The 55,553-nt window shown below is 72.7% G+C and carries 51 protein-coding genes, 1 tRNA gene, 1 pseudogene and 1 riboswitch (1 of these 54 running past the window's edge); of the genes and pseudogenes, 18 read left to right on the forward strand and 35 right to left on the reverse strand.

Annotation, left to right across the window (positions count from 1 at the left end; all coding sequences use genetic code 11):
- Positions 1–19: 19 nt before the first annotated feature.
- Positions 20–93, reverse strand: a tRNA-Pro gene (locus ACIQGQ_RS21880).
- Between the two features lie 125 nt (positions 94–218).
- Between ACIQGQ_RS21880 and ACIQGQ_RS21885 the strand changes: the two genes are divergently transcribed.
- Positions 219–920: a transketolase gene (locus tag ACIQGQ_RS21885; protein ID WP_402398313.1), complete on the forward strand. Its 702-nt coding sequence runs from the start codon at positions 219–221 to the stop codon at positions 918–920.
- Between the two features lie 29 nt (positions 921–949).
- Positions 950–1,861: a transketolase family protein gene (locus ACIQGQ_RS21890; protein WP_402398314.1), complete on the forward strand. Its 912-nt coding sequence runs from the start codon at positions 950–952 to the stop codon at positions 1,859–1,861.
- Between the two features lie 116 nt (positions 1,862–1,977).
- On the opposite strand, the gene ACIQGQ_RS21895 is transcribed toward ACIQGQ_RS21890, so the two are convergent.
- The 6 genes from ACIQGQ_RS21895 to ACIQGQ_RS21920 all read right to left on the reverse strand — a co-directional run bounded on the left by ACIQGQ_RS21895 (position 1,978) and on the right by ACIQGQ_RS21920 (position 8,247).
- Positions 1,978–2,565: a GAF domain-containing protein gene (locus ACIQGQ_RS21895; RefSeq protein ID WP_402398315.1), complete on the reverse strand. Its 588-nt coding sequence runs from the start codon at positions 2,563–2,565 to the stop codon at positions 1,978–1,980.
- On the reverse strand, positions 2,562–3,122 hold the full coding sequence (locus ACIQGQ_RS21900; RefSeq protein WP_402398525.1) for a GTP-binding protein: 561 nt from the start codon (positions 3,120–3,122) through the stop codon (positions 2,562–2,564). Before ACIQGQ_RS21900 ends, ACIQGQ_RS21895 begins: the two co-directional genes overlap by 4 nt.
- Positions 3,123–3,531: 409 nt before the next feature.
- Positions 3,532–3,903 (reverse strand): DUF742 domain-containing protein, encoded by a 372-nt coding sequence (locus ACIQGQ_RS21905; RefSeq protein WP_352274663.1) that lies wholly within the window; start codon positions 3,901–3,903, stop codon positions 3,532–3,534.
- A gap of 2 nt (positions 3,904–3,905) precedes the next feature.
- Positions 3,906–4,340: a roadblock/LC7 domain-containing protein gene (locus ACIQGQ_RS21910; protein WP_366299406.1), complete on the reverse strand. Its 435-nt coding sequence runs from the start codon at positions 4,338–4,340 to the stop codon at positions 3,906–3,908.
- Positions 4,341–4,347: 7 nt separating this feature from the next.
- The gene (locus ACIQGQ_RS21915; RefSeq protein ID WP_402398316.1) at positions 4,348–6,297 is read right to left on the reverse strand and encodes an ATP-binding protein; all 1,950 of its coding nucleotides are present in this window, start codon (positions 6,295–6,297) and stop codon (positions 4,348–4,350) included.
- 747 nt (positions 6,298–7,044) lie between these two features.
- The gene (locus ACIQGQ_RS21920; RefSeq protein WP_402398317.1) at positions 7,045–8,247 is read right to left on the reverse strand and encodes an MBL fold metallo-hydrolase; all 1,203 of its coding nucleotides are present in this window, start codon (positions 8,245–8,247) and stop codon (positions 7,045–7,047) included.
- A 329-nt stretch (positions 8,248–8,576) separates the two neighbouring features.
- On the opposite strand from ACIQGQ_RS21920, the gene ACIQGQ_RS21925 reads away from it, so the two are divergent.
- On the forward strand, positions 8,577–9,140 hold the full coding sequence (locus ACIQGQ_RS21925; RefSeq protein WP_402398318.1) for a carboxymuconolactone decarboxylase family protein: 564 nt from the start codon (positions 8,577–8,579) through the stop codon (positions 9,138–9,140).
- 104 nt (positions 9,141–9,244) lie between these two features.
- A complete protein-coding gene (locus ACIQGQ_RS21930; RefSeq protein ID WP_366299415.1) occupies positions 9,245–9,835 on the forward strand; it encodes a TetR/AcrR family transcriptional regulator in 591 nt (196 codons plus the stop codon).
- Between the two features lie 50 nt (positions 9,836–9,885).
- Here ACIQGQ_RS21930 and ACIQGQ_RS21935 read toward each other — a convergent pair whose 3' ends face one another.
- Together ACIQGQ_RS21935 and ACIQGQ_RS21940 are read right to left on the reverse strand one after the other, a co-directional pair.
- Positions 9,886–10,887, reverse strand: a complete 1,002-nt coding sequence (locus tag ACIQGQ_RS21935; protein ID WP_402398319.1) for a DUF6745 domain-containing protein — start codon at positions 10,885–10,887, stop codon at positions 9,886–9,888.
- 98 nt (positions 10,888–10,985) lie between these two features.
- Positions 10,986–11,312 (reverse strand): hypothetical protein, encoded by a 327-nt coding sequence (locus ACIQGQ_RS21940; protein WP_352274669.1) that lies wholly within the window; start codon positions 11,310–11,312, stop codon positions 10,986–10,988.
- 192 nt (positions 11,313–11,504) lie between these two features.
- On the opposite strand from ACIQGQ_RS21940, the gene ACIQGQ_RS21945 reads away from it, so the two are divergent.
- Genes ACIQGQ_RS21945 through ACIQGQ_RS21970 form a run of 6 tightly spaced genes read left to right on the forward strand, consistent with a single transcriptional unit; the run spans position 11,505 to position 17,676 of the window.
- Positions 11,505–12,458 (forward strand): STM4015 family protein, encoded by a 954-nt coding sequence (locus ACIQGQ_RS21945; protein WP_402398526.1) that lies wholly within the window; start codon positions 11,505–11,507, stop codon positions 12,456–12,458.
- A 7-nt stretch (positions 12,459–12,465) separates the two neighbouring features.
- A complete protein-coding gene (locus ACIQGQ_RS21950; RefSeq protein WP_402398320.1) occupies positions 12,466–13,434 on the forward strand; it encodes an STM4015 family protein in 969 nt (322 codons plus the stop codon).
- Positions 13,415–14,566 carry an STM4014 family protein gene (locus ACIQGQ_RS21955; RefSeq protein WP_402398321.1) on the forward strand — a complete coding sequence of 384 codons (1,152 nt, stop codon included), beginning with the start codon at positions 13,415–13,417 and terminating at the stop codon, positions 14,564–14,566. Before ACIQGQ_RS21950 ends, ACIQGQ_RS21955 begins: the two co-directional genes overlap by 20 nt.
- Positions 14,567–14,603: 37 nt before the next feature.
- On the forward strand, positions 14,604–15,419 hold the full coding sequence (locus ACIQGQ_RS21960) for an STM4013/SEN3800 family hydrolase (protein WP_402398322.1): 816 nt from the start codon (positions 14,604–14,606) through the stop codon (positions 15,417–15,419).
- Positions 15,416–16,792: an STM4012 family radical SAM protein gene (locus tag ACIQGQ_RS21965; protein WP_402398323.1), complete on the forward strand. Its 1,377-nt coding sequence runs from the start codon at positions 15,416–15,418 to the stop codon at positions 16,790–16,792. Before ACIQGQ_RS21960 ends, ACIQGQ_RS21965 begins: the two co-directional genes overlap by 4 nt.
- Positions 16,793–16,800: 8 nt before the next feature.
- Positions 16,801–17,676, forward strand: coding sequence for an STM4011 family radical SAM protein (locus ACIQGQ_RS21970; RefSeq protein WP_402398324.1), 876 nt, complete (start codon positions 16,801–16,803; stop codon positions 17,674–17,676).
- 54 nt (positions 17,677–17,730) lie between these two features.
- On the opposite strand, the gene ACIQGQ_RS21975 is transcribed toward ACIQGQ_RS21970, so the two are convergent.
- From ACIQGQ_RS21975 to ACIQGQ_RS21985, 3 genes are all read right to left on the reverse strand, one after another.
- Positions 17,731–18,576: an SGNH/GDSL hydrolase family protein gene (locus ACIQGQ_RS21975; protein WP_402398325.1), complete on the reverse strand. Its 846-nt coding sequence runs from the start codon at positions 18,574–18,576 to the stop codon at positions 17,731–17,733.
- Positions 18,577–18,740: 164 nt separating this feature from the next.
- Positions 18,741–19,652 carry a peptidoglycan DD-metalloendopeptidase family protein gene (locus tag ACIQGQ_RS21980; protein WP_402398326.1) on the reverse strand — a complete coding sequence of 304 codons (912 nt, stop codon included), beginning with the start codon at positions 19,650–19,652 and terminating at the stop codon, positions 18,741–18,743.
- Positions 19,653–19,655: 3 nt separating this feature from the next.
- Positions 19,656–19,812, reverse strand: a riboswitch (cyclic di-AMP (ydaO/yuaA leader).
- A 295-nt stretch (positions 19,813–20,107) separates the two neighbouring features.
- Entirely contained in the window at positions 20,108–22,204 is a 2,097-nt protein-coding gene (locus tag ACIQGQ_RS21985; RefSeq protein WP_402398327.1) for an alpha-galactosidase, read from the reverse strand.
- 223 nt (positions 22,205–22,427) lie between these two features.
- Between ACIQGQ_RS21985 and ACIQGQ_RS21990 the strand changes: the two genes are divergently transcribed.
- On the forward strand, positions 22,428–23,240 hold the full coding sequence (locus ACIQGQ_RS21990) for a tyrosine-protein phosphatase (RefSeq protein ID WP_402398328.1): 813 nt from the start codon (positions 22,428–22,430) through the stop codon (positions 23,238–23,240).
- 10 nt (positions 23,241–23,250) lie between these two features.
- Here ACIQGQ_RS21990 and ACIQGQ_RS21995 read toward each other — a convergent pair whose 3' ends face one another.
- The 18 genes from ACIQGQ_RS21995 to ACIQGQ_RS22080 all read right to left on the reverse strand — a co-directional run bounded on the left by ACIQGQ_RS21995 (position 23,251) and on the right by ACIQGQ_RS22080 (position 41,631).
- Positions 23,251–23,418 carry a DUF6126 family protein gene (locus ACIQGQ_RS21995; RefSeq protein ID WP_366299392.1) on the reverse strand — a complete coding sequence of 56 codons (168 nt, stop codon included), beginning with the start codon at positions 23,416–23,418 and terminating at the stop codon, positions 23,251–23,253.
- 31 nt (positions 23,419–23,449) lie between these two features.
- Positions 23,450–24,055 (reverse strand): XRE family transcriptional regulator, encoded by a 606-nt coding sequence (locus ACIQGQ_RS22000; protein WP_366299391.1) that lies wholly within the window; start codon positions 24,053–24,055, stop codon positions 23,450–23,452.
- Between the two features lie 62 nt (positions 24,056–24,117).
- Positions 24,118–25,515 carry an aspartate aminotransferase family protein gene (locus ACIQGQ_RS22005; protein ID WP_402398329.1) on the reverse strand — a complete coding sequence of 466 codons (1,398 nt, stop codon included), beginning with the start codon at positions 25,513–25,515 and terminating at the stop codon, positions 24,118–24,120.
- Positions 25,512–25,811 carry a 1-deoxy-D-xylulose-5-phosphate synthase N-terminal domain-containing protein gene (locus ACIQGQ_RS22010; protein WP_402398330.1) on the reverse strand — a complete coding sequence of 100 codons (300 nt, stop codon included), beginning with the start codon at positions 25,809–25,811 and terminating at the stop codon, positions 25,512–25,514. The genes ACIQGQ_RS22005 and ACIQGQ_RS22010 overlap by 4 nt, the downstream gene beginning before the upstream one ends.
- 110 nt (positions 25,812–25,921) lie before the next feature.
- On the reverse strand, positions 25,922–26,941 hold the full coding sequence (gene hpnH / locus ACIQGQ_RS22015) for an adenosyl-hopene transferase HpnH (RefSeq protein ID WP_352274683.1): 1,020 nt from the start codon (positions 26,939–26,941) through the stop codon (positions 25,922–25,924).
- A gap of 5 nt (positions 26,942–26,946) precedes the next feature.
- Complete coding sequence (locus ACIQGQ_RS22020; protein WP_402398331.1) at positions 26,947–27,606, reverse strand: 1-hydroxy-2-methyl-2-butenyl 4-diphosphate reductase; 660 nt, start codon at positions 27,604–27,606, stop codon at positions 26,947–26,949.
- Positions 27,606–29,603 (reverse strand): squalene--hopene cyclase, encoded by a 1,998-nt coding sequence (shc, locus tag ACIQGQ_RS22025; protein ID WP_402398332.1) that lies wholly within the window; start codon positions 29,601–29,603, stop codon positions 27,606–27,608. Before shc ends, ACIQGQ_RS22020 begins: the two co-directional genes overlap by 1 nt.
- A 106-nt stretch (positions 29,604–29,709) precedes the next feature.
- Positions 29,710–30,813 (reverse strand): polyprenyl synthetase family protein, encoded by a 1,104-nt coding sequence (locus tag ACIQGQ_RS22030; RefSeq protein WP_402398333.1) that lies wholly within the window; start codon positions 30,811–30,813, stop codon positions 29,710–29,712.
- On the reverse strand, positions 30,810–32,198 hold the full coding sequence (gene hpnE / locus ACIQGQ_RS22035; protein ID WP_402398334.1) for a hydroxysqualene dehydroxylase HpnE: 1,389 nt from the start codon (positions 32,196–32,198) through the stop codon (positions 30,810–30,812). Before hpnE ends, ACIQGQ_RS22030 begins: the two co-directional genes overlap by 4 nt.
- A gap of 118 nt (positions 32,199–32,316) precedes the next feature.
- The gene (gene hpnD / locus ACIQGQ_RS22040) at positions 32,317–33,237 is read right to left on the reverse strand and encodes a presqualene diphosphate synthase HpnD (RefSeq protein WP_402398335.1); all 921 of its coding nucleotides are present in this window, start codon (positions 33,235–33,237) and stop codon (positions 32,317–32,319) included.
- Between the two features lie 29 nt (positions 33,238–33,266).
- Complete coding sequence (gene hpnC / locus ACIQGQ_RS22045; RefSeq protein WP_402398336.1) at positions 33,267–34,178, reverse strand: squalene synthase HpnC; 912 nt, start codon at positions 34,176–34,178, stop codon at positions 33,267–33,269.
- 445 nt (positions 34,179–34,623) lie between these two features.
- Positions 34,624–35,409, reverse strand: coding sequence for an ABC transporter ATP-binding protein (locus ACIQGQ_RS22050; protein WP_352274690.1), 786 nt, complete (start codon positions 35,407–35,409; stop codon positions 34,624–34,626).
- Entirely contained in the window at positions 35,402–36,331 is a 930-nt protein-coding gene (locus tag ACIQGQ_RS22055; RefSeq protein ID WP_402398337.1) for an ABC transporter permease, read from the reverse strand. The genes ACIQGQ_RS22050 and ACIQGQ_RS22055 overlap by 8 nt, the downstream gene beginning before the upstream one ends.
- Positions 36,332–36,440: 109 nt before the next feature.
- A complete protein-coding gene (locus tag ACIQGQ_RS22060; protein WP_352274692.1) occupies positions 36,441–37,313 on the reverse strand; it encodes a glycosyltransferase in 873 nt (290 codons plus the stop codon).
- An 8-nt stretch (positions 37,314–37,321) separates the two neighbouring features.
- Positions 37,322–38,101 carry a CDP-alcohol phosphatidyltransferase family protein gene (locus ACIQGQ_RS22065; protein WP_402398338.1) on the reverse strand — a complete coding sequence of 260 codons (780 nt, stop codon included), beginning with the start codon at positions 38,099–38,101 and terminating at the stop codon, positions 37,322–37,324.
- Positions 38,079–39,140 (reverse strand): iron-containing alcohol dehydrogenase family protein, encoded by a 1,062-nt coding sequence (locus tag ACIQGQ_RS22070; RefSeq protein ID WP_402398339.1) that lies wholly within the window; start codon positions 39,138–39,140, stop codon positions 38,079–38,081. The genes ACIQGQ_RS22065 and ACIQGQ_RS22070 overlap by 23 nt, the downstream gene beginning before the upstream one ends.
- A complete protein-coding gene (locus ACIQGQ_RS22075) occupies positions 39,128–39,865 on the reverse strand; it encodes a sugar phosphate nucleotidyltransferase (protein ID WP_402398340.1) in 738 nt (245 codons plus the stop codon). The genes ACIQGQ_RS22070 and ACIQGQ_RS22075 overlap by 13 nt, the downstream gene beginning before the upstream one ends.
- A complete protein-coding gene (locus ACIQGQ_RS22080; protein WP_402398527.1) occupies positions 39,862–41,631 on the reverse strand; it encodes a DUF5941 domain-containing protein in 1,770 nt (589 codons plus the stop codon). Before ACIQGQ_RS22080 ends, ACIQGQ_RS22075 begins: the two co-directional genes overlap by 4 nt.
- Before the next feature lie 436 nt (positions 41,632–42,067).
- Here ACIQGQ_RS22080 and ACIQGQ_RS22085 point away from each other — a divergent pair, with 436 nt between their 5' ends.
- From ACIQGQ_RS22085 to idi, 3 genes and pseudogenes are all read left to right on the forward strand, one after another.
- On the forward strand, positions 42,068–43,009 hold the full coding sequence (locus ACIQGQ_RS22085) for a cation diffusion facilitator family transporter (protein ID WP_402398341.1): 942 nt from the start codon (positions 42,068–42,070) through the stop codon (positions 43,007–43,009).
- A gap of 280 nt (positions 43,010–43,289) precedes the next feature.
- A pseudogene (locus tag ACIQGQ_RS22090) lies at positions 43,290–43,808 on the forward strand (GNAT family N-acetyltransferase); the annotation flags it as partial.
- Between the two features lie 134 nt (positions 43,809–43,942).
- Positions 43,943–44,536: an isopentenyl-diphosphate Delta-isomerase gene (gene idi / locus ACIQGQ_RS22095; protein ID WP_352274698.1), complete on the forward strand. Its 594-nt coding sequence runs from the start codon at positions 43,943–43,945 to the stop codon at positions 44,534–44,536.
- Between the two features lie 49 nt (positions 44,537–44,585).
- Here the strand turns inward: idi and ACIQGQ_RS22100 are convergent, their stop codons facing one another.
- Positions 44,586–45,041, reverse strand: a complete 456-nt coding sequence (locus ACIQGQ_RS22100) for an ATP-binding protein (protein WP_402398342.1) — start codon at positions 45,039–45,041, stop codon at positions 44,586–44,588.
- A 135-nt stretch (positions 45,042–45,176) separates the two neighbouring features.
- The gene (locus tag ACIQGQ_RS22105) at positions 45,177–45,803 is read right to left on the reverse strand and encodes an HdeD family acid-resistance protein (RefSeq protein ID WP_402398343.1); all 627 of its coding nucleotides are present in this window, start codon (positions 45,801–45,803) and stop codon (positions 45,177–45,179) included.
- Between the two features lie 80 nt (positions 45,804–45,883).
- Here ACIQGQ_RS22105 and ACIQGQ_RS22110 point away from each other — a divergent pair, with 80 nt between their 5' ends.
- A complete protein-coding gene (locus ACIQGQ_RS22110; protein WP_402398344.1) occupies positions 45,884–46,642 on the forward strand; it encodes an enoyl-CoA hydratase/isomerase family protein in 759 nt (252 codons plus the stop codon).
- 323 nt (positions 46,643–46,965) lie between these two features.
- Entirely contained in the window at positions 46,966–49,056 is a 2,091-nt protein-coding gene (locus ACIQGQ_RS22115; RefSeq protein WP_402398345.1) for a WD40 repeat domain-containing serine/threonine protein kinase, read from the forward strand.
- Between the two features lie 35 nt (positions 49,057–49,091).
- On the opposite strand, the gene ACIQGQ_RS22120 is transcribed toward ACIQGQ_RS22115, so the two are convergent.
- Together ACIQGQ_RS22120 and ACIQGQ_RS22125 are read right to left on the reverse strand one after the other, a co-directional pair.
- Entirely contained in the window at positions 49,092–49,727 is a 636-nt protein-coding gene (locus tag ACIQGQ_RS22120; RefSeq protein ID WP_402398346.1) for a DJ-1/PfpI family protein, read from the reverse strand.
- 17 nt (positions 49,728–49,744) lie between these two features.
- Entirely contained in the window at positions 49,745–50,707 is a 963-nt protein-coding gene (locus ACIQGQ_RS22125; RefSeq protein WP_402398347.1) for a GlxA family transcriptional regulator, read from the reverse strand.
- Between the two features lie 145 nt (positions 50,708–50,852).
- Between ACIQGQ_RS22125 and ACIQGQ_RS22130 the strand changes: the two genes are divergently transcribed.
- Both ACIQGQ_RS22130 and ACIQGQ_RS22135 read left to right on the forward strand, forming a co-directional pair.
- Positions 50,853–51,716, forward strand: coding sequence for a hypothetical protein (locus ACIQGQ_RS22130; RefSeq protein WP_402398348.1), 864 nt, complete (start codon positions 50,853–50,855; stop codon positions 51,714–51,716).
- Positions 51,717–51,886: 170 nt separating this feature from the next.
- Positions 51,887–54,313: a Tex family protein gene (locus ACIQGQ_RS22135; RefSeq protein ID WP_402398349.1), complete on the forward strand. Its 2,427-nt coding sequence runs from the start codon at positions 51,887–51,889 to the stop codon at positions 54,311–54,313.
- Positions 54,314–54,364: 51 nt separating this feature from the next.
- Here the strand turns inward: ACIQGQ_RS22135 and ACIQGQ_RS22140 are convergent, their stop codons facing one another.
- Positions 54,365–55,553: the 3' portion of an ABC-F family ATP-binding cassette domain-containing protein gene (locus ACIQGQ_RS22140; protein ID WP_402398350.1), read on the reverse strand. It continues 449 nt past the right edge of the window; only the last 1,189 of its 1,638 coding nucleotides appear in the window; its start codon lies beyond the right edge, outside the window; its stop codon occupies positions 54,365–54,367.

Raw genomic sequence — 55,553 nt, forward strand, 5'->3', positions numbered from 1 at the left:
GACCTGCGACTGTCTCCAGTCGGGACGACAGGATTTGAACCTGCGACCCCTTGACCCCCAGTCAAGTGCGCTACCAAGCTGCGCCACGTCCCGATACCCGCTGACCTGGGGTTTCCCCCTGGCCGAACGCGCATGAGAACAATACCGCACTCGGGTGGGTGGTTACGAACGCCTTTGGCGCTTGACCTCAACCCAACTTGATGTTCAACGCTTGTTCCATGACGCACACGACCACCGCGGCGCGGCGCGACCACCGCGAGACGAACCGCCTGATGGGCATGATGACCGGGGACGAGAAGCACGGCCCCGCGGCCACCTCCACCCTGGACGTGCTGTGGGTGCTGTACGACCGGGTGCTGCGGGTCGCACCGGACACCGTCGACGCACCGGACCGCGACCGGTTCCTGCTCTCCAAGGGCCACGGGCCGATGGCGTACTACGCGGTCCTCGCCGCACACGGGTTCTTCGGCGAGGAGCTTCTGCCGGGCTTCGGGACTTACGACTCGCCGCTCGGGCACCACCCTGACCGGACGCTGCTGCCCGGGGTCGAGATCGGCAGCGGCTCGCTGGGGCACGGGCTGCCGCTGGCTGTCGGAAGCGTGCTCGGGCTCCGGGCCCAGGGGCTCACCGACCCCCGGGTGTGGGTGCTGATCGGGGATGCCGAACTGGACGAGGGCAGCAACCACGAGGCACTCGCCTACGCGGGCCCGGCCGGGCTGGAGCAGCTGCACACCGTGGTGATCGACAACGTCTCGGCGTCCTACGCCCGGCCGGGCGGGATCGCGGCCCGGTTCGAGGCCGCGGGCTGGTCGGTCGACACGGTCGACGGGCGCGACCACGAGGCGCTGTACACGGCCTTCACCGCACCGCACCCCGGACGGCCGCGCGCCGTCGTCGCCCGCGTCGAGCCCAAGAACTGAACGCCCCGCAGAACACGGAGGATCCGCACATGGACACGATGCGTGACCGCTTCATCACCACCACGACCCGGTTGCTGGACGAGGACCCGCGCCTCGCCCTGGTACTGGCCGAGATCAGCCGGGACGGCTTCGGACCGGCTCTGGAGGCGCATCCGGACCGGGTGGTCAATGTCGGCATCAGGGAGCAGCTGCTGGTCGGCGCGGCGGCCGGAATGGCGCTCACCGGAATGCGGCCGATCGTCCACACCTTCGCCAGCTTCCTGGTGGAGCGGCCGTTCGAGCAGGTCAAGCTGGATTTCGGCCACCAAGGAGTGAGCGGGGTGCTGGTGAGCGCGGGGGCTTCCTACGACTGGCCGGCCGGCGGGTTCACCCATATGGCGCCGGGCGACGTGGCGCTGCTGGACACGCTCGACGGCTGGACGGTGCATGTGCCGGGTCACCCGGACGAGGCGGAGGCGCTGCTGCGCCAGGCCGCGGCCGACGACGGCCGGGTGTACGTACGGCTGTCGCTGCAGTCCAACGAGCGGGCCCGGGCGGTCGGCGCGGGGACCGGGTTCACGCCGGTTCGGGAGGGCGGGGGCGGTGTGGTGATCGCGGTCGGGCCGATGCTCGACAACGTACTCGCCGCGACCGAGGGGCTCGATGTGACGGTGCTGTACGCGACGACGGTGCGCCCGTTCGACGGTGCCGGGCTGCGACGCGCGGTCGGGGCCGGAGCCGGCGCCGATGTGGTGATCGTCGAGCCGTATCTGGCGGGCACCTCCACCGCGGCCGCCAATGACGCGCTCGCCGAGCTGCCGCACCGCGTGCTGGGCCTCGGTGTGGGACGGGCCGAGCTGCGCAAGTACGGGGAGATGGACGAGCACCTCGCCGCGCACGGGCTGGACGCGCGGGGGCTGCGGGAGCGGATCGGGGGCTTCCTCGGTCGGCCGCGGCCCTGACGGTCGCCGCCGCTCCGGACGGGCGGTTCCTGGCCGGGCGCGGCCGGCCGGTCGAGAGCGGTGCGGGGCGACGCGACCGCACTGCTCGACCGAGCCGGTCCCCGGAGCGGGCCGGGTCAGGCCCCGAAGCCGTGTCCCTCCCGTTGATCGATGTGCACCACGAGCTCCAGGGCCAGCGACTTGATCGTGTCGAGCCCCGCCCTGCCCCACGAACGGGGCACGGTGTCGACCGCGCAGACGGCGCCCAGGGCGATGCCGGTGCGGTCGATGAGCGGAGCGCCGAGGTAGGAGCGGATGCCTATCTCGTCGACGACCGGATTGCCCGCGAACCGCGGGTAGTCGCAGACGTCCTCCAGCACCAGCGCCTTGCGCCGGACGACGACATGCGGGCAGTAGCCGCGGTCGATGGCGACATAGCGGCCGCTGCGGCTGCTGCACGCGGCCGCGATGCCCAGGTCGGCGCCCTTGCGCGTACCGGCCGGGGTGTGCAGCCCGGCGAAGAACTGCCGGTTCCCGTCGATGAAGTTGACCATGGAGAAGGGGACCTCGGTCAGCTCCGCCACCCGGTCGGCGAACGCGTCGAAGTTGTCGAACGACGCGTCGGCGCGTTCCCCGAGTCCGAGCGTCCGCAGCCGCCGGGTACGGGCGACGGCATCGCGGTCGACCGGTGTGAGCAGCAGCCGGCCGGGCGCGTTCCGTGTCATGGACGGGCTCCGAAGCCGGTCAGCGGCGCCGGTGCCGAGGTCGCGTTGATCAGGTGCTGGACCAGGGTGACCAGGGCGCCCGTGCCCGAACTGGCGATCCGGGCGTCGCAGAGCACCACCGGGACGTCCGGACCGAGATCGAGCGCGGCCCGGATCTCCTCCGGCCCGTAGCGGTAGGCACCGTCGAACTCGTTGACCGCGATGATGAATCCGATGCCACGCCGTTCGAAGAAGTCGACGGCGGCGAAGCACTCCGCGAGCCTCCGGGTGTCGGCGATGACGACCGCGCCGAGCGCCCCCTGGGAGAGCTCGTCCCACATGAACCAGAAGCGTTCCTGGCCCGGGGTGCCGAACAGGTAGAGCACATGCTGCTCGTCGAGGGTGATGCGGCCGAAGTCCATCGCCACGGTCGTGGCGCTCTTGGACTCGATGCCGTCGAGATGGTCGGTCCCGACGCTCACCTGGGTCAGCAGCTCCTCGGTGCTCAGCGGCGCGATCTCGCTGACGGCGCCGACGAATGTCGTCTTGCCTACGCCGAATCCGCCCGCCACCAGCACCTTGAGCGCGACGGGGAAGCCCTCCGGCCCCTCGGCCCCGGAAACGTCCGCGCCGGCCGTCGGGTGCGGGGCGTCGTCCGGGACGTGCGGGACGCTGCCGGGGCCGGGGGCGGCGTAGCCCTGCGGTGCCTGTCCGTAGCCCTGGGGTTCCCCGTACCCCTGCGCGTAGCCGTAGTCGTAGCCCGGTGTCCCCCCGTAGTTCCGCGTCTCCTCGTATCCCGGGGCTTCCCCGTGGGTGGGCGGGGGCCCGTAGTCCTGAACGCCCGGGTGGTTCGGGATGCCCCCGTGGCTCTCCGGGCCTCCATAGCTCTCCGGACTCCTGTGGTCGCCGGATCGGACGTGGTTTCCCCGGCCTGCGAAACCTTCGGGGTCCGTGCCGTTCCGGTACGCGGCGGAGCTGCCGAATCCGTCAGAGCTGTCGTCGTAAGCCATCGAGCACTGCCTCCAGCAGAGATCGGTCGGTGGGCATGTCGTGGAAGGCGGGCGGGTGCGCGGTCACCGCCCCGCAGTCGACCAGGTCGGAGACGAGCACCTTGGTGACGACCGCGGGCAACCGCAGATGGGCGGCGATCTCGGCCACGGAGGTGGGACCGTCGCACAGCCCCAGCGCGACGGAGTGCTCGGGACCGAGATGTGTCTGCGGCTCGCTCCCCGTGGCCATGATCAGCGAGAGCAGGTCGAGTACGGCCGAAGGACGGGTCCGGCCGTTGCTCACGGTGTAGGGACGGATGAGCCGCCCGGCCGCGTCGTCGAGCAGCGGCCCGTCCTGCGGCACCGACACCCTCACAGTCCCGTGGTGCCGGGGGCGCCGGCCGCTTGTCTCACGGGCGTCATCAGGTACGGACGGACGCTCTTGACCAGCATCGTCATCTCGTAGCCGAGCACCGCCGCGTCCGCCTCCCGGCCGGCGAGGACGGCGAGGCAGGTGCCCGATCCGGCCGTGGAGACGAACAGCAGGGTCGAGTCGAGCTCGACCACCACCTGCCGGACCTCGCCGCTGTCGCCGAAGCGCGCGCCGGCGCTGCGCCCCAGCGAGTACAGGCCGGCGGCCAGCGCCGCCATGTGGTCGGCGCTGTCGGCGTCCATGCCGTGAAGGGATTTCACCAGCCCGTCGGCGGAGAGCAGCACCGCGCTGCGCGTGTACGGGACACGCTGGACCAGGCCGCTCAGCAGCCAGTCGAGGTCCGAGACCTGACCGGACGGCATGTCGGTCGCCATGAAGCATCTACTCCTTCGGGGTGTGCGTTTCGAGGGGATCGGCCGTCGGGGTCCCCTCCGGGCCCGGTGCCGGGCTCGCGGGGTAGGGGGCGACGGGCGTGGTGCGGCCGCGTACGGGCAGCGGTTCGAGCGGGGCCGGCGGCTGCCAGGGCTGCCCGGCCGCCGCTTCGGGGCCGTGGGCCGGCTCCGAGGAGCCGTCGGTGTCGGACTCGGTGCGGGCCTCGGCGAGTTCGATGCCCCGGCGGAAGGCCGCCATGAGCCCCGGGTCATGGAGGGCCTGTTCGTCCTGGGGGCGCGGGACCGGCGCCTGCCTCAGCTGCGGGACGAGGTGTTCCTGGTTGCTGCGCCGGGGCAGTTGGGGGCGGCCCGCGGCTCCGCCCGCGCCGCCGGGCTCGGGGCGGGGTGCGTCACCGGTCCGCTCCGGGGGCCGGGAGCCGGGGACGTTCTCGGCCGGTTCGGGGTGGGCGGGGTGTTCGGTCCGCTGCGGGAGCGGCGGGGCCTCGCCCGGTCCCGGTGGCTGCTGCGGTGCCTGGTGCGGGCCCGGGGACTGGCTGGGGACGTACGGCTGGGGGCCGGTGTCCGGCTGCGGGGCGGCAGCGGGGCCAGAAGGGAGGCTCGGCAGGGAGCGGCCGTGGTGCCCGGCCCTCTCGTCCTCGGCCGGCGGGCGGTGCACGGGGCCCGGAGGCGGGACTGGTGCCGCGCCACGCTCGGCCGCGGCGTCCCCGTCGACTCCCAACAGGCCCTGCGGGAGGACGAGTACGGCCTGGGTGCCTCCGTAGATGTTGCTCTGCAGCCGGACGGCGATGCCGTGCCGCCGGGCCAGCGACGCGACGACGAACAGGCCGATCCGGCCGTCCTGCAGCAGATGGGCCACATTGACCTGGTCGGGCGCGGCGAGCAGGGCGTTCATCCGCTTCTGCTCGTTGACCGGCATGCCGAGCCCCCGGTCCTCGACCTCCAGGGCCAGTCCGGCGGTGACCTGCTGGGCACGCATCAGCACCTGGGTGTGCGGTGCGGAGAACACCGTGGCGTTCTCGACCAGTTCGGCGAGCAGGTGGATCACGTCCGCCACCGCGTGGCCGCGCAGCGTGCCGTCGATCGGCGGCACGAGCTTGACCCGCGGGTACTGCTCGACCTCGGCGATCGCCGAGCGCAGGACCTCGGTCATGGTGACGGGGTTGCTCCACTGGCGCCGGGAGACGGCGCCGCCGAGCACCGCGAGGTTCTCGGCGTGCCTGCGGATCCGGGTGGCGAGATGGTCGACGTGGAAGAGGCCCTTGAGCAGATCGGGGTCCTCGACCTCGTGCTCCAGCTCGTCGAGGATCTGGATCTCGCGGTGCACGAGCGACTGCAGGCGCCGGGCGAGGTTGACGAAGACCTCGACCTTCTGGTCCTCGCCGGAGCGGTCGGCGAGCCGGGCCGCCTGGACGACCGCGGTCACGGCAGCGGTCTGGTGGCGGCCGAGCTCCTGGGCGAGCAGTTCGAAGGCGTCGCTGCCCGGGGCGGCGGGGCCGGCGGGCCGGCGGACGGCCACCGGCTCACCGTTGCGGAGCTGCTCCATCACCCGTTGCAGCTCGGCCTGGCCCTGGGCACTGGTTCGGCGCAGGGCCAGGCAGCGGCCGAACACGGTGGTGGCGAGCCGGTTGGCGGCCAGCAAGGCGGCCAGCACCGCGGCGAGTGCCAGCGCACCGGCCGCGCCCAGCGCGATCCAGAGCTCGGTGGAGAGCCGGGCTCCGGTGGAGCGGATGGTGAAGATGACCGCCGCGGCACCGCTCAGTACCGCCGCCGTGGTCGGCAGCACCGCGGTGCGCAGGATCTGGGGGCGTATGCGCGTCTCGGCGGTCGGCTGGGCGGCGCGCGGTCTGGCCGCGGCCGAGTGGGAACGGGCGCCCGGTCGGCCGTGCCGCCCGCCCTCACGGCGCTCCGGTCGCGCTTCGGGTGCGCGAAGTTGAGACATCGGTGTCCTTGGTACGTGGGGCACCCGGAAACGGTGTTCCTGTGGTGGCACCTACGGTGGTCGGTCAGGCTCGGTGCATCGGTCGGGCAGGCTCGAAACTTATGAGCCCACCGTTGATCACCGGCCACACACGGTAGTCGTCCCGCACCGGGGTGCGGCGGCGAGTTGTCGAACTTGCCCGCCATCCGTCCCGCTCTGGTATGAGCTCTCGCACGACCGGCCGATCACGCTGTTTTGACACCCGGTCGGCCGACGCCCGAACGATCTACCGGTACGAACCCGTGAACGCGCGGCACCCACGGCCCTTCCGGTACGCGCGGACCGGACAGGCACTCCGTACCGACCAACCGGTTCGCTACGCGGCGTAACCATCATGGCCATGGGGCCGATCGGGTGAATGGCGCGATCCGAGGGGATCGCCGGGCGGGGAATCGGAGCGCGCGACGGGACTGCCCCCTCGTGAGCCTCATCCGTCACCGGGGGCTCAGCGTCAGTGATTCGGCCATCGTCGGCCATGGATCGTGGGGGCTGCCGCGGGTCTCGCGTCGGATCGTTCCGTGTGGCACTTCGATCGAGGCGGACGCCGTCCGGAATCGGGCGTGCGGGCCCTACGGCCTCGGCATCGGCTCCGGGGAGGGGCGGGACGGGGCGGGTCCGGGGGCGGAGTCTCGGTTCGGGCCACGAACGGCCCGGGCCGCCGGGCGACGGCCCGGGGCACCGGCGCGCCCCGGCCGCCGCCCACCGGGCTCAGCGACCGCTGGTGAGATCGAGATTCTGCTCGTCGGTCTCCGGGACGGCGACCGGGGTCTCCCGCCCGCCGCGCCAGGGGTGCGCGATCGGGTGGGATACGGGCCGCCACCACGGCTCGGTGGGCAGTGCCCCGGCGGGCTCGAACGGCAGCCCCGGGGTCGGGAACGCGACGTCCTGCCCGGCCTCCTCCGCCACGTCCATGGTCCACTCGGCGGGCTCGGCCCACGGGTGCGGGGCGAGGTTGAAGGTGCCCCAGTGGATCGGCAGCATCACGCCGTACGGTCTGCCGCCCTGGAGATCGAGGTGGGCCCGCATCCCCTCGGCCGGGGTCATGTGGATGTCGGGCCAGTACTCCGAATAGGCGCCGATCTGGATCATCGTCGCGTCGAACGGGCCGTGCGCGGCACCGATGTCCCGGAAACCGGAGAAGTAGCCGGTGTCGCCGCTGTGGTAGATCCGGTGCTCGGGACCGGCGACGGCCCACGACGCCCACAGGGTGTGCTGCTGATTGCGCAGGCCCCGGCCGCAGAAGTGCCGTGCGGGGGTGGCGGTCAGGTCGATCCCGGCGATCCGTGTCGTCTCGTTCCAGTCCAGCTCGCGCAGCCGGTCGGCCGGGACCCCCCAGTGCTCCAGATGGGCGCCGACACCGAGCGGGACGGCGAACACCGTCCCGGTGCCCGCGAGGGCGCGGATGGTGGGCAGGTCGAGGTGGTCGTAGTGGTCGTGCGAGATCACCACCGCGTCCACCGGGCCGAGCGCGGCGAGCGGCAGCGGCGCGGGATGCAGGCGCCGGGGGCCGGCGAAGGCGAAGGGCGAGCAGCGCTCCCCCCAGACCGGGTCGAAGAGCACCCGCCGGCCGTCGATCTCGGCGAGCACCCCGGAATGGCCCATCCAGGTGAGCCGCAGCCCCGTGGCCGGCGGCTCGGCCAGGTCCGCGTAGGTGGTGGGGTGGACGGGCAGGGTGCCCGACGGGGCCCGGCGGACCCGTTCCTCCCTGCGGAAGTAGACCTTCGCGAACTCCAGCGTGGACCCCGACGGTCTCGTCCGTGCTCCCACCGGGTTCTGGAAGACGCCGTCGACGAAGTTGGGCGAGCGCCGGATGCGCTCCATGCGGGCGCCCTCCGGGTCCGCGCCGAACGCGGCGGGGCGCAGCGCACGCAGCCGGGTGCGGAGCGGGGGCAGGGCATCGGCGCCGGTCACAGCATCTCCTGGGGGAGTCGGTGTCGTTTCATTATGGGCAGGCGGTACGACGGTGCGAGCGCGGCGGACCCGGTCCGGGCGGCCGGTCCGGGCAGCGCGCGCACACGGCTCCGTCGCCCGGCGGGCGCCCTCCCGGGCAGCGCGTTCCGTCCCGTGCCGCGTCCCCTCACGCCGACTCCAACGTGCGGGCCGGTGCCAGGATTCCGGGTCCGGCGGTCCGGCATGTCACATCCGCGGGTGTCCCGTCCGTCTCATCGGTGCAAGCAGCCGTCGGCACGGTCCCCGCGACCTCACCGGCAGCGTCCGAGCCGTACCGAAGGAGACCGGTCATGACCGCCCGTATCCCGCTCGACCCGCCCCGTACGCTTCTCTACCGCGCCGTGTCGTGGTATTCGAAGCGCGCGTACGGCAAGGTCCTCGACCCGCTGCGGGCCGCCGCCCACCACACCGGGGTGCTGTGGGCCCAGTCGCGTCTCGAACTGTCGGCCGGCCGCTGGAAGAAGCTGGACCCGCAGCTCAAGGCGCTCGCGGTGATGGCGTCCGCGGCCACGATCGGCTGCGGCTGGTGCATGGACTTCGGGTACTGGGAGAACCACCGCCACGGCATCGACCCGGCCAAGCTCCGCGATGTCCCCGCGTGGCGGGAGAGCGAGGTGTTCGCCCCGCTGGAGCGCGACGTCATGGCGTACGCGGAGGCCATGAGCCTCACCCCGCCGGAGGTCGGGGACGATCTCGCGGAGCGGCTGCGGGGCGCGCTCGGCGAGGCGGCGTTCATCGAACTGACGACCATGGTCGCGGTGGAGAACATGCGCTCCCGGACGAACTCCGCCCTGGGCCTGACCAGCCAGGGCTTCAAGGACAGCTGCGAGGTGGACCGGCCCGCGAGCCGGTGAGCCGGCCGGGCGGACCGGTGACGGGGCGTACGCCGCTCCGCCCCCGGTCTTCCCGCTCCTGGCATATTCGTTAGGGTGACGGCGTGGCAAGAGTGCGCTTGAGTGTGGCGGAACGGCGTGAGGAGCTTCTGCGCGCCGCCGTCGAGCAGATCGAGGTGCGGGGGGTCGCCGCCGTCCGGATCGCCGACGTGGCCTCCGTCCTCGGTGTGAGCAACGCACTTGTGCTCTACCACTTCTCGACCAAGGAGAAGCTCGTCGCCGCGGCCTTCGCCCATGCCGCCGAGGCCGACCTCGCCCAGTTGCGCAAGCTGCTCGGCCGGCGCACCAGCGCGGTCCGGCGGCTGCGCGCCGCCGTCCGCTGGTACGCGCCGACCGGCCGGGCCAAGGGCTGGCGGCTGTGGATCGAGGGCTGGGCCGCCTCGCTGCGTGATCCGGCGCTGCGCAATGTGGCCGGCGATCTCGACCAGCAGTGGAAGGCCGAGCTCGCCGAGGTCATCGAGGAGGGTGCCGCCGCCGGGGAGTTCCACTGCGACGACCCGATGTCCGCGGCCTGGCGGCTGACCGCCCTGCTGGACGGCCTGGCCGTGCAGACGACCGCGTACGCCGGTCCCCTCTCCCGGGCCACGATGCTGGCCTGGACCGACGAGGCGCTCGCCCGTGAACTCGGCATCGACCGCGCGGCCCTGACGACCTGATCCCTCCCGGGCCCGCGCCGGACACCTGTCCCGCTCCCGGACCGTCCTGCTCAGGTCTGGCGCACCGGGGCGTAGGCCTCGCCCTCCAGACCGAAGGTCCATGCCACACCGTCCTTCGCCCTCCGGGTGCCGGGCGGCACCCGCAGCCAGTAGACCCGGTGCGTACCGTCCGGCTCCGGGGTGGAGTTGACCACCTCGACCATCACCACGTCCTCGTCGCCGTTCATCGCGATCCGCCACAGGACACCCGTCTCGTCGCGGTGGACCGGCTCCGCGCCGGACTCGGTGAGGTAGCGGTCGTAGCCGTAGAACTCCAGCATCACGCGGCGCAGTTCCGCGTTCTCCTCCTCGCGTATCCGCTTCGGGGTGAGGGAGTTCAGCTCCTCCAGGAACTCGGCGGGCACCGGCATGCCGCGCCAGGCGTACAGGGCGAAGCCGTCCCGGTAGGCGAGCGCCGGGCCGTCGCCCCGGTCGAGCCGGCCCGCCTCGTCCCGGTGCAGCTCCTGCGGCCGCTCGCTGATCACCACGGCGCGCTCGTAGGGCCACCACCAGCCCGCGTGCCGGGCCACCGCCGCCAGGCCGTCGAGCCGGCCGCCCCTCCCGTCGAAGGCGGCGAGCCAGGCCGCGTCGTGCTGGCCCAGGACCGCGTCGAGCAGGACAAGGCGGACACCTGTCTCGTCCTCGGGGCGCCGGGCCAGATCCGCGACGATCCCCGATCTGATCCGGTCGGCGAGGGCCGCGGTGGTCTCCCAGAGCTGGGCGCCGGTGGCGGACCACAGCGCGGACCAGCCCGCCGGGCCCAGTTCGTCGTACATACGGCGGCGCTCCCGGGCCCAGGGGTGGGTGCGCACCTCGTCGCGGACCGAACGTCCGGCGTCGACGAGCTTTCCGACGGCCTCCACGGCGGCCCTGGGCGAGTCGGCCCAGACGATCCGCTCCGGTTCGGCCAGCCCCGCGCTCCGGTAGGCGAGCCGGATCCCGTCCTCCGCGGCGGCCCGGTCCGCCGCGCCGGTCGCCGCTGCCACGGTCCGCCATGAGTCCACGTACTGCATCGGTCTTTCCCGTCCCCTGTGTTCGGTGTGCTGTCTTCGGTGTTCGGTGCGGTGTCCTCGTCCGGCCCGGCCGGTGGTGCCGCGGGCCGTGCGCTCGGTCAGTCCGCGACGATGCGGACCGCTCCGGGCGCGTACTCCCGTTGGCGCACCACGCGGTACCAGCCCTTGGAGAGGGGGATCGTCGCGTGCTCCTCGTGGACCACCCGGCCGCCCTCGGGGAGGTGGAGCAGCATCGGGCCGAACGGGCCCGCCTCCCGCATCAGCCGGCCCGGCCCCTGCACCGCGTGGGCGTGGCCGGTGACCTCGCCGAGCGCGAGGACCATGCGGCCCCGGCCGTCCCTCGGCTCGCCCGGCGCCTCCACCAGGTGCGCGGGCACCGCCGACTCCTCCACCGACACGATCAGTACGTCGCCCTGCCTGTACACAGACCTCTCCCCTCCGACGGGCCGCACCCGCTGTGCCGGCCACGCAGAAAACGCTACGACCGGGGTCTGACAATCGTCGGCGGCCGGTCCGCTCCGGGAGGGCGCGCATGCCGTCCCGGTCGTGGCGTTGTCAGTGGGGCTTGATAAACCTTGTGCACATCAGTCGTCCTCCAGTACCAGGAGTTCAGCGTCATGTCCGGTGTGGACCATCTGCAGGAATTGCTCGGCCTTCCCGTTGTCGATTTCCCGCACACGTCGGAGGCGGCGCCGGAGCAGGCCGCCGGTGCGGCCGCCTGGCGGATCTCCGTCGATCCGTACGAGGACGAAGACGTGACCTGGGACGACGCCTTCAAGGCATTCCTGGAGAAGGTCGATCCGGCCGGGGTGCGGGCGCTGGTCGTCGGTCAGTGGGGCGAGGCGTACGACAACAGTTCGTCGTACGTGATCGATCGGCTCGTCGCCGTCGCCGACCGGTTCACGTCGTTGGAGGCGGTCTTCCTCGGTGACATGACGATGGAGGAGAGCGAGATCTCCTGGATCGAGCACGACGACGTCACGCCGCTGCTGACCGCCTTCCCCGCCCTCGTCGAGCTGGGGGTGCGCGGCGGGACGGGGCTGCGCTTCCCGGCCGTGAAGCACGAGCGGCTGCGGTCGCTGACCATCGAGAGCGGTGGTCTGCCGGTCGGTGTGGTCCGGGGCGTGCTGGACAGTGAACTGCCCGCGCTGGAGCGGCTGGACCTCTGGCTGGGTGTCTCCGCCTACGGGGGCGACGCCGACGTGGCCGACCTGGCGCCGCTCCTCTCCGGCACCCGTTTCCCCCTCCTCACCCACCTCGGGCTGCGCAACAGCGAGCTGCAGAACGAGATCGCCTCGGCGGTGGCGAGCGCCCCGGTGGTCGCCCGGCTGCGCGTGCTCGGTCTGTCGGACGGCACCCTGGGCGACGAGGGCGCGGCGGCGCTGCTGGAGGGCCAGCCGCTGACCCATCTCGAACAGCTCGATCTGCACCATCACTTCATGACCGAGCCGGTGGAGCGCCGGATCGTGGCGGCGCTGGAGCCGCACGGGGTGCGGGTCGACGTGTCGGAGCGCGAGACGCCCTGGGGCGACCGGGGCGTCGAGGGCCGCTACACCTCGGTCGCGGAGTGATACGGCGATGACCGGTATCGATCACCCCGAGACGTTCCACGGCCTGCCCGTCCACACCTTTCCCCGCCCCGGTGAGGCCTCCGGTGGCGTGCTCCCGGAGGCCGGTGCGGTCGCCTGGCGGCTGGAGAGCGCCTGGCAGGGCGACCTGACCTTCGACGCGCTGTGGCGGCACTTCACCGGCACGGTCGACACGACGCGGGTGCGGGCCCTGATCATCGGCGCCTGGTGGCAGGAGGAGTACGCGTCCTTCACGCCGGTCGTCGAGCTGCTGGCCGCCGACGCCGAGCGCTTCCCGGCCCTCCGGGCGCTCTTCCTCGCCGATGTCGTCAGCGAGGAGTGCGAGCTGTCGTGGCTGGAGATGTGCGACATCACGCCGGTGGTCGAGGCGTTCGGGCAGTTGGAGGAGCTCGTGGTGCGCGGCTGCGGGCAGCAGTACGGCGAGCGGACGTCCCTGGCGCTTCGGCCGGTGCGGCACAAGGCGCTCAAGACGCTCCGGTTCGAGTCGGGCGGGCTTCCCGCCCCGGTCGTACGGGCGGTCGGCGCCTCCGAGCTCCCGGCGCTGGAGCGGCTCGAACTCTGGCTCGGCGTCGAGGAGTACGGCGGGGACGCCGGGGTGGCGGACCTGGCCCCGTTCCTGTCCGGCGCCGGTTTTCCCGCCCTGCGCCACCTGGGGCTGCAGAACAGCGAGATCCAGGACGAGATCGCGGCGGCCGTGGCCTCCGCGCCGGTGGTCGCCCAACTGGAGTCGCTCGCCCTCTCGATGGGCACGCTGGGCGACGAGGGCGCCGAGGCACTGCTGCGGGGACAGCCGCTCACCCATCTGGCCTCGCTGGACCTTCACCACCACTACATGAGCGAGCCGCTGGTGGAGCGGCTGAGGGAGCTGCTCGGTCCCGACCGGCTGAACGACGACGTCGACGACGCCGACTGGGACGACGACGAGGACGGCCACCGTTATGTCGCCATCGACGAGTAGCGCAGATCCGCCGCCCCGCTTCGCCGTCGTGGGGGTGCCCGGCAACCGCCGGGTCACGCTCTTCCAGGACGCCGTGCGCGCCGCCGGGCTGCCGGCGGCGCGTGTGGTGCCCTGGTCATCGGTGCTGCGGGGCGAGGCGGTCTTCCTGCCCGGGGAGACCGTGCGGCTGGACTCCCCCGGTGAGGACTCCGAGGTGGAGCGGCTGCTCCGGAAGGTCGACGACCCGACCAGGGTCGAGGGCGGCGCCGCGTGGTACGCCGGTTTCACCCGGGCGGTACGGGAAGTGGCGCGGGCCGCGGCGGATGCCGGGGCCGCCCTTCTCGACGGCCCCGGCGAGGTGGCGGTGCTGTTCGACAAGCGGCTCTGCCACGCGGTGCTGGACGGGGCCGGGGTGCCGGTCCCGGCCTCGCCGACCTCGGGGGCCGCGGCCCCCGTGGTGCGGGGCTGGGCGGACATCCGCGGCCGGATGGCGGAGCACGGCATGCCCAGGGTCTTCGTGAAGCCGGCGCACGGCTCGTCCGCCTCCGGGGTGCTGGCCGTGGAGACGGCCGGGCCCGGCCGGATCAGGGCGACCACCTCGGTGGAGCGCGACGCTTCCGGCCGGCTCTTCAACTCGCTCAGGCTCCGCCGTCTGACGACGGAGCGGGAGGTCGCGGCGGTCGTCGACGCGCTCGCGCCGGAGGGGCTGCACGTCGAGCGCTGGCTGCCCAAGGCCACCCTCGCCGGCCGGGCGACGGACCTGCGGGTCGTGGTGGTGGCGGGCCGGGCCACGCATGCCGTCGCGCGTACCAGCCGCTCCCCCATGACCAACCTCCATCTCGGCGGTGAGCGCGGCGATCTCGGCCGGGTCCGCGCCGCCGTCGAAGCGGCGGGAAGCAGTTGGGGCGAGGCCCTGGCCGTGTGCGAGCGGGCCGCCGCCTGCTTCCCGGACACCCTGTGCGTGGGCGTCGATCTGCTGCCCTCGGCCGGCTGGCGGCGCTTCGCCGTCGGTGAGGTCAACGCCTTCGGTGATCTGCTGCCCCGGCTGACCGGCCTCGACGGCAGCGGAGCCGAGGGCCTGGACACCTACGCGGCGCAGGTCGCCGCCGTCATGAACAGAGCAAGGAACCACCGTGCAACCGCCACCGTCTGACACCGCGCGCTCCCCCGAGTCCGCCGGAAATCCCGACATGAGCCGGATCGTGGGCAGCCACGACCTGCTGTTCGTCACCCTCGACACCCTGCGCCACGACGTGGCGGCGGAGCTCGCCGCCGTCGGCCGCATCCCGAATCTGGCCCGCCATCTGCCAGGGGGTGCCTGGGAGGAGCGGCACGCGCCGGGAAGCTTCACGTACGCCTCCCACCAGGCGATGTTCGCCGGTTTCCTGCCGACGCCGACGGGTCAGGGGCCGCATCCCCGGCTCTTCGCGGCGCGGTTCGCGGGCAGCGAGTCGACCGCCACGGACACCTTCGTGTTCGACACGCCGGACCTGGTCTCCGGTCTGGCGGGCGTCGGCTACCGCACGGTGTGCATCGGGGGTGTCGGCTTCTTCAACAAGCAGGCGGCGCTCGGTTCCGTGCTGCCCGGGATGTTCCAGGAGAGCCACTGGGAGCCGGAGTTCGGTGTGGCCTCGCCCACCTCGTTCGAGGCGCAGGTGGCCCGCGCCGAGCAGGTCGTCGCCCGGCTCCCCGCGGAGCAGCGGCTGTTCCTCTTCGTCAATGTGTCCGCGCTGCACCAGCCCAACTGGTTCCACCGGCCGGGGGCCACCCGCGAGGCGGGCGACTCCCGCGCCACGCACGCCGCCGCCCTGGAGTACGTCGACGCCCACATCGGCCGGCTCTTCGCGGCCGCCAGCAGCCGCCGCCGCTGCTTCGCCATCGTCTGCTCGGACCACGGCACGGCGTACGGGGACGACGGCTACACCGGTCACCGCCTCGGCCACCCGTCCGTGTGGACCGTTCCGTACGCACACTTCTTCCTGGAACCGGGGGCCTCCGCACGATGAGCCGCACCACATCGGCATCGGCCACGCCGGCCGCGTCCGCCGTCCGTCCGTACCAGAGCTATGTCTACGCCTACCCGCACAAGACCGCCTACCGGCCGCTGGCCGGTCGGCCGGGGCTGCGCGAGCTGTGGGCCGGTGAGCGCAAGGACGCGCTCTCGCTCTATCTCCACATACCGTTCTGCGAGGTCCGCTGCGGCTTCTGCAACCTCTTCACCCGGATCGGCGCGCCCGACGAGCTGACGACCCGCTACCTCGACGCGCTGGAGCGGCAGGCCCTCGCGGTCCGGGACGCGCTGGGCGACGAGGAGCCCGTGCGGTTCGCCGCCGCCGCCTTCGGCGGTGGTACGCCCACGTTCCTGACGGCGGCCGAGCTGGAGCGGCTCTGCGACATCGCGGAGAAGCGGATGGGCGCCGATCTGCGGTCCGTTCCGCTGTCGGTCGAGACCTCGCCGTCGACCGCGACGGCCGACCGGCTGGCCGTCCTCGCCGACCGCGGCACGACCCGGATCAGCATCGGGGTGCAGAGCTTCGTCGAGGCGGAGGCACGGGCGGCGGTGCGCCCGCAGCGTCGGGCCGAGGTGGAGTCGGCGCTGGGCCGGATACGCGAGAGCGCCATCCCGGTCCTCAACATCGACCTGATCTACGGCATCGACGGCCAGACCGAGGAGAGCTGGCGCGCCTCGCTGGACGCGGCGCTGGCCTGGCGGCCGGAGGAGCTGTACCTCTACCCGCTGTACGTGCGCCCGCTGACCGGTCTGGGACGGCTCGGCACCGACGAGGGGGCGGCGGACGCGGCCTGGGACGAGCAGCGGCTGCGGCTGTACCGGGCGGGCCGCGACCACCTCCTGGCGCACGGCTACGAGCAGGTCTCGATGCGGATGTTCCGCCGCGCCGACGCCCCGCGTGCGGAGGGCCCGGACGACTACGCCTGCCAGACCGACGGCATGATCGGCCTGGGCTGCGGCGCCCGCTCGTACACCTCGCGGCTGCACTACTCCTTCGACTACGCGGTGGAGATGCGGGAGGTGCGGGCGATCATCGACGGCTACACCGCCACCGAGGACTTCTCCCGCGCCGAGGTCGGGCGGTACGTGGACGGGGACGAGGCGCGCCGCCGCCATCTCCTGCAGTCCGTGCTCCAGGCCGACGGGCTGGTCCTGGCCGAGTACGCGGAGCGGTTCGGCACCTCGCCCGGCGCGGACTTCCCCGGGGAGCTCGCCGTGTTCGAGGCGCGCGGCTGGCTGGACGCCCCGGCCGGGGCGTCGGGGCTGCTGCGCCTGTCCCCCGAGGGCCTGGCCCACTCCGACGCCCTGGGCCCGGAGCTCTTCTCGCCCGCCGTGCGCGCCGCGATGGCCGCGTACGAGCTGAAGTGAGCGCGTCGATGGAGCTGACGATCCTGTACCGGGGCCCGCTGGCCTCCTGCGACTACGACTGCCCGTACTGCCCGTTCGCCAAGCGGCGCGACAGCCGGGAGCAGCTGCGGGCCGACCGGGCGGCGCTGGAGCGGTTCACGGCGTGGGTGGCGGAGCAGACCGGCGACCGGATCTCGGTGCTGTTCACCCCGTGGGGCGAGGGCCTGGTCCGCTCCTGGTACCGCCGGGCGCTGGTGGAGCTGGCGGGGCTGCCGCACGTGGCCCGGGTGGCGATCCAGACCAATCTGAGCAGCCGTACGGGCTGGCTGGCCGAAGCGGGAGCTGCGGGGCGGGAGAAGATCGCCCTGTGGTGCACGTACCACCCGGGGCAGACGCCGTACGAGCGGTTCCTCGCCAAGTGCGGGGAGCTCGGCGCGCTCGGGATCCGGCACAGCGTCGGGATCGTCGGGCTGGACGCCCATCTGGAGGAGGCGCGGAGGCTGCGGGCCGCGCTGCCCGAGGAGGTCTATCTCTGGGTGAACGCGGCGGAGGGCCACCGCTACACCGACGCGGAGGCGGACCGCTGGACGGCGATCGATCCGCTCTTCCCGTACAGCCGGGATCCGCACCGTTCGGCCGGGCTGCCGTGCCGGACCGGTGAGTCGGTGATCTCGGTGGACGGGGAGGGCACCGTGCGGCGCTGCCACTTCGTCCCGGCGCCGCTCGGCAATCTCTACGACGGGAGCTACCGGCGGGCGCTGCGGCCGCGCGCCTGCCCGCTGGCGGTCTGCGACTGCCACATCGGCTATGTGCACCTGGAGACGCTGCCGCTGTACGACGTCTTCGCGGGCGGTGTGCTGGAGCGGATACCCGCCTCACCGCTACTGCCCGGCGGGCGCGGCTGAGCTTCGGCCACGTCCGCCGGGCGGCGGCGGTGCGTCGGGAACGGATCCGCGGGGCTACAGCGGCAGCAGGTCGGGGCGCTTGGCCTCGACGTGGTCGCCGGAGGACTCGCCGCGCAGCCGCCGCCCGATCCAGGGCACCAGGTGCTCGCGCGCCCAGTGGATGTCGTCGCGCCGGACCTCCAGGGTGCCTCGCTGGGCCTGCGGGGGCCATTCCTGGTCGGGGTCGGCCGGTATGTCGATGCCGAGGACCTGGGCGGCGCGCAGCGCGACCCTGGTGTGCCCCTCGGGCGACAGGTGGAGCCGGTCGTCGTCCCAGGCGCGCCGGTCCTGGACGGACCGCAGCGACCACAGGTCCAGGACCGGGCAGTCGTAGCGGTCGGCGATGGCCCGCACATGGGCGGTGTACGTCGCGACCTTGCCGCGCAGATGGCGCAGGACGGGAATGCCCCGGGTGTCGAAGCCGGTGGTGACCATGACCGTGCCGACCGCGCCGGTGAGCTCGGCGACGGCGCGCTCGAAGCGTTCGGCCACGTCGTCGGGGTCGGTTCCTGGCCGGATGATGTCGTTGCCCCCCGCGCAGAAGCTCACCAGGTCGGGGGCGAGCTCCTTGGCACGCGGCACCTGCTCCTCGACGATCTGGTCGAGGAGGCGTCCGCGTACGGCGAGATTGGCGTATCGGAATTCCGGGTGTGCGGGTCCTTCGGCGTCGTGTGCCGTATCGGGGTCCGGGAGTTGGTCCGCGAGAAGTACCGCGAACCGGTCCGCCCAGCCGACGAATGTTCCGTCCGGGCCGGGGTCACCGACTCCCTCGGTGAAGCTGTCGCCGATCGCCGCGTACGACCCGATGACGCCCTGTCGGTTGTTGACGCCACGCTGCATTTTTCTCGAATCGTCTGCCACAAGCGCTTATCCTGCACCGTCGAATGTGACCTACGCGACCGTAATAAAGGGTTGACGGGTGGTGACATAGACCACCCGGTCAGTTTTTGGCAAAGGGGGAATAGGCGGAAGGGGCGGTGCGCCACCGCGCACCGCCCCTTCCTTCGTCCTGCTCCGGGTCACGCTCAGACGGAGATGCCGTGCGAGGCCAGGTAGGCGATCGGGTCGATGTCCGAACCGTACTCGGGGCCGGTGCGGACCTCGAAGTGGAGGTGCGGGCCGGTGACGTTGCCGGTGGCGCCCGAGAGGCCGACCTGCTGGCCGGCGCTCACGGACTGGCCCGCCGAGACGGAGAGGGAGGACAGGTGGCCGTACTGCGAGTAGTGGCCGTCGGCGTGCTTGACGACGACCTGGTTGCCGTAGGCGCCGCCCCAGCCGGCGGTGACGACGGTGCCGGAGGTGATGGCCTTGACGCCGGTGCCGGTGGAGACGGGGAAGTCGATGCCGGTGTGGCTGCCGCTGGACCAGTTGGAGCCGGAGGCCCGGTAGTTGGTGGTGTGGTTGCCGGGGACCGGGTGGACGTAGCCGGAGCCGGTGTCCTCGGTGGCCGGGGCGGGGGCCGGGGCCTCCTCCGCAGCCGGGTCCGCCTGGTCCGCCGGGGCGGGCTGCTCGGCGGCCGGGGCGGCCTTCGACGGTGCGGCCGTACCGGCTGCGGCACCGGTGGGCGCGGCCGTACCGGCGGCGGCGCCGAGGGTCAGCTTCATGCCGGGGAGGATCAGGCTGGGGTTTCCGCCGACGACCTCGCGGTTGTCCTGGTACAGCTTCTGCCAGCCGCCCGCGACGTGGTGCTCGGCCGCGATCTTCGACAGGTAGTCGCCGGGGACGACGGAGTACGTGGCGGGTCCGGCCTGCGGGGCGGCCTTCGGCGCGGTGTGCGCGACGGGGGCCTGCTCCGGCGTGGTGGCCTGGTCGGCGGCGTGGGCGCCGGTGGCACCGAGCAGCGGCAGTGCGATGACGGCGCCACCGGTGCTGACCGCGGCGAAGCCTCGGGCGATGGGGCCGACCTTGGGACGGCGGTGCTTACCCGTGATGGGCATGGCGTCTTTCCTCTCCGGCGCCTGCGAGGTGAGCTGTCGGGTTCGGGCTGGAGATGCCCGGCCGCACGGTGTGCGGCTTCACCCCTAGCCGTCCGGATCTCTCCGGCCGGCGGCCTACCTGGTTCCCCCGCTCCTGCCACGCGATAAGTGGATGTGAATTCCGGTCGGCGGCAGGATTGGGCGGGCCGTCCGGAATGCGGTGACCGTAAGCGAGCCGGGACGGCGAGAACAAGCACCTGGTTCCCCGCCGGTATTCCGCTTCGGGAATTCGGAACGGAATTCCGGTCACCCTCCGTGGATTACGGATCTTGTTATTCCGCGCGGCGAAAGGAATTCCCGTCCCGTCCGCCGCCACACACCGTCACGAATATGATCCCGCTCACGGGCCGCCGACCATCTCCCTTATAAGCGGGAGATGTTCGTAAAAAGCGCGCATTACGGACATGCCCGGCTGCTCAGTCCTGTCGCAGGCGCAGCACCCGCGCGTCGAGATCGCCCCGGAGTCCGGTGTCCAGTCCCTGGTGGAACAGGACCGCACCGTGGTGGACCGCCCCCGTGTCCCGGCAGGTGTACGTGGCAGCGGGGTCGAGCCCGCGCAGCCGCAGGGCCGGCGGGCGCTCCCCGTACCGCTGCGCCTCCAGCCACATCAGGACCACGGTCTCCTCGCCGTGCACGTACTGGACGGCGCCGAGTCCGCCGCGCGGTTCGCGCAGCCGGTACAGCGCGCCCTGCTGCACCACGGGGCGGATCTCCTTGTAGAGATCCACCCAGCCACGCGCCTCGGCCAGCTCCTCCTCGCTCCACTCGGCGAGGTTCCCGCCGATGCCGAGCACTCCGGCCATCGCGCTCACGAACCGGAAACGCAGCGAACTGACCCTGCCGTTGAGCTGGCGGTTCGGGCTGTCGGTGACCCAGGCGGCCATCACCCGGGCCGGGTGGAGGTGACTGAACCCCTCCTGGATGGCGAGCCGGTCGAGCGGATCGGTGTTGTCGGAGGTCCACACCTGGTCGGTACGGGAGAGGATGCCCAGGTCGATCCGGCCGCCGCCGCCCGAGCAGGACTCGAAGGCGACGTGCGGGTGCGCGGCCCTGAGCCGGTCGATCAGCGCGTACAGGGCGTCCACATGGGCGGTCCAGATCCGCTGCGGGTACTCCTCGCCGGGCCAGCCGGGGTCGGTGAAACAGCGGTTGAAGTCCCATTTCACGTAGTCGACGGGGGTACCGGAGAGCAGTGCGTCCAGCTGCTCCCAGAGGTACTCCCGGACATCGGGCCTGGCCAGATTGAGCACCAGCTGGTTGCGGTACTCGGTGCGGGTCCGGCCGGGGACGTGCTGGACCCAGTCGGGGTGCGCCCGGTAGAGGTCGCTGTCGGGGTTGACCATCTCCGGTTCGACCCAGATGCCGAACCGCATGCCGAGTGCGTGCACCTCGTCGGCGAGCGGCTTCAGCCCGCCGGGGAACCGGTCCGGGTTCGGGGTCCAGTCGCCGAGTCCGGCCCGGTCGCTGGTCCGCCGCCCGAACCAGGCGTCGTCCACCACGAACAGCTCCACCCCCATGTCCGCGGCACGCCGGGCCAGGGTCCGCTGCTGGTCCAGCGAGATGTCGAAGCCGGTCGCCTCCCAGGAGTTGTAGAGCACCGGCCGAAGGGTCCCGGCGTCCGGGATCACATGGGCCAGCTGCCAGGCGTGCCAGGCGCGGCTGGCCCCGCCGAAGCCCCGGTCGCTCCAGAGCCCGGCGAAGACGGGCGTGGTGTACGACTCCCCCGGGGCGAGCCTGAGCAGCCCGGACTCGTCGTGCCCGGCGCCGCCGGTGATCTGGACGAGCCCGTCGGGCAGCCGCTGCACGCAGATCCGCCAGGAGCCGGACCAGCCGAGCGCGCAGCCGTAGACCTCGCCGCTCTCCTCGGTCGCCGCGCCGTCGGCGTCCAGCGCGGCCCACGGCAGGTACTGGTGGCCGGTGTGGCCGCGCCTGCTGGAGATGACGCTCTCGCCGTGGAGCAGTTCCGCGCGCTCGATCCGGGTCTCGGCCGACCAGCGGCCGTGCAGCCGGCCGATCCGCCAGCCGTCCCGGGCCGGCAGCGACCAGGCGGCCGCGTCGGCGCGCAGCAGTTCCAGCGGCGGGCCGTCCGGACCGGTGTGGGCGACGGTGGCCCAGCGCTCCACGACGTCGGAGTCGTCCCGCATCCGGTAGTGCAGGGTGAGGCCGAGCCGGTGCACGGCGTCGGTGAAGCCGATCCGCAGTTCGTCGCCGTCGGTCCCGGCACCCCGGAAGGTCCACTCGGTGCCGCGGACGAGCGGGGTGCGGACCGAGAGCGCGGGGCGGACGAACCGGGGGCCGCCCTCGACCGGGTACTCCTCGTGGCCGTCGAGGGGGGATTCGAAGCTCCGGTGGGGGAGGTCGGGTGCGGCCGCCAGGGCCTCGGCGGCGGCGAGTCCGATCCTCGGGCCCCAGTGCAGATGGAGCAGCTCGTCCCGTTCGGTCAGTGCCAGTGCGTAGCCGCTGTTCTCGCCGGTGAGCAGCCAGGTACGGCCGGTACGACCCGTCTCGATCATCGCGCCCCCATTTTCCGACAGTTCCGCACATCATCGGCCGCCGGGGAGGTGCGGGCAACGGTGCCTCGGGGGGATGCGCCGGGTGGGCGGGCCGCCGACAGACCCGGGTTCGCCCGGGTATCGACAGCCGGGGCCCGAGATGGTTGCCTGAGGAATCGATGCCGTAGGGTCGCGGCAGTCGTGCCGCCGACGACCAGCGGCGCCGGACATTCCTGGAGTAACCGTGACGCAGCAGCTGCCGCAGGTCCCGTCGACGGAGCCCGAGCTGGCGGGCGTCCGCAACTTCCGCGACGTGGGCGGTCTGCCCACCGTGGGCGGCCGGCGGGTGCGGTACGGGCGGCTCTTCCGCAGCGGTCACCTGGCGCACGCCACCACCGAGGACGCCGCCTTCCTGGGCGGCCTGGGGCTGCACACGGTCTTCGACTTCCGCAACTCCGCCGACCGCCGCCTCGACGGCGCGGACGTGGAGCTGCCGGGTGTGCGGAACGTGAGCATCCCGCTCTCCGACCCGGCCGACGGCGCGGAGTTCTGGCGCATGGTCCGGGACGGCGACATGGACCAGCTGCGCTCCGTCCTCGGCGACGGCAAGGGGGTGGCCCGGATGGTCGCCTCGTACCGTTCGATCATCCGGGAGCGCACCGCCGAGCACGGCCGGGTGCTGCACGCCCTGGCCGAGGACAGTGTGCCCGCGCTGATGCACTGCGCGGCGGGCAAGGACCGGGCGGGGCTGTCGATCGCGGTGTCGCTGCTGGCCGTCGGGGTCGAGCGCGAGGCCATCGAGGCCGACTACCTCAAGTCCAACGACGCGCACCGCCGCTACCGGATACGCCGCAGCGACACCTCGCCCGCCGGGATGTCGGCCGAGGTCATGGAGCTGCTGAACCCGCTCTTCGGCGCCCGCGCCGAGTATCTCGCCGCGGCCTTCGACACCATCGAGGAGACCTGGGGCTCCGCGGAGCGGTACTTCTCCGAGGGGCTCGGTCTCGCTCCCGAGACCCGGGAGCGGCTGCGCGACCGGCTCCTCGACCAGGCGTGACCGGGGGCGCTCAGCCCTTGCCTGCCACCTCGAACAGCAGGTAGAGGAAGGCGGCGACGACGTGCCCGGCGACGAGATAGGCGATGAGCCGGATCACGATGCCGCGCGGGAACTTGGACTCCTGGGCCTCGTAGTGCTTGCTGGAACCGAGCGGGTCGTAGTTCTCGGAATCGGACATGACGGTCCTCTCTGGCGACCGGGAACCGGTCTCAGTGGTGGATTCCGCCGCCGAGGCACAGCTCGGCGGCGGGGCTCTGCAGCAGGGTGTGGACGAAGAGGAGCTCGGCGCCCTCCCGGCCGGTGGCCGTGATCCGGTGCGGGGTGAGGGAGTCGAAGTGCGCGCTGTCGCCGGGGGCGAGGTCGTGCACGGTGTCCCCGAGCCAGACGCGGAGGTGCCCGGAGAGCACGTAGAGCCATTCCTCGCCGGGGTGGACCCGGACGAGATCGCCCTGGGCGCCGGGCGGGACCCGGACGCGGAGGGCCTGCATGGCCCGGCCGGAGCCGCCGGCCCGCCGGTACATCCAGCCGTCGGCCTCGGCCCCCTCGTACGCACCGCCCCGGATGACCGCGTCGCGCTCCGGGGGCATCTCGCCGAGGAGCTCGGAGACGGTCGTGCCGTAGATCCGGGCGAGGCCCAGGAGCATCGGCAGCGAGGGCTGACGGCGGCCCGTTTCGAGCCGGGAGAGATGGGCGGGCGAGAGCCCGGCCCGCTGCGCCGCGCTCTCCAGGGTGAGGCCGCGGCTCCTGCGCAGGTCGCGCAGGCGGGGCGCGACACCGGGCAGCTCCTCGGCCGCCCCTCCTTCGGGAGGATTCATGTACCCATTGGGCCAGGCAACCTGCCTGAGAGGCAAATTTCTTGCCTCTCAGGCAAAAACCCTCAGCGGTTGGCCACCGCCTGCTTCACCAGTGTCCTCCCGAAGTCCCACATGAGCCCACCCCCGCCGTGTGCGTCGTCCATCACCTCGGTGAAGGCCGCCACGAACCGGTCGACGTCCGCCTCGTCGATCACCAGCGGCGGAATCAGCTTGATCACCTCCAGGTGGTCGCCCGAGACCTGGGTGAGGATGCGGTGCTTCTGGAGCAGCGGCACCACGACCATCTGCGCGAAGAGCCCCTTGCGGGCCGCCTGGAGCATCGTCCAGCGGCTGCGCAGCTTCAGCGAGGACGGCCGGCCGAACTCGATGCCGATCATCAGCCCGCGCCCGCGCACCTCGTGCAGCAGCTCGTACCGGTCGACCAGGGCGGTCAGCCGCTCCCGCAGCAGGTCGCCGGTGCGGCGCGCACGGGCGACGATCTCCTCGTCCTCCATCACCGCGAGCACCGCGAGCCCGGCGGCCATCGCCTGGGCGTTGGAGCCGAAGCTCGCGGAGTGCACCAGCACCCGGTCCATCGAGGAGTAGACGCGGCGGAAGATCCAGTCCTTGCCCAGGGTCGCGCCGACCGGCACGTAGCCGCCGGAGAGTGCCTTGGCGACGCAGACGAGATCGGGCTCGACGCCCTCCTCGTGCTGGTACGCGTAGAAGTCGCCGGTGCGGCCGAGGCCGGTCTGCACCTCGTCGGCGATGAGCAGCGCCTTGTGCCGGTGGAGGAGCTCCTGCGCCGCGCGCAGGAAGCCGGGGGGCGCGGCGTGGACCCCCTTGCCCTGGATCGGCTCCACGACCAGCGCCGCCACGTCGCCGCGGGCCAGCTCGCGCCGGAGCGCGTCGAGGTCGCCGAGCGCGATGGCGGTGTCGGGCAGCAGCGGCGCGAAGCCGTCCCGGAAGCCCTTCTCGCCGTTGACCGAGAGGGAGCCCGTCGTGAGCCCGTGGAAGGCGTGGGCGCAGTACAGGACACGGGGTCTGCCAGTGGCGTAGCGGGCGAACTTCAGCGCCGTCTCGACCGCCTCGGTGCCGCTGTTGCCGAAGAAGACCCGGTCCAGGTGCGGGCTGTGCGCGAGCAGCCGCTCGGCCAGCAGTCCGGGCAGCGGCTGGCAGTCGAAGCGGGTCAGGTCGGCCAGCGAGGCGTCCAGCACGTCGTGCAGCGCCTTGCGGACGACGGGGTGGTGGCGCCCGAGGCCCATCACGCCGAAGCCGGCGAGCATGTCGAGGTAGTCGTTGCCCTCCGCGTCCCAGAAGTGGGCGCCCTCGGCCCGTTCGTAGACCTTGTCGAAGCCGATGGTGTGCAGCATCCGGGGCAGTTGGTGGTTGAGGTGCCGGGTGTGCAGTTCGTAGCGTTCGGCGCCGCGCTCGGCCAGCAGCCGCGTCAGGTCGAAGCCCTGGGGCCGGTCGTCCGTCATCGCCCGTTCTCCTCGTTCCTGGGGTGCTCGGTGGCGTTCCGGGGCCGCCCGGTGGGCAGCCCGTGCGCACGGCTCCGGTGCCCGGCGTCCCGGAGGACGCGGCCGGCGGGCGGGCCGGACGCGCGGTGCGGCGCGAGGGAGGGCTCCACCGCCCCGGGGCCGGACCCCGGGCGACTACCGGTCCCGGCCACCGCGACGACGAGGAACTCCCCGATGTCGTCGGCCTGTTCGCCGAGCCGTCCTCCGTTCAGCGCCTTGAGGTCGTGCGGCCCCCGGATGGACTCCAGGATCGTCACGGTCGGGCCCCCTTCCCTGCTCGTGTGCCGGCGGCGGCCCCGCCCGGGAGCACCGCCGGACCGGCGGCCCGGGGTGGTCCCGGGCCGCCGGTCCGTCCGCGGCCCCGTCGTCAGCGGTTCCCGGAGACGGTCTCGCGCGCCGCGCGCAGGGACTCCTTGAGCGACCCCATGGTGGCGAGCACCGCGGTGGGCTCGTAGCCGCAGTGCGCCATGCAGTTGTCGCAGCGCGGGTCCTTGCCCCGGCCGTACTTGTCCCAGTCGGTCTCCTCGATGAGCTGACGGTAGGTCGGTACGTACCCGTCGCTCATCAGGTAGCAGGGCCGCTGCCAGCCGAACAGCGAGTAGTTCGGAATGGCCCAGGCGGTGCACGGGAAGTCCGCCTTGCCCTCCAGGAAGTCCAGGAAGAGCGGCGAGTGGTTCAGCCGCCAGCGGGAGCGGTTGCCGCCCGCGAACGCCTTCCTGAAGAGTTCACGGGTCTGCTCCACGCCCAGGAAGTGGTCCTGGACGGGCGCCTTCTCGTAGGCGTAGGCGGGCGAGATCATCATTTCGTCGACCTTCAGGTCGTCGTTGAGGTAATTGAGCACCTCGATGATGGTCTGCGGGGTGTCGGTGTTGAAGAAGGTGGAGTTCGTGGTGACCCGGAAGCCGCGCCGCTTGGCCTCCTTGATCGCCGCCACCGCCTCGTCGAAAACACCTTCCTTGGCCACGGATTCGTCGTGCCGTTCGCGCAGTCCGTCGATGTGCACGGCAAAGGCGAAATACGGCGAGGGAGTGAATTTCTCCATCTTCTTCCGCATCAGCATCGCGTTGGTGCACAGGAAGACGTACTTCCTGCGCGCGACGAGCTGCCGGACGATCTCGTCGATCTGCGGGTGCATCAGCGGTTCGCCACCCGCGATGGAGACCATCGGGGCCCCCGATTCGAGCACCGCGCCCACGGCCTGCGCCACCGGCATGCGCTGCTTGAGCACGCCCGCGGGGTGCTGGATCTTCCCGCAGCCCTCGCAGGCGAGATTGCAGGCGAACAGGGGTTCCAGTTCCACAATGAGCGGGAACTTGTCCCGCTTACGAATCTTCTGTTCGATGAGATACGTAGCAACCTTGATGGACTGACGGAGCGGCATGGCCATCTGGCTCACCTCCTGGGGAGCAGCAAGGATCGGTGCCATTCGTAGAAAGCAGGCAGGACGGCACGGAGGACACGGAAAGCCGATATTCCACCGCGTATCGTCCCGATGCGAACGAGCTCATGCTCCGGAGCATCCACGACCACCCGGACGGCGGCAACCGGGCGTGGCCCGGAGCGCAGGGCGGTGCGCAGGGTCGCGGCGGACTCCATGTCCACCGCGATCGCCCCGGTGGCGCGCAGCCCGGCCCGCTCATGTCCGCGTACGACATGGTCGGAGCCGGTCAGCGGACCGGTGTGGACGGTACGGCCGGGCACCGCCCTGGCCAGGGCCTCGACCAGCAGGCCCGTGCCGGTGCAGGCCGTCGACTCCCCGGCCTCCCGGGTCTCGTCGGCGACCACCAGGTCCCCGGGCCGCATTCCGGGCCGCAGCCCGGCGCAGAACCCGGAGGCCAGGACCGCCGAACCGGCCGCCCCGGCCCGGCCGAGCGCCCGCGCGACGGCCGCCTCGGCCGCCTCGGGGCCCATGCCGGTACGGAGCACGGTGACCGGTCCGGGGGCGTCGCCCGCCCCGGCCCGGCCGCGGGCCAGGGCGAACCGCTCGATGCCGAGCGCACAGGCGATCAGCAGCGGAGCGGCGGGGGCGGCCGCCCCCGGCCCGTCGGCCATCAGGCCCCCTTCGGGACGGCCACGCGGTCGGCGAAGGGTTCGCCGTACACGTACCGTCCGAGCGCGGTGAGCGGGAAGACCTGGCGGTAGAGGTGGTAGTTGATGGAGAAGTCCCACGGGAAACCGGTGCCGGTGAAGTACGGCTCGTCCCAGGACCCGTCGGCCCGCTGGGTCTCACAGAGCCAGCGGACGCCCCGCCGTACGGCCTGGCCGTCGCGCTCCCCCGCCGCCAGCAGCGCCAGCAGCGCCCAGGCCGTCTGGGAGGCGGTCGAGGCGCCGTGGCCGATCCACTTCTCCTCCTGGTAGGAGCGCAGGTCCTCGCCCCAGCCGCCGTCGTCGTTCTGCACGGACTCCAGCCAGCCGACCGCGCGCCGGACCGCCGGGTGCGTCCCCGGGAGCCCGGCGGCCACCAGTGCGGGGACCACCGACCCCGTGCCGTACACGTAGTTGACGCCCCAGCGGCCGAACCAGGCGCCGCTCTCCTCCTGTTCGGACAGGAGCCACCGGATGCCGCGCCGGGTGACGGGGTGGCCGGAGCGCCCCTCGACGGCGAGCATCTCCACCACGTGCCCGGTGACGTCGGCGGACGGCGGGTCGACGACCTCGCCGAAGTCGCAGAACGGCAGGCGGTTGGGGAACGGGCTGGTGTTGTCCGCGTCGAAGGCGCCCCAGGCACCGTTGCGGGACTGCATGCCGACGCTCCAGCGCACGCCGCGCCGGATCGCGGCCTCGATCCTCGCCGGATCGGGGTGGCGGACCCGGCGCAGCGCGAGGACCACCTCGGCGGTGTCGTCGATGTCCGGGTAGTTGTCGTTGTGGAACTCGAAGGCCCAGCCGCCCGGTTCGAGCCGGGGGCGGCGCACCGTCCAGTCGCCGGGCCGGACGATCTCCTCGTCGAGCATCCAGTCCGCGGCCCGCACCAGGGCCGGGTGGTCGGCGCGGACCCCGGCGTCGGCGAGCGCGATGGTGGCGAGGCAGGTGTCCCACACCGGCGACTGGCACGCCTCGATCATCCGGGCGCCGTCCTCGCGCCACACCGCGAACCGGTCGAGCGATTCGAGCCCGGCGCGCATCACCGGGTGGTCGAGGTCGTAGCCCATCAGGTGCAGGGCGATGACGGAGTAGACGGCGGGGGGCTGGATGCCGCCCCAGCAGCCGTCGTTCTCCTGGCGCTCGATGATCCAGCGGACCGCGGTGTTCATCGCGGTCCGGCGCACCCCGCGCGGGGCGATCCGGCGGTAGAGGTGCAGCGCCTTGTCCAGGCGCTGGAAGACGCCGTCCCAGCTGGCGGCCGGGGCGGGGCGGCGGGGCGGGGCCGGGTTGCGGGCGTCGGTGTGCAGTTCGTCGAGCGGGAAGGGGGCCGGGCGGACCGGCCGCTTCGCCGAGACGATGGTGAGCGGCACGATGGTCTGGCGGGCCCAGCAGCCGAAGTCGTAGATGTTGAGCGGTGCCCACTTGGGGAAGAACATCAGCTCGGGCGGGAGTTCGGGGAGGTCGTCCCACTTCCACCAGCCGAAGAGCGCCAGCCAGATCCGGGTGAAGACCCTGGAGGCGGCGATCCCGCCCTGTTCCCTGATCCAGGCCGAGGCGCGGGACATGTGCGGTTCGTCCGGCCGGTCCCCGGCCAGCCGCAGGGCCACGTACGCCTCGATGGTGGCGGAGAGGTCGCCGGGCCCTTCGTGGAAGGTGGCCCAGGTGCCGTCCCCGAGCTGTTCGCCGCGGATGAAGAGGGCGGCCGCCCGTACCGTGTCGGGGTCCTGGATGCCGAGGAACTGGCGGAGCAGCAGGTCCTCGGCGTCCATCGTGACGTTGGTGGCGAGGTCGCCCTTCCACCAGCCCTGCTCGTCCTGCCGGCCGAGGAGGTGCTCCACCGAGCGCTCCGCGGCCTGCCGCGCGGCGTCGAACACACCGTCCGCGGTGGTTGTGTCGGTCGGTTCGCTGGCCGAGGCCGCCCGGGAGTTCACGGCCCCGGTGCTTCCGTCGGTCGTCGCTGTCATGGCTTCCCCTTCGTGCAGTAGGTCCTCTGCTGTGCTGGGGTCTCCGTCGGCCGGTGCCTTTCAGGGCACCGGCCGGCGACTGCGAGTCATATGGAGCAGATGGTCATCATCTCTTTCGTACGACGACGAAGTCCGCGAGCGCCGTGAGCTGCGCCCGCACGGTCTGCGGCATGTCGACGCGGTGCAGCGCCTCGATGGCGACCGCATGCTGCCGACGGGCCTCCTGGGCGGTCCAGTCGCGGCCGCCCGCCTCCTCGATGAGCGCCGCGCGGGCGGCGAACTCCTCTTCGGAGAAGCTGTCGAAATCGCTGCTCTTGGCGTCGGCGGCGAGCAGTTCGCCCAGCCGCTCCGACGCCGGGCCGCCCGCGGCCAGCGCGGCGACGACCGGCAGCGACTTCTTGCGCTGGCGCAGGTCGCTCCAGGTCTGCTTGCCGGTCGACTCGGGGTCGCCCCAGATGCCGAGCAGGTCGTCGACGGCCTGGAAGGCGAGACCGAGGTGGTAGCCGTACGCCTCCAGGGTGTCGGCGGTGCGGTCGTCGGCGCCGCCGAGCACCGCGCCGATCGAGCAGGCGCAGGCGAGCAGGGCGCCGGTCTTGTTGCCCTCCATCTCCAGGCACTCCTCGACGGTGACCCGCTCGCGGTGCTCGTACGAGATGTCCTGGGCCTGGCCGTCGATGAGCTTGCGGCTGGCCGTGGTCAGCCGGCGGGTGGCGCGGCCCGCCTCGACGGTGCCGAGCTCCAGCAGGACCTCGCTGGCGAGGGCGAAGAGCGCGTCGCCGACCAGGATGGCCTGGGCGGGGCCGTGCACCTTCCAGACCGTGTCGCGGTGGCGGCGCTGTTCGTCGCCGTCCATCAGGTCGTCGTGCAGCAACGAGAAGTTGTGCACCAGTTCGACGGCGACGGCGCCGGGGACGCCCGCCTCGGGGGCGGCACCGGCGGCCTCCGCGGACAGCAGGGCGAGGGCCGGGCGGACGGCCTTGCCGCCGTCGCCGTCGGCGGGCCGCCCCTGGGCGTCGATCCAGCCGAAGTGGTAGGCGGCGACGGTGTCCATGGGCGGTGCGAGCCGGTCGACGGCGGCCCGGAGCACCGGAGCGGAAAGGGCTCGTCCGCGCTCCAGAAGCGCGGTGACATCCGTGGTGTCGGCCACGGTGTCGGAAGCCGTATTCGCCGGGGTCACTGACTCTCCTCTTGTTCCGGTGGTACTGCTCATGCCGCCTCCTGCAGCGGATGTTCATGGGTGCGGCCGAGCGCCCGGAGCGCGACGTCCGCCGCGCTGGATCCGCTGCGTACGGCGCCCTCCATCGTGGCGGGCCAGCCGGTGGCCGTCCACGCCCCGGCCAGACCGAGGCCGGGCAGCCTGGTACGGGCCCCCGGCCGCAGGCGGCCCACGCCCGGGGTGGGGGCGAAGGTCGCCGTCCGCTCCCGGGTGACGAAGAAGTCCCGGATGCCGGCCCCGCGGGCGGCGGGCAGCAGCCGCTCCAGCTCGGGCAGGTAGCGGGCGCGCAGCTCGGCGACGGGCAGGTCGATCTCGTCGCCCGCGGCGGACTGGGAGACCGCGAGGTACTGCCCGGGGCCGGTGAGCCCGGAGGCGTCCGTCCGGTCGAAGACCCACTGGACCGGGGAGCCGAGCGCGGCGAAGAACGGGCGGCGCAGCACCTTGCGGTCGTAGACGACGTGCACGTTGAGGATCGGCGAGGTGCCGATGGCGAGCAGCCGGTCGGGGTCTTCGAGCGCGCCCTCGGGGAGCAGGCCGTGCGCCTCGTGCTGCGGGACGGCGAGGACGACGGTGTCCGCCTCGATCCGTTCGCCGCCGGTCAGCACCGTCCACCGGCCTTCCGCCGTGCGGGTGAGGCCGGTGGCCTTGGTCCGCAGTTCGGTGCGGACCCCGGCGGCGTCGAGGGCCTTGCGCGCCAGCGTGTCGTGCACCTCGCCCAGCGGTACGCGGGGCAGGCCGATGTCGGCGGCGCCGGGCTCGGAGAGGAGACCGGTCTTGAAGACCTTCGCGGCGAGCGCCAGCGAGGAGTCGGGGGCGGTGGCGTTGAGCGTGGCGACGCCGACGAGGTCCCACAGGGCCTCGATGGTGCGCGGCGACTGGCCGTGCCGGGCGAGCCAGCTGCCGAAGTCGACGGCGTCGAGGGCGGGGTCGTCCAGGTCGAGCCGGCCGAGCGCCAGCGCGGCCCGTCCGACGCTCGCCCGCTCGGCGAGCGAGAGGTGCGGGTAGCCGACCAGCCCGGCGGCCAGGTGGAAGGGGACCGGCAGGCCGTTGCGGCGCAGCCGGCCGAGCCGGGGGCCCGAGGCGCGTCCGACGTCGAGCACGGGTACGTCCAGCCGGTCCTGGAGCGGCGCGAGGTGGGCGCCGCCGACCCGGTCGAGGAACCAGCGGTAGGCGGTGCAGCAGCGCAAATAAACGTGCTGTCCGTTGTCGATCGTCAGTTCGCCGCGCCGGAAGGAGAAGGCGAGGCCGCCGAGCCGGGGCCGTCCTTCGAGCAGGGTCACGTCAAGCCCGGCGTCGGCGAGACGCAGGGCCGCGGTGACGCCGGCGAGGCCGCCGCCGACCACGACCGCGCGGGCGGCGCCCGGTGCGTCGTGCGTCATGCGTTCTCCTTCCGCCAGGTCACATCAGTCAGGGACGCACCGTCGCGGCACGGGGTTGATCGTCGGCACGGCCGGTTCTCCGTGGTGCACATGGTGCGCGAGATGTCCTCACGGCGCATCAGGTACGCCCCCTGGCGGTCCGCCGGGAGACGTGCCGGGCGTCGAGGCCCGACAGCCCGCGGACGGCGACGTACGCCTTCTCGTGGCCCGGCAGCGAGACCCGGCCGCGCAGCACGGCCCCGGGGTCGCGCTCGATCCGGTCCAGCAGCCGCCGGTAGATGCCCGCCATGGCCGCCACGCAGGCCCCGCTGCGCCGGTCCAGCATGGGCAGCAGCCGGTACCCCTCGGCGAACAGGGCGCGGGCCCGCCGCACCTCGAAGTGGACCAGCCCCGCGAAGTCCGAGCCGGGCGGGGGAACGGACTGGTGGAAGCCGGCCGAGCAGCCGAACTTGGCGAGGTCGTCGGCGGGCAGGTAGGTGCGCCCGTTGCCCGCGTCCTCGCGGACGTCGCGCAGGATGTTGGTGAGCTGGAGCGCGAGGCCGAGGGTGTCGGCGTACTCCGCGGCCCGTTCGGCGCCGGGTGCGCCGGGTTCGGTCCCGAAGAAGCCCAGGCTGAGGCGGCCGATGGAGCCCGCGACGCAGCGGCAGTAGACCTTGAGGTCGTCCCAGGTCTCGTAGGTCGCTCCGCGCACGTCCATCAGCACACCGTCGATGAGCTCGTCGAGCCCGCCGAGCGGCAGCGGGAAGCGGCGCGCGGCATCGGCGAGCGCGACGGCCACCGGGTCGGTGTCGTCCTCCTCGACCGCTCCGTCGCGGATCCGGTCCAGGACGGTGCGGGTGCTCTCCAGCCGGACCCGCTTGGTCTCCGGGTCGAGCTCGCCGTCGCCGATGTCGTCGACCCGGCGGGAGAAGGCGTACAGCGCCGACATGGCCTGCCGCTTCTCGGTCGGCAGCAGCCTGATCCCGTAGGCGAAGTTACGCGCCTGCTGTCCGGTGACCGCCTCGCAGTAACTGTATGCGGCCTGTACCGGTGCCGACATGTACGTCGTCTGTCCCTCCACGGTCCGGCTCACCCCTCTCCACGCGCTTCTCGCAAGACAACTCCCACTTCGCGCAGCCGTCCGGGCTTGCTGGGCTTGGGCGGGCCGGGCAGTACGTCGAACCCGGCGGCCGTGATCGCGCCCAGGGCTGCGGTCCCGCCCGCCACGAATCCGGCGAGCAGCAGCTTGAGCCTGCCGTCGACGCTGCCCACCAGGGGGATGCCCTCGTCCAGCAGCGCGCGGGCGCGTTCGGCCTCGTACGCGATCAGTGAACGGACCGCCGCGCCCGCCGAGGGGGCGGCGAGGTCGGCCTCGGTGACGTGGAACCGCGCCATGTCGTCGGCGGGCAGGTAGATCCGGTCGCGGCCGAGGTCCTCGGCGACGTCCTGGAGGTGCTCGACGATCTGGAGTCCGGTGCAGACGGCGTCGGAGCGGCGGACGCGCTCGGGGCTGGCGGTGCCGGTGATCTGGAGGACGAGCCGGCCCACGGGGTTGGCGGACAGCTCGCAGTAGGCCAGGAGTTCCTCGTACGTCCCGTAGCGGCGGACCGTCTGGTCCTGCCGGTTCGCCTCCAGGAGGCCGAGGAAGGGCTCCGGGGTGAGGGCGCGGCGCCGCACGGTGGGGCGCAGCGCGCGCAGCAGGGGGTGGCGGGGGGCGCCGCCGGAGGTGTCGAAGACCTTGCGCAGGTCGGTCTCCAGGGCGTCGAGCATGGCGAGCCGGTCCGCGGCCGCCTCCGGACCGAGGCCGAGATGGCGGGCGTCCGCGCCGCCGGGCGCCAGGTCGCCGTCGCCGATGTCGTCGACGAGGCGGGCGTAGCCGTAGACGGCCATCAGGTCGTCCCGCCAGGCCCGGGGCAGGAAGAAGGGGGCTACGGGGAAGTTCTCGTGCGCGGCCTTGTCGAGCGTGCCGGGCACCGCTTCGTCGACGTGCGTCGGGGTCACCGGTCGCCGCCCGGTGCTGGGACGGCGTGAGCACCCCGGAGCTGGAGATCTTCCGTCATTGCCGCCACATCTCCCGTTCTACACCGCTGACCCAAAACATCCCATTCCGGACACGCCGCCCGGTCGGCCGAGTGCGGAGCGCTGGCTACGGGCCGTGCACCAGGGACGATCGCCCCACTTGCCTCGAATCAGCACCGGTACAGCTTACGTTGTACAACGCTCATCCATACGGCGGGGTGCGGGCCGCCCCGCCCCTCCGCCCGACGCCCCGCCAACCTTCTGACGGATCAAGGTATTTGGCGTCATCCGACGGGACGAGATCGGGAACGGCGCATACCGCCGGGCGTGGACACGCCGCCCGGGGCGGCACGGCCGCCGGTCCGCACAGCGCGACGGTCCCCGCCGGGATGGCCGGCGGGGACCGTCGGGAGCGGAGCAGCGGGCGCTACTTGCCCGTCTCGCGCTCGTACGCCTTGAGCACCTCGTCCGTCGGGCCGTCCATCAGGAGCTCGCCCTTCTCCAGCCAGAGCACCCGGTCGCAGGTGTCCCGGATGGACTTGTTGCTGTGGCTGACCAGGAAGACGGTGCCCGCCTCCTTGCGGAGCTCCCGGATGCGCTTCTCGGAGCGGATCTGGAACTTGCGGTCACCGGTCGCCAGCGCCTCGTCGATCATGAGGACGTCGTGGTTCTTCGCGGCGGCGATGGAGAACCGCAGCCGCGCGGCCATGCCGGAGGAGTACGTGCGCATCGGCAGGGTGATGAAGTCGCCCTTCTCGTTGATCCCCGAGAAGTCGACGATGCCCTGGTAGCGCTCGCGGATCTCCTCGCGGGACATGCCCATGGCGAGGCCGCCGAGCACCACGTTGCGCTCACCGGTCAGATCGCTCATCAGCGCCGCGTTGACCCCGAGCAGCGAGGGCTGGCCGTCGGTGTAGACCTTGCCCTTCTCCGTCGGCAGCAGACCGGCGATGGCCCGCAGCAGCGTCGACTTGCCGGAGCCGTTGGTGCCGATGAGGCCGATCGCCTCGCCCCGGTAGGCGGTGAAGGTGACACCGCGCACCGCGTGGACCTTGCGCACCCCGCGGGGCTCGCCCTTGCCCCGGCGCAGTATCCGGCTCAGCGCCGCGGTGGCGCTGCCCTTGCCGCCGCCCGCGCCGTTGACCCGGTACACGATGTGCACATCGTCGGCGATGACGGTGGGGACGCGCCCCTGGGTCTTGTCGTCAGCCACGGCCGTACCGTTCCTCTGCCTTCCAGAAGTACACGAAGCCCACCAGCCCGACCAGGACCGCCCAGGCGAGCGCCACGATCCAGACGTGCGCGGGCAGGTTGCTCGAACCGTAGCCGTCGATCAGCGCGAAGCGGATCAGGTCCATGTAGATGGCCGCCGGGTTGTACTGGAGCAGGTCGGCGATCCAGGCCGGCTTGTCCTTGAGCATCACCGGGATGGAGAACATGACGCCCGAGGCGTACATCCAGGTCCGCATGACGAACGGCATCAGCTGGGCCAGGTCGGGGGTCTTGCTGCCGAGCCGGGCCATGATCAGCGCCAGACCGGTGTTGAAGACGAACTGCATGGCCAGCGCCGGGATGATCAGCAGCCAGGAGAGACCCGGATAGCTGCCGAAGGCGACGGCCACGACCCCGAGGACGATCATCGAGAACAGCAGCTGCTGGAGCTGCTGGAGCGAGAACGAGACGGGCAGCGAGGCGCGTGGGAAGTGCAGCGCCCGGACCAGCCCCAGGTTGCCGGAGATGGCCCGCACCCCGGCCATGACGGAGCTCTGCGTGAAGGTGAAGACGAACACCCCGGTCACCAGGAACGGGATGAAGACCTCCTGGGTCATTCCCTTCCGGGTGCCCAGGATCAGCCCGAAGATCAAGTAGTAGACCAGGGCGTTGAGCAGCGGCGTGGCCACCTGCCACAGCTGGCCCAGCTTGGCCTGGCTGTACTGGGCGGTCAGCTTCGCCCTGGAGAACGCCATGATGAAGTGGCGCCGGCCCCAGAGCTGCCGGATGTACTCGAAGAGCCCCGGCCGGGCGCCGCTCACCGTCAGGCCGTACTTGGCGGCCAGCTCGGCCGGGCTCAGGCCGTCGTCGGCGGACGGCGGGGTGCCCAGGGCGACCGCACCGTCGTGGGTTGTGTCACTCACCAGATGAAACTCTCGTATTCAAGATGCGCAGCCAGTCGCGGGCGCGGCTCGGAGCGGACAGGTCCCAAAGGGAAAACGTACGTCCCATGCTCTCAGAGGGGGGTCTCTCTCAGATCACGGGCGGTCGGCCGAGGCGGGTCAGCCGCCAGACCGTGCGCCACTTCATCGGGCGCCGGGTTCCGCACGGCGTGGACCAGCCCTCCCGGAAGCCGCCGAACCACGCCTTCAGCGCGGCCCCGGAGGGCTTGCGGAGCAGGGTCAGCAGCATCCACACCCCGAGGTAGACCGGCACCAGGGGGGCGGGCAGGTTGCGGCGCGCCAGCCAGACCCGGTTGCGGGCCACCATCCGGTGGTAGACCGCGTGCCGCGAGGGGGCGGTCGTGGGGTGGCTGAGCACCATGTCCGCGCGGTAGTCGATCATCCAGCCGGCGTCCAGCGCCCGCCAGGCGAGGTCGGTCTCCTCGTGCGCGTAGAAGAACTGCCCCGGCAGCGGGCCGACCTCGGCGATGACCTTGGTGCGTACGGCGTTGGCGCCGCCGAGGAAGGTCGTCACGCGGGAGGAGCGCATCGGGTCGGAGGCGCGCAGCCGCGGCACGTGGCGGCGCTGGGTGACGCCGGTGTCCGGGTCGGCGATCCGGAAGCTGACGATGCCCAGCCGCGGGTCGTCCTCGAAGGCCCGGCGGCACAGCTCGGCGGTGTCGGTGCGCGGCAGCAGCCCGTCGTCGTCGAGGAAGAGCAGGGCGTCCACGTCGGCGCCGGACGGGCCGAAGGCCTCGATGCCGACGTTGCGGCCGCCGGGGATGCCCAGGTTCTCCGGCAGCTCGACGGTCCGGACGCCCGCGGGGACGTCGGGTACGGGGGCGCCGTTGCCGACGACCACCACCTCGATCCGGTCGCCCTCCTGCGCGGCGACCGAATCGAGGAGGGCGCGGAGCTCCTCCGGGCGATTGCCCATGGTGATCACGACCGCGCCGAGCTTCATGGGCGAACTCACTTCAGCCTGCTCGACACCAGGATCGACACCAGGTGCAGCAGGGTCTGCAGCAGCGCGATGCCGGCCAGGGCGGCGACCATCAGACGGCTGAAGAAGAGGTCGTCGCGGACCGCGTCGAGGACCGCCGCCACCAGGATGACCAGGGACGCCTCGACCCCGAGGATCAGCCGGTGGAACTTGAGCGCGGCGGCGGCCCGGCGGGCCAGCGCCATCCCGGAGGAGCGCGGTTCCGAGGCGGCCTCCTTGACGGGCGGCAGCCCGCCCTGGTGCCGGGCCACGCCGACCAGGTCCGTCTCGGCCTTGATCAGGATGGCGCCCAGGGCCGCGAGCGTGCCCAGGAAGGCCCAGAGCCAGTCGATCCGCCCGGTGCCCCACAGGTCGGCGGCGCGCAGGCCGAAACCGACCAGCACCGCCGCGTCGCACAGGTACGCGCCGACCCGGTCGAGGTAGACGCCGCCCAGCGAGAACTGCTTCTTCCAGCGGGCCACCTCGCCGTCGACGCAGTCGAGCAGCAGGTAGAGCTGGACCATCAGCACGCCGAGCAGCGCGCCGGGGATGCCCGGCACGAGCAGGGCCGGCGCGGAGAGCACCCCGGCGACGGTCATCAGGTAGGTCAGCTGGTTGGGGGTGACCCGGGTGTTCACCAGGTGCCGGTCGATGCGCAGCGAGATCTCGCGCATGTAGAGCCGACCAGCCCAGTGCTCACCGCTGCGCCGGTCCTTCACGCCCGGCGGGTGCACGACCGGACGGAGTTCAGCTATCGATGGCTTTTGCATAGTCGGCGTACGCGTCCCTGATCTGGTCGGTGGAGAGGTTGAGGTGTTCCAGGATGGTGAAGCGCCCCGGCCGGGTCTGCGGGGCGTACTCGACGGCCCGGACGAACTCGTCGGCGGTGAAGCCGATCTCTTCGGGCCGGACCGGCAGGCCGTGCCGGCGCAGGGTGGCCGCCATCAGCCGCGCCTCCTCGTGGGCGCCGCGCAGGTACATGGCGAAGCAGGCGCCGAGGCCGACCTGCTCGCCGTGGCTGGCCGCGCGCCGGGGGTACAGCAGGTCGAAGGCGTGGTTGATCTCGTGGCAGGCGCCCGAGGCCGGCCGGGAGTCCCCGGCGACGGACATCGAGATGCCGGTCATCACCAGGCCCTCGGCGAGCACCTTGAGGAAGGCGTCGTCGCCGATCCCGCCGGGGTGGCGCAGCACGGCCTCGCCGGCCTGCCGGGCCATGGCGGCGGCCAGGCCGTCGATCTCCTCGCCGGTGATCTCGTGGGAGAGCTCCCAGTCCGCCACGCAGGAGATGTTCGAGACCGCGTCGCCGATGCCCGACCGTACGAAACGGGCGGGTGCCTGGCGGACTATGCCGAGGTCGATGACGACGGCGATCGGGGTGGGGACCCCGTAGGAGCCGCGTCCGTTGTCGTTGTCGAGCGTGGCGACGGGCGAGCACAGGCCGTCGTGGGCGAGGTTCGTCGCCACCGCGACCATGGGCAGCCCGACCCGCGCCGCCGCGTACTTCGCGACGTCGACGATCTTGCCGCCGCCGAGGCCGACCACGGCGTCGTAGCGGTTCCCCTTGATCTCGTCGGCCAGCTTGACGGCCGAGTCGAGGGTTCCGTCGGTCACCGGGTACCAGTCGGCGCCGGGCAGCGCGGGGGCCAGCCGCTCGCGCAGGGCGCGCCCCGAGCCGTCACTGATCGCGACGGCGAGCTTGCCGGAGGCGGAGATCCGCTGGTCGGCGAGGAGGCCGGCCAGATCGTCCAGGGCGCCGCGACGGATGTCGACGACCACCGGGGACGGAATGAGCCGGGTCAGTACTGGCACGCGATGCCACGGCCCTTCGCGAGGTCGTCGTGGTTGTCGATCTCCACCCACGCGATGTCGCCGATGGGGGCCACGTCGATGGTGAAGCCCCGGTTCACCAGCTCCTGGTACCCGTCCTCGTAGTAGAGGTCGGGGTCGCGCTCGAAGGTCGCCTTCAGGGCGTCGGCCAGCTCCGCGGCGGCCTCGGGCTCGATGAGGGTGACGCCGATGTACTCACCGGTCGCGGCGGCGGGGTCCATCAGCTTGGTGATGTGCCGCACGCCCTTGCCGTCCTCGGTGACGACCTTCATCTCCTCGTCGGCGAGCTGCTTGACCGTGTCGAGGGCGAGGATGATCCGGCGGCCCTCGCCACGGGCGGCGAGCAGGGTCTTCTCGACGGAGACCGGGTGGACGGTGTCGCCGTTGGCCAGGATGACGCCGCGGGCCAGGACCTCGCGGGCGCACCACAGGGAGTAGGCGTTGTTCCACTCCTCGGCCTTGTCGTTGTCGATCAGGGTGAGGCGGACGCCGTAGGTGGCCTCCAGCTCGGCCTTGCGGGCGTACACGGCCTCCTTGCGGTAGCCGACGACGACGGCGACCTCGGTGAGGCCGATCTCCGCGAAGTTGGCCAGCGTGAGGTCCAGGACGGTCTTCTCACCGTCGACAGGCACGAGGGCCTTCGGGAGCGTGTCGGTGTAGGGGCGCAGACGCCGTCCTGCACCGGCTGCCAGTACGAGGCCGATCATGCGGGTTCTCCTTCGTCGTGAACGGCGGGTGCTCCGGAGGACACCCAGAAGCGGATGGACTCCACGAGCACCACCAGGGCCACCGCCACGGCGAACACGGTGAGTGCCGTGGCGAACGCCGAATGCCGGGTGAACACGGCGGCGAGTACGGCCACCACCAGGACGCGGCCCTCGTGCCCACCGATCGTGCGGACCAGCCACTGGGGCGGTGCGCCGGTGCCACCGCGGATGCGGTAGACGGTGTCGTAGTGATGGTAGGCGACGGCCGAGACCAGGCCGAAGGCCGCCGGGAGCGCGCCCGGCACGTCGCTGCGGGCCGCGAGGACCAGCACCGTGCCGTACTCGGCCGCCCGGAACGCCGGGGGAACCAGCCAGTCGAGGGCGCCCTTGAGGGGGCGGGAGACAGCCATTCCGGAGAAGAGCGCGTAGACCACCGCGGCCAGGATGGTGTGCCAGCTGCCGAAGGGCTGGGTGAGCGCGGAGGCGACCATCAGGACCCCGGCGAGCAGGGCCGTGACCGGGGCGCTCCAGCTGCCGCCGAGCCTGGGCCCGACCGCGGCGACGGCCTCGGCCAGCGGGCCGGAGTCGGCGAGGTCGGCGAGGGCCCGGGCGGCGCGGTCGGTGCGCCGGGCCTTGCGGGTCACCGAGCGCAGCAGACGGCCGGCGGTGGTGTAGCAGGCGGCGAACCCACAGCCGATCAGGAGGGCGTAGAAGACGATCCGGGGCGTGGTGACGGCGGTGAGGACCGCGATCATCGCCCAGCGCTCGCCGATCGGGAGCACGATCATCCGGCGCAGCCAGACCGTCCAGCCGACGCTGTCGAGCTTGGTGGAGAGGGCGGCCGTGGGGCTGGAATTGGCCACCGCGTCGTGGTTGGCCTCGTTGAACGAGAAGTCGATCACGTGCCGGCAGGCCTGGAGCACCATCGCGCCGAGGGCGAGCGCCCAGACGTCGTCGCCGCCGCGGGCGGCGCCGAGCGCGAGGCCCGCGTAGTAGGCGTACTCCTTGGCCCGGTCGAAGGTCGCGTCCAGCCAGGCGCCCATCGTGGAGTACTGGAGCGAGTAGCGGGCGAGCTGTCCGTCGGTGCAGTCGAGCACGAAGGAGAGGAGCAGCAGCACGCCGGCGGCGATGTAGCCGCCGCGGGTGCCGGTGGCGGCGCTGCCGGCCGCTATGAGCGCGGTCAGCAGGGACGCGGTGGTGACCTGGTTGGGGGTGAGGCCCCGGCGGGCGCACCAGCGGGCGATGTAGCGGGAGTACGGGCTGATGAAGAACGTGGTGAAGAAGCCGTCGTGGGCCTTCACCGCGCTGCGCAGCCGTACCGCCTCGTCGTCGACCGCGTCGCGGGAGGCCTGCGCCGCCTCGCGGGCGGGACCGTCGGACGGTACGGCGGCGACCAGCGAGCCGAGCTCGGGGCGCTGGACCGCGGTGCCCCCCGCGTCCATGGTCAGGGCGATCCGGCCGGGGACGGTGCGGTCGGTGACCGGTACGTCGGCGGGGCCGGTGGGCAGGCCCGCGCCGACGGCCTCGGCCGTGGTGTCCAGGGCGCGGGCGAGCGCGGGGCGCGCCTCGGGCTGCGCGGTGAGCGCGCCGGGCACGGTGGCGGCGGGGAAGCGGGGGTCGGTCAGCCCGAGCCGGAGGGCGTGGACATGACCGACGAAGCGGGGGTCGACCAGTGCGACGCGGCGGTCGGCGGGGACGGCCGAGAGCAGCCGGGCGGCCTCGGTCACGTCGGCGGCGATCTCTACGTCGAAGCCGAGTGACCGCAGATCGTCCGTGAGCGACGACCCGGGTACCGGTGCACCGGTGAGGATGGCGGTCGACAGACGAACTCACTCCTTGGTGCTGACGGGGTCGGCGCGCGACAGTGCGGCCCGATGCGGGCCGGCGGCACGTCGGCAGAGGCTATCGGATCAACGGAAGCGCGAGTTCACCGACCGTTCGTGCCCCGTTCGGGGCGGACCGGCGTCCTGCGACACCGTCCGCGATCATCATCGTCGATCGTCGCCCCGGCTGACAAAACGCGGCCGCCCCGCCCCGTTCGCCCGGACCGCCCCAAGGCTCTGACCTGCAAGCATTTCCGCAGGTCAGAGCAGTTGACAACGGTGTTCAGTACCGTGTTGCCGCATACCCCCCACCCGTAGTTCACTGGGCCTGCCGGGCCGATCGCGTCCGGAGTTCCGAGACGACCGGGAGGCGTTCCCCATGGGGGCAGGGCACGACCACGGACACACACACGGCGGGCCGCCGCCCACCGGCACGGCGGCGGCCGCCCACCGGGGGCGGCTGCGGATCGCGCTCGGCATCACACTCACCGTGATGACCGTGGAGATCGCCGGCGGTCTGATCGCCAATTCGCTCGCGCTGATCGCCGACGCGGCCCATATGGCGACCGATGCCCTGGGGCTGGGCATGGCGCTGCTGGCGATCCACTTCGCCAACCGGCCGGCCGGGCCGAACCGCACCTTCGGCTACGCCCGCGCCGAGATCCTCGCGGCGCTGGCCAACTGTCTGCTGCTGCTCGGGGTGGGCGGCTTCCTGCTGATCGAGGCCGTCGACCGGTTCATCACCCCGGCGGAGACCAGGGGCGGGGTGGCCATCGCCGTCGCCGCGATCGGCATGGTCGCCAACATCGTCTCCCTGTCGCTGCTGATGCGCGGGCAGAAGGAGAGCCTCAATGTGCGCGGCGCCTATCTGGAGGTGCTGGCGGACACGCTCGGCTCGGTCGCGGTGCTGGTGTCGGCGGGGATCATCCTGCTCACCGGCTGGCAGGCGGCCGACCCGATCGCCTCGCTGCTCATCGGCCTGATGATCGTCCCGCGCACCGTGAAGCTGCTCCGGGAGACGCTCAACGTTCTGCTGGAGTCGGCCCCCAAGGGCGTCGACATGGCGGAGGTCCGGGCCCATATCGTCGCCCTGCCCGGTGTGCTGGACGTCCACGACCTGCACGCCTGGACGATCACCTCGGGCATGCCGGTGCTCTCCGCCCATGTGGTGGTGCGCCAGGACGTGCTGGACTCCGTCGGCCACGAGAAGCTCCTCCACGACCTCCAGGGCTGCCTCGGCACCCACTTCGACGTGGAGCACTGCACCTTCCAGCTGGAGCCGAGCGGCCACGCCGAGCACGAGTCCCGGCTCTGCCACTGAACCCCGTACGGCGGGGCGTGTAGGCTCGTCGCAGAGGCGTTCGACCTCTGATGCGCCGATTCCCATGGCGCGGGACGAACGGAACGGGAAAGAGGTCGAGGCGGATGACGGTTGTGAAGGCGCCCACCCGGCGCGGCCTCCGGTCCTTCCCCGTCTCCCGGGTTCTCGGCTGACGTTCCCGCCCCACGGCGGACCACCCGTCGGCCGGACCCCTTTCCATCCAAGGGTTTCCACGTTGACCGACAACGAGAACGACCACACCACCCCTTCCGGGCCTCCCCCGGCCGGCCCTCGCTGGCCGACCCGTCCGGAGACGCCCGCCGACGCGGCGGCCGTACGCGCGGTCAACACCGCCGCGTTCCCGACACCCGACGAAGCGGCGCTCGTCGACGCACTGCGCACCGACCCGGCGGCCTGGCTGCCCGGTCTCTCCATGGTCGCGACGAACGGCCCGGGCGGCGCCGTCGTGGCGTACGCCCTGCTGACCCGGTGCCGGGTCGGCGCGGCACCGGCGCTCGCGCTGGCCCCGGTGGCCACGGCCCCGGAGCACCAGCGGCGGGGTGCCGGGCAGGCCGTGGTACGGGCGGTGCTCGACGCGGCCCGGCTGCGGGGCGAACCGCTCGTCCTGGTGCTCGGCCACCCCGAGTACTACCCGATGTTCGGTTTCGTACCGGCGTCGCGGTACGGGATCCGGCCGGGCTTCGAGGTCCCGGACGAGGCGATGATGGCGCTGGTGCTCGACGCGTCCGCGCCGGTCCCCGGGGGCACGATCGTCTACCCGGCCGCCTTCGGCGTCTGACCCGGTCCGCCGGACGCGCCCCGAGCGTGTCCGGCGGACGCGCCCCAGGTACGGACAAGCCCCTTTTGTACGGCAGACTTGGCCGGACTCGACGGGACCGGCGCACCGGGCCGGGACCATAGCGAAGGATGGGTATGCCGACCACACCAGCCACCGCGGCGCACAGCTCGTCGAACGGCGCAGCAGAAGAGATCATGCTCGAACTGGTCGACGAGAACGGCACCACCATCGGTACGGCGGAGAAGCTCGCCGCCCACCAGGCGCCGGGACAGCTGCACCGTGCCTTCTCCGTCTTCCTCTTCGACGAGCAGGGCAGACTGCTGCTCCAGCGCCGCGCGCTCGGCAAGTACCACTCCCCCGGTGTCTGGTCGAACACCTGCTGCGGCCACCCCTACCCGGGCGAGGCGCCGTTCACCGCCGCCGCCCGGCGCACCCATGAGGAGCTGGGGATCTCCCCCTCCCTGCTGGCCGAGGCGGGCACGGTCCGCTACAACCACCCCGACCCGGCCTCCGGCCTGGTGGAGCAGGAGTTCAACCACCTCTTCGTGGGGATGGCGCAGGACCGGCCGGAGCCCGATCCGGAGGAGGTCGGCGAGGTCGCCTTCGTGACGGCGGCGGAGCTCGTCGAGCGGCATGCCGAGGCGCCGTTCTCGGCGTGGTTCATGACGGTGCTGGACGCCGCGCGTCCGGCGATCAGGGAACTGACCGGGCCGTCCGCCGGCTGGTGACGTCCCGCCCGGCCGCGCCCAGCCCGGTCGGGCGGGACGCGGCCGGGGTTCAGGGCCGGGGGTTCAGCGGCAGGGCCGCCCAGATGATCTTTCCGCCGCCCGCGGTGTGCTCCACGTCGCAGGCGCCGCCCGCCTCCCGGGTGATCTCCCGGACCAGCAGCAGGCCGCGCCCGCCGGTCTGCCCGTGGTCCGTCTCCAGGGCCGTCGGTCGGTAGGGGTGGTTGTCCTCGACGGACACCCGGATCCACGTCTCGTCGACGGCCACCTCGACGGCGAGCTCCGGCGAGAGCAGCGCGGCGTGCTTCACCGCGTTGGTGACCAGTTCGGAGACGATGACCAGCAGCCCTTCGGCCACGTCCTCGTCCAGTGGTACGCCCTGGCGCGCGATCAGGTCGCGCACCGCGTGCCGGGCCTGCGGTACGGAGACGTCCACGGCCGGGGCGGTGAACCGCCAGACCCCCTCGTACGACACGGGCCGGGCGGGGACACTCCCGCGGCTCTCCATAGTCCGGTACCCGCTCTCCACTCGATGGTGACTGCACGTCGGGTACAGAGTGCTCGGCGTATCCGGTACGGACTGGGTCACTGAACTGAATTCGACTCCTATCGACGTGTTCTGACCGGACTGCGCACCGACGGCTCAGTCTTCGGACCGGTTGTGCCCGTCCTTGCCGGGTGACTCGGGGAAGCCTCCGGTCACCCTCTGTTGCTCCGAGACCAGCGAGACGATCCGGCGGCCGCCGATCCCGGTCGCGATCAGGCCGAGCCCGTCGAAGAGCAGCGCCAGCGAGAAGAAGAGGCCGAGGACGTAGCGGCTGCTGTGCGGCCAGTCGAAGAGCACCAGCAGCCCCAGCAGCAGGCCGAAGACGCCCTGCAGCAGCGTCCAGCCGAACTGCGGGCCGCGCACCACGACGCTGCCCACCAGGCGGAACACCCCGCCGGTGAGGAAGAGCAGGGCGGCGAACATGGTCAGAGCCTCCGCGCTGCCCTGCGGGTGGCGGATGACGACGACTCCGGCGGCGATGTTCAGCGCGGCCACCACGACGCCCAGCCAGAAGTAGTCGGTGCCGCGCGAGTCGATGGCGTGCAGGAGTCCGACGAGCCCGCCGACCAGCAGCAGCCAGCCGAACAGGAGCATCGACGTCAGTGTCGCGACGCCGGTGTAGACGAGGCCGACCAGTCCGGCCACGACGAGAATGGTGCCGAGCAGGGCGAGCCAGCCGAAGCTGCGGCTCAGCCTCCTGCCCTCGGCTGCGGGATCGGCCATGGGAAGCTCCTCACGGTACGTGCCGGATCGGCGACCCCTTCCTGATCGTAGGTTCGAACGCGCCGGATAGCATCCGGCCCATGGAGCGCACCGAACCCGGGCTGGAGCATGCCGTCGCGGACGGCGTCGCCACCGTCGTCATCCGCAACCCCGCCAAACGCAACGCGATGACCACCGCGATGTGGTCCGCGCTGCCCGTCCTGCTGGAGCGGCTGGCGAAGGAGGAGGCGGTCAGGGTGCTGGTGCTCACCGGTGCCGGGGACACCTTCTGCGCCGGTGCGGACATCGCCTCGCTGCGCGAGCCGGGGAGCGACCCGCAGGGGCTCGCGGTGGCGGCCGAGGAGGCGCTGGCCGCGTTCCCCCGGCCGACGCTCGCGGCGATCCGGGGCTACTGCGTGGGCGGCGGGAGTCAGCTGGCGGCCGCCTGCGATCTGCGGTTCGCCGAGGAGGGCGCGTCCTTCGGCGTCACCCCGGCCAAGCTCGGCGTCGTGTACGCCGCGTCGTCGACCCGCCGGCTGGTGGCGCTGACCGGTCCGGCCACCGCGAAGCACCTGCTCTTCTCCGGTGAGCTGATCGACACCGCGCGGGCGCTGCGGACCGGCCTGGTCGACGAGGTGCTGCCGGCCGGCGGGCTGGACGGGCGGGTCGCCGCCTACGTACGGACCCTGGTGGCCCGCTCGGGGCTGACGCAGGCGGCGGCGAAGGAGTTCGCCGACGGGCGGGAGGGGCGGGAGGCGTACTGGGCGGAGCAGGCGCGCCGCAGCGGCGACACCGCCGAGGGGGCCGCCGCCTTCCTGGAGCGCCGCGCGCCGCGCTTCGCCTGGACGAGCGGGGCCTGACCGGCACGGCCGACAGCGCTCGCGGCACGCGAGGCCGCACCGCCGACGCATCGACCACCCCTGCCTGACGGTCATTCAACTCCCCTTAACAGACGGGAGGTTGGCACGGGACCGGGCGAACGGGCCACGGCCGTCGCCGGTGCCTCTTGTGACGGGACCGGGACAGACGCCCCGGCCGGGGCTCCACTACGCTGACGCCCGAACCCGCGCGAGCCTCGGTGGAACGCCGGTTTCCGTATGGTGCGGGCGCGTTGTGTCGTACTCCTCGTACGAGGCGGCTGCCCGCGTGGCGCAGGCACGACCAACCAGGGGTGACGATCGGCATGTCCCGACCGGACGATGGCCCGGTTCCGCACCCGGCCGGCGCCCCGGGGTGGCCCGCCGCTCCGCCGCCGGTCCGACCGCTGGGATCCGGCGATCCGGTCACCGCGGGCCCGTACCGGCTGGAGGGCCTGCTGGGTTCGGGCGGCATGGGCCGTGTCTACCTGGCGCGCACCCCGGCCGGCAGCCCGGTGGCGGTCAAGGTCGTGCACCGCGAGTACGCGGCCGACGCGTCGTTCCGCAAGCGGTTCGAGCAGGAGGTGGCCGCGGCCCGGCGGGTGCAGGGCCTCTACACCGTGCCGGTCGTCGACGCGGACCTGGGCACCGACGAACCGTGGCTGGCCACGGCGTACGTCCCCGGCCCGGCCCTGCACGACGCGGTGGCCGCGCGGGGGCCGCTGGCGGCGGAGACGGTGCTGGCGCTGACCGCGCAGGTGGCCGAGGCACTGCAGTCCATCCACGCGGCCGGGGTGATCCACCGCGATCTGAAACCCTCCAACATCCTCATCGGCGCCGACGGCCCCAAGGTCATCGACTTCGGGATCGCCCGGGCCGCGGACGTCACCTCGGTGACGAGTACGGGCATGCTGGCCGGAACGCCCGGCTACATGGCGCCCGAGTACATCAGGGGCGAGAGCCTCACCGAGGCCGTCGACGTCTTCGCGCTCGGCGCCATCGCCGCGTACGCCGCCACGGCGCGGCCCGCGTTCGGCGGCACCGGGCACAGTGTGCTGTACCGCATCCTCGAACAGGCACCGGATCTCGACGGCTGCCCCGAGCCCGTCCGGACCGTGGCCGCCCGCTGCCTGGCGAAGGATCCGGTGGAACGGCCGGACCTGGCCGAGGTCATCCGGCTGTGCCGCACCGACGGCCCCGATCCCGCCGTGCCGCCGCCGCGGACCGTGGCCGACCCCGCACCGGACTTCCACGGCGCCGCCACCGCGCCCGCCGCCGCGCCCCGGGCACAGAACCCGGCACCGGGCGCGGCGACCGTGCCCGAGCCCGCGCAGCCCGTTCCCTTCGCGGATGCTTCGTCGATACCCGGTCCCGCGCTGGTGGGCGGCATCGGGGTGCTGGCCGTGGTCGCCGTACTGGTCGCGGTGCTGCTGCCCGGCAACTCCTCCGACCGCGACACGCCCACCGAGTTGAAGCCGGCCGTCACCCTCGGGGGCTATCCGAAGGGCAAGGCACCGGAGGGGGTGGCGTTCAGCCCCGACGGCAGGACCCTCGCGACGGGCGGCAAGGACGGCAAGGTGCGGGTGTGGGACGTGGCCCGCCGCGAGGTCCGCGCGACCCTGGCCCCGCGTCCCGCACCCGGCCGCACCATGGTGTCGGTGACCGCGGTCGCCTTCAGCCCCGACGGGCGCCTGCTCGCCGCCGGAACGGACAGCAGCGTCGTGGCACTGTGGGACGTGGCCCGGCGACGGCAGGTCGCGTCCATCACCACGACCGACGACGATTCGGACTCCCTCGACAGCGTGGTGTTCAGTCCCGACGGCCGGCTTCTGGCCACCGCGAGCGAGGGCGGCGCCCACCTCTGGAACGCGAGGACGGGCCCGGACCTGGGCAAACGGGTCGCCGTCCTCGACGACGACATGTGGGCGCGGCAGGTGGAGTTCAGCCGGGACGGCAGGACCCTGGCCACCGTGGGCCACTCCTACGACCAGGACCACGGCTCCGACTGGACCGTGCGGCTCTGGGACGTGGCCCGGCGCAAGGTGCGCAAGGAACTCGACCGTGCCGAGGAGATCTACGGCGTCTCGTACAGCGCCGACGGCAGGACCATCGCCACCGCCGCGGAGAACCGGAGGGTCGAGCTGTGGAACGCTGCCGACGGCCGTGCCGCCGGCAGCGTCGCCGAGACGACCGGCGTGCCGGTCCAGAGCGTGCAGTACAGCCCTCGCGGCTCCACCCTCGCCGTGTACGACGGCGATGTGGTCCGGCTCTGGGACACGGCCGGGAACAGGCTGACGTACCGGCTGGTCGGCAACAACTGGAACGTACGGACCCTGGCGTTCAGCCCGGACGGCACGCGGGTCGCCACGACGAGTCCCGACGGTGTCGTGTACCTGTGGAAGATCCCGGCGTCCTGACGCCGTCCGGGGGACGGAAGTACGAGGGGGGCGCCCTACCGCAGGAGGCGGTGACGTCCGGCGCGGAAGCGTTCGACCATGGCCGCCGGTGCCTTCTCCGGCGAGCCCGCGTCGTAGGGCGGCTGCGGGTCGTACTCGGTCAGCAGCTGGACGGCCCGGGCGTGCTCGTCGCCCGCGATCCGGCCCGCCAGGGTGAGCCCCATGTCGATGCCGGCCGAGACGCCCGCCGCCGTGACGTACTTGCCGTCGACGACGACGCGCTCCCCGGTAGGTTCGGCGCCGAGCTCCGCCAGCACGTCCAGCTGGAGCCAGTGCGAGGTGGCCCGCCGCCCGGTCAGCAGTCCGGCGGCGGCGAGCAGCAGCGAGCCGGTGCAGACGGAGGTGGTCCAGGTGCTGGTGGCGTCGGCGGTGCGCAGCCAGCCGAGCAGCTCCGGGTCGGCCATCAGGCCGCGCTGGCCGGGGCCGCCGGGCACGACCAGCACATCGGGCGCCGGCACGTCGGCGAAGGTCCGCTCGGCGACGAGGGAGAGGCTGCCGGTGTCGTTGCGCACGGGGCCCGCCTCCCCGGCGACGAACACGGTCTCGGCGCCGGGGAGGCGGGCGAGCATCTCGTGGGGGCCTACGGCGTCGAGTGCGGTGAAGCGGTCGTAGAGGACGACGGCGATCTGCATGGACTTGTCCTTCGTGGTCAGTGGGTGGCGGGTCGGGTCCGGAAGTGGCGGCGGTATTCGGTGGGGGTGGTGGCCAGCACCCTGACGAAGGCGCGGCGCATCGCCTCGGAGGTGCCGTAGCCGCAGGCGCGCGCGATGCCGTCGACGCCTTCGGTGGTGTCCGTCAGCAGGCGGCGGGCCTGTTCGAGGCGTACCCGGTCCACATAGCGGCCGGGGGTGAGGCCCGTCTCGTCGCGGAAGGCGCGGGCGAAGTGCCGGGGCGAGAGCCGGGCGCGGGCGGCGAGCGCCTCGACGCGGAGGTCGGCGGCCGGGTTCTCGGTGATCCAGTGCTGGACCTCGCGCAGCGGTTCGCGCCGGGCGGTCTGGACGGCGAGCTGGGCGCTGAACTGGGCCTGATTGCCGGGGCGGCGCAGGAAGACCACCAGATGACGGGCGATGTCGTGGGCGATCCGCCGGCCGTGGTCCTCCTCGACGAGCGCCAGGGCCAGGTCGATGCCGGCCGTGACGCCCGCGGAGGTGGCCAGTCTGCCGTCGCGGACGAAGATGGGGTCCAGGTCGACCTCGACGGCGGGATGGCGGCGCGCGAGGTGGTCGCAGACCGTCCAGTGGGTGGTCACCCGGTGGCCGTCCAGCAGTCCGGCCGCGGCGAGCAGCAGGGCCCCGGTGCAGACGGAGACGAGCCGTTCGGCGCGCGGGGCGTGCTCCCGGAGCCAGTCGACGAGTGCCGGGTCGGGGGTGCGGGTGCCCTCGCCGCCGGGGACGAGCAGGATATGGGGCGTGCCGGTGCCGCTCAGGGCCGTGTCCGGGACCAGGAGAAGCCCGCTGCTGGTGCGGACGGGGGCGCCGTCGAGCGTGGCGGTGCGCAGGGCGTACCCGGCGCCCGGGAAGCGGGAGGCTCCGGCGAAGACCTCCACCGGCCCGGTGACGTCGAGGCTCTGGACCCCTTCGTAGAGCACGACGAGTACGGATCGCTGCGTCATGGCCGCAATCCTGGCGGGCCCCGGCGGTGGCGGCAACGACGGGGAACCCACCTTTCCTGCCATGGTCACGGGTGTGTCGGCAGTCGGCGGAAGCGGGCCGCCGCACGGGGTATCGGGCGTACCGACCAGTCGGTAGTGTGCCGCCATGAGCACTCTGCCGCCGCGCGCCGGACGCCGCTGCCACAACGCCCTCAACACGCTGCACTCGACGGTCTACTTCTCGCCGGATCTCGCCGAGCAGTACGCCGCGCTCGGCGTCGACGACTGGAGCGGCGCCTACTTCGCCTCGCGCGCGGCGGCGATGGGTGCCGTGGGTCCGGGCCCGGTCACCGCGGCCTTCTACAACTTCGACCACCGGCTCATCGCCCGGTACCTGCCCGCCGTCTGGTCCACCGTCTCCCCCGGGGCGGCCCTGGACGCCCGGCTGCGCGCCGCCGACGCCACCCTGCGCCGGCTGCTGGGCGAGGCGGCGATCGCCTCCCCGGAGATGGCGGAGGCGGCGAAGCTCGCGCTGCGCGCGACCGAGGCCTGCACCCGGCACTCCCGTCCGCTCTACGCCGCCCACGCCGACCTCCCGGTGCCCGAGGAGCCGCATCTGGCGTTCTGGCACGCCGCGACGCTGCTGCGCGAGCACCGCGGCGACGGCCACATGGCCGCGCTGCTGACCGCCGGCCTCGACCCGCTGGAGTCGGTGGTCAGCCACACCGCGACCGGCCGGGGGATGTCCCCGCGCTGGGTGATGACCACCCGGGGCTGGGTGGACGCCGACCTGGACGCGGCGCGGGAGCGGCTGCGCCTGCGCGGGGTGCTGGACGCGGACGGCGAGCTGACGGAGACGGGCACGGCGCTCCGCGCCGAGTTGGAGGAGACCACGGACCGGATGGACGCGGCGCCGTACGAGCATCTGGGCGCGGCGGGGGTGGAGCGGCTGACGGAGCTGGGGCGCGGTTTCCTGGCCTCGGCGGCCTCGGCCGGCGCCTTCCCCGATGATCTGATCGGCAGGGGCTGACCCGCCGTCCGGCCGACAACCGGGGGTGGCCGGGCGACACGGCGCCCGGCCACCCGGCACAATGCAGGGCTGGAGCATGTCCGGCCCTGATCCGCCGGACGCGCGCCAAGGGGCAGTGCCCCGGCATGCACAGCAGTGGAGCCCGTACGAGAAGGCGAGTCGGTAGAACCGTGACGACGTCCATCGAAGGCAGGATCGCCGAGGAGCTCGGCGTACGCGAACGGCAGGTGAAGGCGGCCGTCGAGCTGCTGGACGGCGGGTCGACCGTCCCGTTCATCGCCCGCTACCGCAAGGAAGCGACCGAGATGCTCGACGACGCGCAGCTGCGCACGCTCGAGGAGCGGCTGCGCTATCTGCGGGAGCTGGAGGACCGCCGGTCGGCGATCCTCGACTCGGTGCGTGAGCAGGGCAAGCTGGACGACGCGCTGGAGGCGCGGATCCGGGCCGCCGACACCAAGGCGCGGCTGGAGGACATCTACCTGCCGTTCAAGCCCAAGCGGCGCACGAAGGCGCAGATCGCCCGGGAGGCCGGGCTCGAACCGCTCGCCGACGGGCTGCTCGGCGACCCGTCCGTCGATCCGCTCGCCGCCGCCGCCGCGTTCGTCGACGCCGACAAGGGCGTCGCGGACCCGGCGGCGGCGCTGGAGGGCGCCCGCGCCGTCCTCACCGAGCGGTTCTCCGAGGACGCCGACCTGATCGGCGAGTTGCGCGAGCGGATGTGGACGCGGGGCCGGCTGGCGGCCCGGGTCCGGGAGGGCAAGGAGGAGGCCGGGTCGAAGTTCGCCGACTACTTCGACTTCGCCGAACCCTTCACCGAACTGCCCTCGCACCGGGTGCTCGCGATGCTGCGGGGTGAGAAGGAGGACGTGCTCGACCTGGTCCTGGAGCCTGAGGAGCCCTCCGACGCCCCCGGCCCCTCGGCGTACGAGAACCTGGTGGCCCGGCGCTTCGGCGTGGCCGACCGGGGCCGGCCCGGCGACAAGTGGCTCGGCGACACGGTGCGCTGGGCCTGGCGGACCCGGATCCTGGTGCACCTCGGCATCGATCTGCGGCTGCGGCTGCGCACCGCGGCGGAGGACGAGGCGGTCCGCGTCTTCGCGTCGAACCTGCGCGATCTGCTGCTCGCCGCCCCGGCCGGGACGCGGGCCACGCTCGGGCTCGACCCCGGTTTCCGTACCGGGGTGAAGGTCGCCGTCGTCGACTCGACCGGGAAGGTCGTCGCGACGGACGTCATCCACCCGCACGTCCCGGCGAACAAGTGGGACCAGGCGCTGGCCTCGCTGGCCCGGCTGGCCAAGGCCCACCAGGTCGACCTGATCGCGATCGGCAACGGCACGGCGTCCCGCGAGACGGACAAGCTCGCCGGTGAACTCATCGACAAGCACCCGGAGCTGAAGCTCACCAAGGTGATGGTCTCGGAGGCGGGCGCCTCCGTGTACTCGGCCTCGGCCTTCGCCTCGCAGGAGCTCCCCGACATGGACGTGTCGTTGCGCGGGGCCGTCTCCATCGCCCGGCGGCTCCAGGACCCGCTCGCCGAGCTGGTGAAGATCGACCCGAAGTCGATCGGCGTCGGCCAGTACCAGCACGACCTGTCCGAGGTGAAGCTCTCCCGCTCGCTGGACGCGGTCGTCGAGGACTGTGTGAACGGGGTCGGGGTCGACGTCAACACCGCCTCCGCGCCGCTGCTCTCACGGGTGTCCGGGATCGGCTCGGGGCTCGCCGAGAACATCGTGGCGCACCGCGACGCCAACGGCCCCTTCCTCTCCCGCCGGGCGCTGAAGGACGTGGCGCGGCTGGGGCCGAAGGCGTACGAGCAGTGCGCGGGCTTCCTGCGCATCCGGGGCGACGACCCGCTGGACGCCTCCAGCGTGCACCCGGAGGCGTATCCGGTGGTCCGGGCGATGGCGAAGAAGACGGGCGGCGACGTCGCCTCGCTGGTCGGCAACACGGGCGTGCTGCGGTCGCTGCGGGCCGACGACTTCGTGGACGCGAAGTTCGGTCTGCCGACGGTCTCCGACATCCTGAAGGAGCTGGAGAAGCCGGGGCGCGACCCCCGGCCCGCGTTCCGTACCGCCACCTTCAAGGAGGGGGTCGAGAAGATCGGCGACCTGGAGTCCGGCATGGTGCTGGAGGGGGTCGTCACCAACGTCGCGGCGTTCGGCGCGTTCGTGGACGTCGGTGTCCACCAGGACGGTCTGGTGCATGTGTCGGCGATGTCGCGGACGTTCGTGAAGGACCCGAGGGACGTCGTGAAGCCGGGCGACATCGTGAAGGTCAAGGTCATGGACGTCGACGTGGCCCGGAAGCGGATCTCGCTGACGCTGCGGCTGGACGACGACGCGGCGGCGGGCGCGGGCGCCCAGGGCGGCGGTGCGCGGCGCGAGCGCGGTGAGCGCGGCGGTCAGGGCGGCCGGCCGCCCCGGCAGCGCCAGGGCCAGGGGCAGGGCCAGGGGCAGCAGGGCGGCGGCCAGAACCGCGAGCGGCGCGGTGGCGGCGCGGCCCGGCAGACCCCCGCGCCGGTGAACAGCGCGATGGCGGACGCCCTGCGGCGGGCCGGTCTCACCGGCCCGGACCGGGACGGCGGCCGGAAGCGGTAGCGCCGGGGGGGGTGGAGGGAGGCGCGCTTCCCTCCACCCCCGCGCCCGGTCTCAGACCTCCGTCACCTGCCCGCCCGCCACCTCGATCCGGCGGGTCGTACGGACCGCCTCCAGCATCCGCCGGTCGTGGGTGACCAGCAGCAGCGTCCCGTTGTACGAGTCCAGCGCCGACTCCAGCTGCTCGATCGCGGGCAGGTCGAGGTGGTTGGTCGGCTCGTCGAGCACCAGGAGGTTGACGCCCCGGCCCTGGAGCAGGGCGAGCGCCGCCCGGGTCCGCTCGCCCGGGGAGAGCGTGGTGGCGGGGCGCATCACATGGTCGGCCCGCAGGCCGAACTTGGCGAGCAGGGTCCGCACGTCGGCCGGTTCGGTGTCGGGCACGGCCGCGCAGAACGCCTCCAGCAGCGTCTCCGTACCGTGGAAGAGCTTGCGGGCCTGGTCGACCTCGCCGACCACCACGCCCGAGCCGAGCGTCGCCTGTCCGGAGTCCAGCGGCAGGCGGCCGAGCAGTGCGGCGAGGAGGGTGGACTTGCCCGCGCCGTTGGCGCCGGTGATGGCGACCCGGTCGGCCCAGTCGATCTGGAGCGAGGCCGGGCCGAAGCCGAAGTCGCCGCGCACGGCCCGCGCCTCGCGCAGGGTGGCCACCACGGACCCGGAGCGGGGCGCGGAGGCGATCTCCATCCTCAGCTCCCACTCCTTGCGGGGCTCCTCGACGACGTCGAGCCGTTCGATCATGCGCTGGGTCTGCCGGGCCTTCGCGGCCTGCTTCTCGCTCGACTCGCTGCGGAGCTTGCGGCCCATCTTGTCGGAGTCGGTGGCCTTGCGGCGGGCGTTCTTGACGCCCTTGTCCATCCAGGAGCGCTGCATGTGGGCGCGGCCTTCGAGCGCGGAGCGCTTGTCGGCGTACTCCTCGTACTCCTCGCGGGCGTGCCGGCGGGCGCGGTCCCGTTCCTCCAGGTAGGACGCGTAGCCACCGCCGTAGAGGTTGATCTGCTGCTGGGCCAGGTCCAGTTCGAGGACCTTGGTCACCGTGCGCATCAGGAACTCGCGGTCGTGGCTGATGACGACCGTGCCCGCGCGGAGGCCGGAGACGTAGCGCTCCAGCCGCTCCAGGCCGTCCAGGTCGAGGTCGTTGGTGGGCTCGTCGAGCAGGAAGACGTCGTACCGGGAGAGCAGCAGGGAGGCCAGTCCGGCGCGGGCGGCCTGGCCGCCGGAGAGCGCGGTCATGGGCAGGTCGAGGCCG

Source organism: Streptomyces sp. NPDC092952, from assembly GCF_044754785.1.
GTDB lineage: Bacteria > Actinomycetota > Actinomycetes > Streptomycetales > Streptomycetaceae > Streptomyces.

Bases quoted from the DNA above. Each gene is read 5' to 3' on its own strand.
- ACIQGQ_RS22130 (WP_402398348.1), top strand. From the start codon at position 50,853: ATGAGCACTCTGCCGCCGCGCGCCGGACGCCGCTGCCACAACGCCCTC.
- ACIQGQ_RS22030 (WP_402398333.1), bottom strand. From the start codon at position 30,813: ATGAGCAGTACCACCGGAACAAGAGGAGAGTCAGTGACCCCGGCGAAT.
- ACIQGQ_RS22100 (WP_402398342.1), bottom strand. From the start codon at position 45,041: ATGGAGAGCCGCGGGAGTGTCCCCGCCCGGCCCGTGTCGTACGAGGGG.
- ACIQGQ_RS21885 (WP_402398313.1), top strand. From the start codon at position 219: ATGACGCACACGACCACCGCGGCGCGGCGCGACCACCGCGAGACGAAC.
- ACIQGQ_RS22110 (WP_402398344.1), top strand. From the start codon at position 45,884: ATGGAGCGCACCGAACCCGGGCTGGAGCATGCCGTCGCGGACGGCGTC.
- hpnD (WP_402398335.1), bottom strand. From the start codon at position 33,237: ATGTCGGCACCGGTACAGGCCGCATACAGTTACTGCGAGGCGGTCACC.
- ACIQGQ_RS22105 (WP_402398343.1), bottom strand. From the start codon at position 45,803: ATGGCCGATCCCGCAGCCGAGGGCAGGAGGCTGAGCCGCAGCTTCGGC.
- ACIQGQ_RS22005 (WP_402398329.1), bottom strand. From the start codon at position 25,515: ATGACGGACGACCGGCCCCAGGGCTTCGACCTGACGCGGCTGCTGGCC.
- ACIQGQ_RS21890 (WP_402398314.1), top strand. From the start codon at position 950: ATGGACACGATGCGTGACCGCTTCATCACCACCACGACCCGGTTGCTG.
- ACIQGQ_RS21965 (WP_402398323.1), top strand. From the start codon at position 15,416: ATGAGCCGCACCACATCGGCATCGGCCACGCCGGCCGCGTCCGCCGTC.
- ACIQGQ_RS22020 (WP_402398331.1), bottom strand. From the start codon at position 27,606: ATGGCCGACGGGCCGGGGGCGGCCGCCCCCGCCGCTCCGCTGCTGATC.
- ACIQGQ_RS22000 (WP_366299391.1), bottom strand. From the start codon at position 24,055: ATGAATCCTCCCGAAGGAGGGGCGGCCGAGGAGCTGCCCGGTGTCGCG.
- ACIQGQ_RS21910 (WP_366299406.1), bottom strand. From the start codon at position 4,340: ATGGCGACCGACATGCCGTCCGGTCAGGTCTCGGACCTCGACTGGCTG.
- ACIQGQ_RS21945 (WP_402398526.1), top strand. From the start codon at position 11,505: ATGTCCGGTGTGGACCATCTGCAGGAATTGCTCGGCCTTCCCGTTGTC.
- ACIQGQ_RS22120 (WP_402398346.1), bottom strand. From the start codon at position 49,727: ATGCAGATCGCCGTCGTCCTCTACGACCGCTTCACCGCACTCGACGCC.
- ACIQGQ_RS22075 (WP_402398340.1), bottom strand. From the start codon at position 39,865: ATGATCGGCCTCGTACTGGCAGCCGGTGCAGGACGGCGTCTGCGCCCC.
- ACIQGQ_RS21955 (WP_402398321.1), top strand. From the start codon at position 13,415: ATGTCGCCATCGACGAGTAGCGCAGATCCGCCGCCCCGCTTCGCCGTC.
- ACIQGQ_RS22060 (WP_352274692.1), bottom strand. From the start codon at position 37,313: ATGAAGCTCGGCGCGGTCGTGATCACCATGGGCAATCGCCCGGAGGAG.
- hpnH (WP_352274683.1), bottom strand. From the start codon at position 26,941: ATGGCCATGCCGCTCCGTCAGTCCATCAAGGTTGCTACGTATCTCATC.
- ACIQGQ_RS22065 (WP_402398338.1), bottom strand. From the start codon at position 38,101: ATGCAAAAGCCATCGATAGCTGAACTCCGTCCGGTCGTGCACCCGCCG.
- hpnE (WP_402398334.1), bottom strand. From the start codon at position 32,198: ATGACGCACGACGCACCGGGCGCCGCCCGCGCGGTCGTGGTCGGCGGC.
- ACIQGQ_RS21950 (WP_402398320.1), top strand. From the start codon at position 12,466: ATGACCGGTATCGATCACCCCGAGACGTTCCACGGCCTGCCCGTCCAC.
- ACIQGQ_RS21895 (WP_402398315.1), bottom strand. From the start codon at position 2,565: ATGACACGGAACGCGCCCGGCCGGCTGCTGCTCACACCGGTCGACCGC.
- ACIQGQ_RS21970 (WP_402398324.1), top strand. From the start codon at position 16,801: ATGGAGCTGACGATCCTGTACCGGGGCCCGCTGGCCTCCTGCGACTAC.
- ACIQGQ_RS21960 (WP_402398322.1), top strand. From the start codon at position 14,604: ATGAGCCGGATCGTGGGCAGCCACGACCTGCTGTTCGTCACCCTCGAC.
- idi (WP_352274698.1), top strand. From the start codon at position 43,943: ATGCCGACCACACCAGCCACCGCGGCGCACAGCTCGTCGAACGGCGCA.
- ACIQGQ_RS21915 (WP_402398316.1), bottom strand. From the start codon at position 6,297: ATGTCTCAACTTCGCGCACCCGAAGCGCGACCGGAGCGCCGTGAGGGC.
- ACIQGQ_RS21995 (WP_366299392.1), bottom strand. From the start codon at position 23,418: ATGTCCGATTCCGAGAACTACGACCCGCTCGGTTCCAGCAAGCACTAC.
- ACIQGQ_RS21935 (WP_402398319.1), bottom strand. From the start codon at position 10,887: ATGCAGTACGTGGACTCATGGCGGACCGTGGCAGCGGCGACCGGCGCG.
- ACIQGQ_RS22115 (WP_402398345.1), top strand. From the start codon at position 46,966: ATGTCCCGACCGGACGATGGCCCGGTTCCGCACCCGGCCGGCGCCCCG.
- ACIQGQ_RS22085 (WP_402398341.1), top strand. From the start codon at position 42,068: ATGGGGGCAGGGCACGACCACGGACACACACACGGCGGGCCGCCGCCC.
- shc (WP_402398332.1), bottom strand. From the start codon at position 29,603: ATGACAGCGACGACCGACGGAAGCACCGGGGCCGTGAACTCCCGGGCG.
- ACIQGQ_RS21925 (WP_402398318.1), top strand. From the start codon at position 8,577: ATGACCGCCCGTATCCCGCTCGACCCGCCCCGTACGCTTCTCTACCGC.
- ACIQGQ_RS21980 (WP_402398326.1), bottom strand. From the start codon at position 19,652: ATGCCCATCACGGGTAAGCACCGCCGTCCCAAGGTCGGCCCCATCGCC.
- ACIQGQ_RS22125 (WP_402398347.1), bottom strand. From the start codon at position 50,707: ATGACGCAGCGATCCGTACTCGTCGTGCTCTACGAAGGGGTCCAGAGC.
- ACIQGQ_RS21985 (WP_402398327.1), bottom strand. From the start codon at position 22,204: ATGATCGAGACGGGTCGTACCGGCCGTACCTGGCTGCTCACCGGCGAG.